48 protein-coding genes and 1 pseudogene (2 of these 49 cut by a window edge) are annotated in these 57,671 nt (G+C 61.3%); 28 read left to right on the top strand and 21 right to left on the bottom strand.

Annotation, left to right across the window (positions count from 1 at the left end; genetic code table 11):
• The 3 genes from M0534_RS01570 to M0534_RS01560 form a co-directional block, all read right to left on the bottom strand.
• On the bottom strand, window positions 1–1,573 hold the 5' portion of the coding sequence (locus M0534_RS01570; protein WP_248566648.1) for a putative bifunctional diguanylate cyclase/phosphodiesterase. It extends 80 nt beyond the left edge of the window; 1,573 of the gene's 1,653 nt are visible here — the first part of the coding sequence; its start codon is at window positions 1,571–1,573; its stop codon lies beyond the left edge, outside the window.
• Window positions 1,574–1,815: 242 nt separating this feature from the next.
• Window positions 1,816–1,992: a hypothetical protein gene (locus tag M0534_RS01565; protein ID WP_248566647.1), complete on the bottom strand. Its 177-nt coding sequence runs from the start codon at window positions 1,990–1,992 to the stop codon at window positions 1,816–1,818.
• 212 nt (window positions 1,993–2,204) lie between these two features.
• Entirely contained in the window at window positions 2,205–3,605 is a 1,401-nt protein-coding gene (locus tag M0534_RS01560) for an MBL fold metallo-hydrolase RNA specificity domain-containing protein (protein WP_248566646.1), read from the bottom strand.
• A gap of 217 nt (window positions 3,606–3,822) precedes the next feature.
• Between M0534_RS01560 and M0534_RS01555 the strand changes: the two genes are divergently transcribed.
• A complete protein-coding gene (locus tag M0534_RS01555) occupies window positions 3,823–4,614 on the top strand; it encodes a hypothetical protein (RefSeq protein ID WP_248566645.1) in 792 nt (263 codons plus the stop codon).
• Window positions 4,615–4,897: 283 nt separating this feature from the next.
• Here the strand turns inward: M0534_RS01555 and M0534_RS01550 are convergent, their stop codons facing one another.
• Together M0534_RS01550 and M0534_RS01545 are read right to left on the bottom strand one after the other, a co-directional pair.
• The gene (locus tag M0534_RS01550) at window positions 4,898–5,671 is read right to left on the bottom strand and encodes an SOS response-associated peptidase (RefSeq protein ID WP_248566644.1); all 774 of its coding nucleotides are present in this window, start codon (window positions 5,669–5,671) and stop codon (window positions 4,898–4,900) included.
• Complete coding sequence (locus tag M0534_RS01545; RefSeq protein ID WP_248566643.1) at window positions 5,668–6,240, bottom strand: OsmC family protein; 573 nt, start codon at window positions 6,238–6,240, stop codon at window positions 5,668–5,670. Before M0534_RS01545 ends, M0534_RS01550 begins: the two co-directional genes overlap by 4 nt.
• Window positions 6,241–6,384: 144 nt before the next feature.
• Between M0534_RS01545 and M0534_RS01540 the strand changes: the two genes are divergently transcribed.
• From M0534_RS01540 to M0534_RS01485, 13 genes are all read left to right on the top strand, one after another.
• Window positions 6,385–7,440, top strand: a complete 1,056-nt coding sequence (locus tag M0534_RS01540) for a GlxA family transcriptional regulator (protein ID WP_248566642.1) — start codon at window positions 6,385–6,387, stop codon at window positions 7,438–7,440.
• A gap of 64 nt (window positions 7,441–7,504) precedes the next feature.
• A complete protein-coding gene (locus M0534_RS01535) occupies window positions 7,505–7,747 on the top strand; it encodes a DUF6868 family protein (protein ID WP_248566641.1) in 243 nt (80 codons plus the stop codon).
• A gap of 871 nt (window positions 7,748–8,618) precedes the next feature.
• Complete coding sequence (locus M0534_RS01530) at window positions 8,619–9,611, top strand: helix-turn-helix transcriptional regulator (protein ID WP_248566640.1); 993 nt, start codon at window positions 8,619–8,621, stop codon at window positions 9,609–9,611.
• Between the two features lie 63 nt (window positions 9,612–9,674).
• A complete protein-coding gene (locus tag M0534_RS01525; protein WP_248566639.1) occupies window positions 9,675–11,111 on the top strand; it encodes a DUF3375 domain-containing protein in 1,437 nt (478 codons plus the stop codon).
• A 4-nt stretch (window positions 11,112–11,115) separates the two neighbouring features.
• Window positions 11,116–11,709 (top strand): DUF4194 domain-containing protein, encoded by a 594-nt coding sequence (locus M0534_RS01520; protein WP_248566638.1) that lies wholly within the window; start codon window positions 11,116–11,118, stop codon window positions 11,707–11,709.
• Window positions 11,710–11,711: 2 nt separating this feature from the next.
• Window positions 11,712–15,089: an ATP-binding protein gene (locus M0534_RS01515; protein WP_248566637.1), complete on the top strand. Its 3,378-nt coding sequence runs from the start codon at window positions 11,712–11,714 to the stop codon at window positions 15,087–15,089.
• Window positions 15,086–16,288, top strand: coding sequence for a DUF3322 domain-containing protein (locus M0534_RS01510; RefSeq protein WP_248566636.1), 1,203 nt, complete (start codon window positions 15,086–15,088; stop codon window positions 16,286–16,288). Before M0534_RS01515 ends, M0534_RS01510 begins: the two co-directional genes overlap by 4 nt.
• A gap of 77 nt (window positions 16,289–16,365) precedes the next feature.
• On the top strand, window positions 16,366–16,806 hold the full coding sequence (locus M0534_RS01505; protein WP_248566635.1) for an antitoxin Xre/MbcA/ParS toxin-binding domain-containing protein: 441 nt from the start codon (window positions 16,366–16,368) through the stop codon (window positions 16,804–16,806).
• The gene (locus M0534_RS01500; protein WP_248566634.1) at window positions 16,803–17,372 is read left to right on the top strand and encodes an RES family NAD+ phosphorylase; all 570 of its coding nucleotides are present in this window, start codon (window positions 16,803–16,805) and stop codon (window positions 17,370–17,372) included. Before M0534_RS01505 ends, M0534_RS01500 begins: the two co-directional genes overlap by 4 nt.
• A 67-nt stretch (window positions 17,373–17,439) precedes the next feature.
• A complete protein-coding gene (locus M0534_RS13685; RefSeq protein ID WP_282571222.1) occupies window positions 17,440–17,571 on the top strand; it encodes a hypothetical protein in 132 nt (43 codons plus the stop codon).
• Between the two features lie 53 nt (window positions 17,572–17,624).
• Window positions 17,625–17,852 (top strand): hypothetical protein, encoded by a 228-nt coding sequence (locus M0534_RS01495; protein WP_248566633.1) that lies wholly within the window; start codon window positions 17,625–17,627, stop codon window positions 17,850–17,852.
• A gap of 9 nt (window positions 17,853–17,861) precedes the next feature.
• A complete protein-coding gene (locus M0534_RS01490) occupies window positions 17,862–18,341 on the top strand; it encodes a hypothetical protein (RefSeq protein ID WP_248566778.1) in 480 nt (159 codons plus the stop codon).
• 23 nt (window positions 18,342–18,364) lie between these two features.
• A complete protein-coding gene (locus M0534_RS01485; protein WP_248566632.1) occupies window positions 18,365–18,886 on the top strand; it encodes a hypothetical protein in 522 nt (173 codons plus the stop codon).
• Window positions 18,887–18,977: 91 nt separating this feature from the next.
• On the opposite strand, the gene M0534_RS01480 is transcribed toward M0534_RS01485, so the two are convergent.
• From M0534_RS01480 to M0534_RS01450, 7 genes and pseudogenes are all read right to left on the bottom strand, one after another.
• Window positions 18,978–19,910 (bottom strand): nucleotidyl transferase AbiEii/AbiGii toxin family protein, encoded by a 933-nt coding sequence (locus tag M0534_RS01480; protein WP_248566631.1) that lies wholly within the window; start codon window positions 19,908–19,910, stop codon window positions 18,978–18,980.
• Window positions 19,900–20,676, bottom strand: coding sequence for a type IV toxin-antitoxin system AbiEi family antitoxin domain-containing protein (locus M0534_RS01475; RefSeq protein ID WP_248566630.1), 777 nt, complete (start codon window positions 20,674–20,676; stop codon window positions 19,900–19,902). Before M0534_RS01475 ends, M0534_RS01480 begins: the two co-directional genes overlap by 11 nt.
• A 516-nt stretch (window positions 20,677–21,192) precedes the next feature.
• Window positions 21,193–21,765 (bottom strand): annotated as a pseudogene (locus M0534_RS01470) (virulence RhuM family protein); the annotation flags it as partial.
• A gap of 100 nt (window positions 21,766–21,865) precedes the next feature.
• A complete protein-coding gene (locus M0534_RS01465; RefSeq protein WP_248566629.1) occupies window positions 21,866–22,411 on the bottom strand; it encodes a phosphatase domain-containing putative toxin in 546 nt (181 codons plus the stop codon).
• Between the two features lie 103 nt (window positions 22,412–22,514).
• Window positions 22,515–23,099 (bottom strand): hypothetical protein, encoded by a 585-nt coding sequence (locus M0534_RS01460; RefSeq protein WP_248566628.1) that lies wholly within the window; start codon window positions 23,097–23,099, stop codon window positions 22,515–22,517.
• A 2-nt stretch (window positions 23,100–23,101) separates the two neighbouring features.
• Window positions 23,102–23,803, bottom strand: coding sequence for a hypothetical protein (locus tag M0534_RS01455; protein WP_248566627.1), 702 nt, complete (start codon window positions 23,801–23,803; stop codon window positions 23,102–23,104).
• On the bottom strand, window positions 23,796–25,367 hold the full coding sequence (locus tag M0534_RS01450) for a hypothetical protein (RefSeq protein ID WP_248566626.1): 1,572 nt from the start codon (window positions 25,365–25,367) through the stop codon (window positions 23,796–23,798). Before M0534_RS01450 ends, M0534_RS01455 begins: the two co-directional genes overlap by 8 nt.
• A gap of 30 nt (window positions 25,368–25,397) precedes the next feature.
• On the opposite strand from M0534_RS01450, the gene M0534_RS01445 reads away from it, so the two are divergent.
• Both M0534_RS01445 and M0534_RS01440 read left to right on the top strand, forming a co-directional pair.
• Entirely contained in the window at window positions 25,398–25,601 is a 204-nt protein-coding gene (locus M0534_RS01445) for a hypothetical protein (RefSeq protein WP_248566625.1), read from the top strand.
• A gap of 301 nt (window positions 25,602–25,902) precedes the next feature.
• Window positions 25,903–28,095, top strand: coding sequence for an AAA family ATPase (locus tag M0534_RS01440; RefSeq protein WP_248566624.1), 2,193 nt, complete (start codon window positions 25,903–25,905; stop codon window positions 28,093–28,095).
• Here the strand turns inward: M0534_RS01440 and M0534_RS01435 are convergent.
• Complete coding sequence (locus tag M0534_RS01435) at window positions 28,007–28,678, bottom strand: phosphatase domain-containing protein (protein WP_248566623.1); 672 nt, start codon at window positions 28,676–28,678, stop codon at window positions 28,007–28,009. The genes M0534_RS01440 and M0534_RS01435 overlap by 89 nt on opposite strands.
• A gap of 130 nt (window positions 28,679–28,808) precedes the next feature.
• Between M0534_RS01435 and M0534_RS01430 the strand changes: the two genes are divergently transcribed.
• Together M0534_RS01430 and M0534_RS01425 are read left to right on the top strand one after the other, a co-directional pair.
• Window positions 28,809–29,591: an ADP-ribosylglycohydrolase family protein gene (locus tag M0534_RS01430; protein WP_248566622.1), complete on the top strand. Its 783-nt coding sequence runs from the start codon at window positions 28,809–28,811 to the stop codon at window positions 29,589–29,591.
• Window positions 29,588–30,289, top strand: coding sequence for an endonuclease/exonuclease/phosphatase family protein (locus M0534_RS01425; protein WP_248566621.1), 702 nt, complete (start codon window positions 29,588–29,590; stop codon window positions 30,287–30,289). The genes M0534_RS01430 and M0534_RS01425 overlap by 4 nt, the downstream gene beginning before the upstream one ends.
• A gap of 64 nt (window positions 30,290–30,353) precedes the next feature.
• On the opposite strand, the gene M0534_RS01420 is transcribed toward M0534_RS01425, so the two are convergent.
• From M0534_RS01420 to M0534_RS01385, 8 genes are all read right to left on the bottom strand, one after another.
• Entirely contained in the window at window positions 30,354–30,668 is a 315-nt protein-coding gene (locus M0534_RS01420; protein WP_248566620.1) for an addiction module antidote protein, read from the bottom strand.
• Window positions 30,661–30,966, bottom strand: a complete 306-nt coding sequence (locus M0534_RS01415; protein WP_248566619.1) for a type II toxin-antitoxin system RelE/ParE family toxin — start codon at window positions 30,964–30,966, stop codon at window positions 30,661–30,663. The genes M0534_RS01420 and M0534_RS01415 overlap by 8 nt, the downstream gene beginning before the upstream one ends.
• A gap of 67 nt (window positions 30,967–31,033) precedes the next feature.
• Window positions 31,034–32,146 carry a vWA domain-containing protein gene (locus M0534_RS01410; RefSeq protein ID WP_248566618.1) on the bottom strand — a complete coding sequence of 371 codons (1,113 nt, stop codon included), beginning with the start codon at window positions 32,144–32,146 and terminating at the stop codon, window positions 31,034–31,036.
• Window positions 32,143–33,276, bottom strand: a complete 1,134-nt coding sequence (locus M0534_RS01405; protein WP_248566617.1) for an ATP-binding protein — start codon at window positions 33,274–33,276, stop codon at window positions 32,143–32,145. Before M0534_RS01405 ends, M0534_RS01410 begins: the two co-directional genes overlap by 4 nt.
• Window positions 33,260–34,996 (bottom strand): hypothetical protein, encoded by a 1,737-nt coding sequence (locus M0534_RS01400; RefSeq protein WP_248566616.1) that lies wholly within the window; start codon window positions 34,994–34,996, stop codon window positions 33,260–33,262. Before M0534_RS01400 ends, M0534_RS01405 begins: the two co-directional genes overlap by 17 nt.
• A gap of 157 nt (window positions 34,997–35,153) precedes the next feature.
• Complete coding sequence (locus tag M0534_RS01395; RefSeq protein ID WP_248566615.1) at window positions 35,154–35,645, bottom strand: WapI family immunity protein; 492 nt, start codon at window positions 35,643–35,645, stop codon at window positions 35,154–35,156.
• A gap of 13 nt (window positions 35,646–35,658) precedes the next feature.
• The gene (locus M0534_RS01390; protein ID WP_248566614.1) at window positions 35,659–36,414 is read right to left on the bottom strand and encodes an LEM-3-like GIY-YIG domain-containing protein; all 756 of its coding nucleotides are present in this window, start codon (window positions 36,412–36,414) and stop codon (window positions 35,659–35,661) included.
• Between the two features lie 370 nt (window positions 36,415–36,784).
• Window positions 36,785–37,162, bottom strand: coding sequence for a hypothetical protein (locus tag M0534_RS01385; RefSeq protein ID WP_248566613.1), 378 nt, complete (start codon window positions 37,160–37,162; stop codon window positions 36,785–36,787).
• Between the two features lie 353 nt (window positions 37,163–37,515).
• On the opposite strand from M0534_RS01385, the gene M0534_RS01380 reads away from it, so the two are divergent.
• The 10 genes from M0534_RS01380 to M0534_RS01335 all read left to right on the top strand — a co-directional run.
• On the top strand, window positions 37,516–38,163 hold the full coding sequence (locus M0534_RS01380; protein ID WP_248566612.1) for a HEPN domain-containing protein: 648 nt from the start codon (window positions 37,516–37,518) through the stop codon (window positions 38,161–38,163).
• A gap of 164 nt (window positions 38,164–38,327) precedes the next feature.
• Window positions 38,328–39,560, top strand: coding sequence for a DUF6361 family protein (locus M0534_RS01375; RefSeq protein WP_248566611.1), 1,233 nt, complete (start codon window positions 38,328–38,330; stop codon window positions 39,558–39,560).
• Window positions 39,560–41,368, top strand: a complete 1,809-nt coding sequence (locus M0534_RS01370) for a hypothetical protein (protein WP_248566610.1) — start codon at window positions 39,560–39,562, stop codon at window positions 41,366–41,368. The genes M0534_RS01375 and M0534_RS01370 overlap by 1 nt, the downstream gene beginning before the upstream one ends.
• Window positions 41,365–44,520, top strand: a complete 3,156-nt coding sequence (locus M0534_RS01365; protein WP_248566609.1) for a helicase-related protein — start codon at window positions 41,365–41,367, stop codon at window positions 44,518–44,520. The genes M0534_RS01370 and M0534_RS01365 overlap by 4 nt, the downstream gene beginning before the upstream one ends.
• A gap of 146 nt (window positions 44,521–44,666) precedes the next feature.
• Window positions 44,667–45,458: a hypothetical protein gene (locus tag M0534_RS01360; RefSeq protein ID WP_248566608.1), complete on the top strand. Its 792-nt coding sequence runs from the start codon at window positions 44,667–44,669 to the stop codon at window positions 45,456–45,458.
• Window positions 45,445–45,996 (top strand): BREX protein BrxB domain-containing protein, encoded by a 552-nt coding sequence (locus tag M0534_RS01355; RefSeq protein WP_248566607.1) that lies wholly within the window; start codon window positions 45,445–45,447, stop codon window positions 45,994–45,996. Before M0534_RS01360 ends, M0534_RS01355 begins: the two co-directional genes overlap by 14 nt.
• 14 nt (window positions 45,997–46,010) lie before the next feature.
• The gene (gene brxC, locus M0534_RS01350) at window positions 46,011–49,448 is read left to right on the top strand and encodes a BREX system P-loop protein BrxC (protein WP_248566606.1); all 3,438 of its coding nucleotides are present in this window, start codon (window positions 46,011–46,013) and stop codon (window positions 49,446–49,448) included.
• Between the two features lie 33 nt (window positions 49,449–49,481).
• On the top strand, window positions 49,482–51,203 hold the full coding sequence (locus tag M0534_RS01345) for an ATP-binding protein (protein ID WP_248566605.1): 1,722 nt from the start codon (window positions 49,482–49,484) through the stop codon (window positions 51,201–51,203).
• Window positions 51,204–51,355: 152 nt separating this feature from the next.
• Window positions 51,356–54,766 carry an N-6 DNA methylase gene (locus M0534_RS01340; protein WP_248566604.1) on the top strand — a complete coding sequence of 1,137 codons (3,411 nt, stop codon included), beginning with the start codon at window positions 51,356–51,358 and terminating at the stop codon, window positions 54,764–54,766.
• On the top strand, window positions 54,766–57,671 hold the 5' portion of the coding sequence (locus tag M0534_RS01335) for a hypothetical protein (protein WP_248566603.1). The gene runs 340 nt beyond the window's last position; only the first 2,906 of its 3,246 coding nucleotides appear in the window; it begins with the start codon at window positions 54,766–54,768; the stop codon falls past the right edge of the window. The genes M0534_RS01340 and M0534_RS01335 overlap by 1 nt, the downstream gene beginning before the upstream one ends.

Genomic DNA, 57,671 nt, shown 5'->3' with positions numbered 1-57,671 from the left:
CCAGCGGCAGCGGTGGACTGTAGAGAAAGCCCTGGGCGGAATCGAAGCCCAGTTCGGCCAACAGTGCATGATCGGCCGTGGTCTCGACACCCTCTGCCAGGGTCTGCAGCCCCATGGCGTGGGCCATGTCATTGATCGCCCGCAGCAGGGCAATACCACGTTCGTCATCGCTGACGCCGGAGACGAAACTTCGATCCACTTTCAGCAGATCCACTGGGAATCGGTTTAGATAGTTGAGCGAGGAATGGCCGGTACCGAAGTCATCAATCGCTGCCTGCACACCCATGGCTCGCAACCTTGTCAACACCCGCTGGGCCATGGCGGGGTCGCGCATCAGCCCGGATTCGGTGATTTCGACGCTAAGTTGACTGCCAGGAATCCCGGCCTTCTGCATCGCCATGCGAAGGCGCTCAAGGCTCTCGGTCATCGCAAGATCGACTGCCGAGAAATTGATCGACAGATTCAGCTCGGGCAGCGCCGCGTCTGCCAACTCTCGTTGCATCCGGCAGGCGTTCTGTATGACTGCGGCGGTGATGTCGGGAATGAATCCGGCGGCCTCGGCGATGGGGATGAATTTCCCCGGCGGTAGCAGCCCGAGGTAAGGGTGTTGCCAACGCACCAGGGCCTCTGCACCAATCAGGCTGCCATCCCGCAGGCTGAACTGGGGCTGCAGGTGGAGCCGGAATTCATCCTTCCCAGCCGCCAGCCGCAGTTCGGATTCGAACTGCAGTGCATCGCGGCTTGATACCAGCGCGGCCTGTGCCTCACCACCGGATTGAAACCCCTTCTTCTTGACGTGGAGCAGCGCGGCTTCCGCGGCATCCAGCAGTTCGCCGGCGTCGGCATGATCGCCGGGCCCTACCACGACGCTGGTTGCGATCTGCACCGCCACCTCGACGCCGTGCACGCGAATCGGCCGCTCGAACCGGGTGCTCAGGCTCATTGCTGTGCCGTAGGCCCGTGCCGTGTCCGTTTGCGGCGGCATCACGATCAGGAATTTGTCGCTCTCCAGGCGGGCCAGCATGTCCTGTTTGCGCAAGCCTTCCTGCAGGCGCCGTGCGATCTCCAGCAGGGCCTGGTCGCCGCCGGAACGACCAAGCGAGGCGTTGACCCGATGCAACTGGCGGACATCGACCATCAGCACCGCAAACTGCTGTCCGTTGGTCTGGCTCTGCTGCATGGCCCAATCGAGATTGTCCATCGCAGCCCGCCGGTTGCCGGTTCCGGTAACAAGATCATGGGAGGAGTTGCGGATTGCGTCCTGCAATTCCGCATAGCGGGATTGGAGCACGTAGACAAGCGCACCCACGATCACCGCCATGACGGTGACGAAGCCCCAGCCCTTGAGCATGGAAAGGCGCCGCATCTCGTCGGCGCTGAGGTCGGTCGCGAACAGAATCCTGTCGGACAGCGTGATCCAGAGCAGGGACAGGATCAGGTAGGCGAGAGCGGTCAGCAGACCGTAGGCCAGCGGCCGGTTGCAGCGTGAATTCAACTCGCGCAGCCAGTGGCGGAATCCTCGGTACGGCAGGTCTGCTACTTGGGTCTGGCCACTCGCATTTCGCCGCGTCACTGGCAATGGGCTCCCTGGGATCGATTGCTGGCCGCCCAATTCTTCGTCGGGCTGGTCCGGCCATCCCTTGGCCGTTCCCTCCCGGCATGAGGCGCCGCACCTACAACTCTATCGCTTCGGAATGTGTAACAGTGTAGCAACCGTCGCGCCGGGGAATGTGGCCGGGGTCACGGCGGCGGCAACAAAAACGGGCCGCCGGACAGTGTCCGGCGGCCCGCAATGACTCCGGGACGACGTCGCTGTTACTTGTCAGCGCCGCCGCGTTCCCGCTCATCTTCATCGGCTTCGGTGGGGTGACCACCATCTTCATAGTCCTCACCGCCATGCTCGTCGGCGACGGCCATGCCGGCGGAGCCGATGGAAAATGCCAGACCCACGATCAGGGTCATGAGAATCAACCGAAGCTTAGCGAAGCTCATGGCTCCTCCACGCGTCGAAATGTGCCTGGATACTATGCAGGAGTAATGCCAGCCCAAGGTAGGCGTCGTTTAGGTTTCTGTTTTAACAGGAAATCAATGTGGTTCTCCGGCTCCTTGAAGCATTTTCGCCTGCGGCCCTGAGCCGTGTGTATATGCCTCATGTGCCAGATTGTTACAGAGGCCGTGGGCACAAGGGCCGGGATCGATGGGCGTCACAGCATGATGCTTTCGCCAGGTTCCGGGATCCGGGCATCGATTTCTGACGCTGCCAGCTTTGCTTGCAGGGCAGCCTGTGCACCCGGTTCGCCGTGCACCAGGTAGACACGGGGGCGGTCGCGGAAGGCGCCGACCCAGGCCAGCAGCTGGGATTGTCCGGCATGTGCCGAGAAGCCGCCGATGGTGTGAATGCTGGCGCGCACGTCGATGGTGTCGCCGAGGATGCGCACTGACTCCGCGCCGTCGACCAGTTGCCGGCCAAGAGTCCCCTCGGCCTGAAAGCCGACGATCACCACCCGCGTGGCGCGTTTGCCGAGTTGTTCGTGCAGGTGATGCAGGATGCGTCCGCCGCTGCACATGCCGGCGCCGGCGATAATGATCGCTCCGCCTTTCACCCGGCTGATGGCCTGGGACTCCTCCACGGTCTTCGTGCGGCGCAGGCCGGGCAGGTAGCGCGCAGGATCACCGTCTGCAAGTTCGTGCAGGATTTTCAGATCATCCTCGTCCAGCAGGTCCCGCCACTCGGCATACAATTCCGTCACCCGGATGGCCATCGGGCTGTCCAGGAAAATCCGTTGCTGCGGGAGCTTGCCGGCATGATAGAGCCGGCTCAGGTGATACAGGATCTCCTGTGTCCGGCCTACCGCAAACGCCGGGATCAGCACATTGCCGCCGGCCTCCTGCGCGTCCTCCAGGACCTGCTGGAACTCTTTCAGGGTCTCGTCCGCCGGCCTGTGATCCCGGTCTCCGTAGGTGCTTTCCATCAATACCACGTCCGCATCGCGCAACGTTTCCGGCTCGCGCATCAACACGGAATCGGGATTGCCCAGGTCGCCGGAGAAGACCAGCCGGCAGTCGCGCCCGCCGGAAGGAATGGCCAGGTCCACCGAGGCCGAGCCCAGGATATGGCCGGCATCGCGAAAGACCAGCCGCACGCCGCCAGGAAGCTCCACCGGCTTGCCATAGCCGTGGCCCACGCACTGTTGCAGTGTCCGGACCACGTCGTCCATGTCGTAGACCGGCTCCACGCGGTCGGCCTTGTTACCACGGCGCCGGTTCTGCCAGGCGGTGTCCCGGTCCATGACCGTTGCCGCGTCGCTGAGCATGATTTCAAGCAGTGCCTGCGTGCCCCGCGTGCAATGAATGGGCCCGCGGTAACCATCACGGACCAGTTTCGGCAGCAAGCCGGCGTGGTCCAGATGGCCGTGGGACAGCACCACTGCCGACAGGCCCTTCGCCAGACCGGCCAGCGATTCACGATTGGCCTTGTCGGCCCCCGGACCACCCTGGTGCAGACCGCATTCCAGCAGGATCTCGCCCGCTTCGTCGTCAAGCCGGATGCGATACCGCGAGCCGGTGACTTCGCCCACCGCACCCAGAAACTCGAGAGTCGCCATGTCCAGTGCCCCCTGTCCTTTGTTGTTGTCGCTATCTCTCCTCGCAGCCTACCCGATTCTCGAGCGACTTAAGGAAACGCTGATTTATTCCCGCGTCTGCGTTGGAGTCCGCATTTTTTCCGAGGCAAGGCGCGCTGTGCCGTATTCAGGGGGTATTCAGTCGCCGCCTGTTATCACCTGAACCATGCCAGCCAGCGGTTCCAGGGGAGAGGGTGTCATGACGACAGGGGTTTGGTGGGGTAAGGCTGTGTTGCTGGGGCTGGCCGTAATGGCGCTGGCCGGCTGTAACAGCAGTGGAAGTAGCGGTTCCTCCGGCGGTGGCAGTCGCAGCGTTGCGGACATCGAGGGCTATTACAGCGGCGAAATCACGGCGGGTGGCAGCCGCTTCAGCGTCGAGGGCCTCGTCGCACCGGATGGGCGTTACTTTTTCTACCGCCTGGCCGACGACACCAGTTTCACCGGCGTTTTTCGCAATGACCGCGACACCGGCGGCGTCACCAGCCGGGTGTTCGTGGATGACGGCAGCGCACGCGGCGAAGGGCGTGTCGATCTTCTGGTGCGGCGGCAGAGCACCCGGCTCGATGGCGATTACCGCGTCAATCTGGACGACGGCCGCCGCCTGTCCGGCGGCTGGCTGGTGGACTACGAACCGGAGGTCTACCTCCGTCGCGCATCCCGTGGCCGGGCCAGTGGCCTGTACGACGACCTGGTAACCGGCGAGGCCGCGGTACTGAGCATCGACTCCGCCGGCGACATGTTCCTGCAAAGCCCCGAGACGGGCTGCACCGCATTCGGCCGCCTTCGCGTGCCGGACCGCCAGGTCAATCTCTATGACATCGAACTGGAGTATTTCGACTGCCGCGGCAGTCGCCGCGAGCGCAACGGCGGTGTCTACCAGGGAATCGCCTTCCTTGATGACACCCTGGGCCGGGAACAGCTCGTCACCGTGCTCGAGGGCCAGTCGCCATCCGTCGGACGGATTGCGTTCCCGCTGGTGTTCCAGCGTTAGGTAAACACTGATTTATTCGCACGCTCGCGTCGGCGTCCGCATTTCCCCCGAGGCAAGGCGCGCCGAACACGACCCGTAGGGTGTATTAAGCGCAGCGAATGCACGCGGTGTGATTCGTCACGATCGCGGCAACAGGCTCGCGGTCACCGCCACCACCAATGCCCACCTCTACCCTGGTCCGCACGAACACCGTCCTTGTCCGGAAACCTGCCTTGTCCTGCCACCAGATCACGCCGCGCGGGTCCGCTACGCTTGAAAGGTCGCGCGCGCGATCAGCCCTGCCTCATCCGATCGGTTCCAGCAACTCCTCGTAATCGTTTGCCGGCTTGTTCACGGCACTGCTGACCGGATAGGCGTACAGGGTCGCCGGGTCCAGGGGGCGGACCGCCTTCCGGATTGCCACGCGGTCGTTCAGGTCGGGGTCCAGCCAGGCGTCCCGGGAAGCGGGGTCGAGTACCAGCGGCATCCGGTCATGAATCGGCTTGAAGGCATCTGCCGCGGCATGGGTGATGATGGCGAACGAGGGCCCTGCCTCCTCGCCACCCGGGTCGAAAAGCCCGGCAAAGAACAGCAGGACGCCTTCCCGGTGGCCCAGGTAATACGGGATTTTGGTCGTTCCGTCGCGTTTCCACTCGAACCAGCCGTTCGCCGGTACCAGGCAGCGGTGCCTGGCGAAGGCGCTCCGAAAATAGGGGCTCTCGGCGACCTTTTCGGCCCGCGCATTGATCGGCCGCGGTGCATCGTCGTTCGCCCAGCCCGGCCTGAAACCCCAAAGGAAATGCTCGATGGCGCGCTTACCAGAGCGGCAGTTGACGTTCGGGGGGCGGGTGCCCGGAGGAATGTTGTAGCGCGGCGCGTCATCGGCAGTAGGGGGCTTCATCCCCATGGCTGCGGCGATGGCCTCTGTCGCCGAATGAAGCGCGTAGCGTCCGCACATATGATTCCGCCCGGCACGGTCTATGACGGTAATCAGCGTAACGAATAATGGGCCTGGAAGCTTGGCCGCCGGTACCCGATCCACGGGTACCAGCGGCCGTTTCTCCTTCGCACTGCTCATTCGCAGGACACGGTCAGCTCCACCGGAACCGATTTCGACACGATGTCGTACACCGGCGAGAAGCGGGCCAGCTCGCGCAGGGTGTCGGCCGGTGCGTCACTGGCGACACGCATGTCGACCCGGACCTTCCGGTAACCCGGCCGCACCGTATCCGACAGCCCCAGAAATCCCTGTAGGTCCAGCTCCCCCTCCAGGCGGGACTCCACGCCCCGAATCGCGATCCCGCGCGCGGCGGCGTGATAGACGATACTTGTGGTCAGGCAGGCGGCGAGGGCGTGCAGGACGTACTCGACCGGGTTGGCGCCATTGTCCTTGCCAAGCAGGACGGCCGGTTCGTCGGCGTCCAGCACGAATGGTCCGTCCCGACTGCCGTCTTCCTGCCGGCAGCCGTGGAAGGCCTGGACGGTGGAGCGGTTGTGGCCGCAGTCGATCCAGCGGTTGCTGGCCCGGAAGCGGAACTCGGCGAGCCCCGGATCCTGCCGGACGGCCTGGATGGTGTCGCTGAGCGCCATGACGTCGACGCCGTTGACATGGTTGGTGGTTGCGACTGCTTCAGTCTGGGTGTTCATGGTCGTGATCCTCGGCTGGTTTCCAGGGTCATCCGCGCGGTTTCGTCTGGATGACAGGGATCACGTTAGGCCCGTGCGCCGGGGCGGGTAAGCGGCGCAGGGGCCGCAAACGGGGCCTTCGTGCCACGAAATGAGGGCGATGCCATGCCCCAGCAGTCGGGTCGCGCCCTGCGGGTCCTGCTGGTAGCCGTTCCCGAGACTGCCGGCTCGGCCCTGTACGGGTTGCTTGATGTGTTGTCGGCTGCCGGCGGCCTCTGGCAGACATTGCTGCGCGAGCAACCACGGCCCGCGGTGCTTCGGCCCGGCATCGTCGCAACGTCGCTGGAGCCTTTTGCCTGCGGCAACGACATTCCGGTGCGGCCCAGCGCCAGCGTGCGTGATGACCCGGTCGCCGATCTCATCATCGTCCCGGAGGTCTGGCTCGAACCCGACGCATCCCTGACCGGACGCCACCCGGAAATCGTTGACTGGCTGCGCCGTAGCCACCGTCGCGGCGCCCACCTGTACTCGGCCTGTTCCGGCGCCATTCTGCTGGCGGAAACGGGTCTGCTCGATGGCTGTGACGCCACCTCGCACTGGGGCTATGCGGACCTGTTTCGCCAGCAGTATCCGCGCATCCGTTTTCGCCCCGAGCCCAGCCTGGCATTCGCCGATCCGGCGGGACGGGTTGTCACCGCCGGTGGCACCACGTCCTGGCATGACCTGGCCTTGCACATCATCGCCCGACACATCAGCCCGGCCGAGGCCCTGCGCATTGCCAAGGTCTATCTCCTGAAATGGCATGACGAGGGCCAACTGCCATACACCCCGCTAGTGCGGCACAGCCCTCATGGTGATGCCGTGATTCGCCGCGTCGAGGATTTCCTGCAAGCCCACCATGCGGAGCCGGAGGTGTTGGCCACCGCGGTCCGCGACGCGGGTATTCCCGTGCGAACCCTCAAGCGCCGCTTCCGGGCCGCCACCGGAAGCAGCCTCACCGGCCGCCTGCAGGACCTGCGTGTCGAGCGTGCCAAGGAGTTGCTGGAGCAATCGTCGATGGCGGTCGATGCCATCAGTGCCGCCGTCGGCTACGAGGATGCCTCGTTCTTCCGTCAGTTGTTCCGGCGCCGCACCGGCGTCGCTCCGCGTGACTACCGGCGCATGTTTCGCCCGCCCGCTGCCGACACCCCGCGCAGTGATAGCGGCCCCGCTGCCGCCTGAGCGGTAGCGTCTCGGCTTCGCTACGCTGGATAACACTTCCGGAACGCGCAAGAGGAGGAAAACCATGACCGCCGAAGTCCTGCGCGATCTGTTGCTTTGGAGTGCACTGGTCAATTACGGCGTGCTGCTTTGGTGGTTTCTGATCTTTGCCCTGGCCCATGACTGGATGTTCAGATTCCACGGTCGATGGTTCGCACTGAGCCGCTCACAATTCGACGCCATCCATTACGGCAGCATGGCGGGCTACAAGCTAGGCATCTTTCTGTTGAACCTGGTGCCGGGGCTGGTGCTTTTTGTGATGCGCTGAATCCGCGGTGGGCGTCGGTATCGACGGGGCTCTGAGTCCTGCGTTGAGACCTAACGGATTGTGCAGCGTCCGGGGAGGCGGTCAACGAGACGTGCAACGTCCCGAGCGGCAGCGGCCGTTCGGGCACTCCGCGTCCGCATAGCACCTACCGCCCGCCGTCGTGCATTGGCCGCTGCGGCAGACGCCGCCGCCGCATTCGCTGTTGGCGTAGCATGGACCGCCAGCGGTTGTGCATTGCCCGGACCGGCAGCGTCCGCCGGCGCATTCGCTGTCCGAATAGCAGCGGGCGCCGGCCGTGGTGCAGCTACCGGAACGGCAGATGCCGCCCGGGCATTCGCTATTGCTGTAGCAACGGCCACCGGCACTGGTGCAGACACCGCTGCGACAGGTGCCACCCGCACATTCTGCGTTGGAATAACAGCGCCCGCCCGCCGTCGTGCATTGCCCCGACCGGCACACGCCACCGCCGCATTCCACGTTGCTGTAGCACCGTCCGCCCGTGACCAGCAGGGTTTCCGACGAGTGTTCCACCGCCGGGGACGTGCCAGGCGAGTTGGCCACATGTTCTGGCGATCCGCCAAAAGCTGACCCGTTCCACAGCAATAGGGTCAGCACCAGCAAGGCGTATGGAACGTCCCGGAACGAGTCCCGAGCAGAAATTCCGGATCGTCTTGATGACGATGATGGTTCGGACATGGCGTTACCTCCCTGCTACCAGTATCCCCGGTGTCGCGACGGGGTCTGTCGCAGCCACACCTGATGGTGTCAGGCAGTCGCTTAGCCCTGGCTGAGCGTCCTTGGACTGGTTTTCGCCGTTACGAGCCGGCAGGCTGCGGGGAGGCACGACAGGCAACAGGCAGGACACCTGATTATGGCTGACACCATGCTGCGTCACTGGACGATGCTGCAGTTGATCCCCCGGGCGCCGCGCAAGATCAGCGTCCAGGACCTCGCGAGCCGGTTGAACGCCCAGGGCTACGAGGTCACCGAGCGCACCATCCAGCGGGATTTGCAGAAACTTTCCGGTTCGCTCTTTCCGCTGCGCTCGGACGAGCGCAATCGACCATATGGCTGGTGCTGGTCCGAGGACGCCTCGGTCATGGACATTCCCGGCATGGATCCGCAGACGGCGCTCAGCTTCTCGCTGGCCAGGCGGTTTCTGACGCCGTTGATGGCGCCGAGTACGCTGGAGGCCTTGCAACCGCATTTCGATCAGGCAGCCCGTGTGTTGAGCGAGGCCCCGGCCGTGGTGGCCGGCTGGCCGGAGAAGGTTCATGTCCAGCATCGCGGTCAACGCCTGCTTGCGCCGGAGGTCCCCCAGGAGGTGCTGGCCGTTGTCTACGAGGCCTTATTGCGCGAACGGCAGTTCCGCGTCGATTATCAGCGCCGCAGTGACCACGGTTGGCACCGCCGGCTGGTCAGTCCGCGGGCCGTCGTGCTTCGCGAAGGGGTGATCTACCTCTTGGCGACGCTGGAGGACTATGACGATGTGCTGCATCTGGTGCTGCACCGCATGCGCAATCCCGAGTTACTGGACACTCCGCTGACCCCATTGCCCGGATTTTCGGCCGGGGACTACCTCGAGCAGCAGCCGCTGGATTTTCCCGAGGGCCCCATCCAGCTCCGCATCCGCATGGCCGCCGAGCCGGCCAAACACCTGGCCGAATCGCCGCTGAGCGAGGATCAGCGCATCGAACCGGATGGCGATGGCTGGGTGCAGATCTCGGCCCGCCTGCTGCACACCAATCAGCTCGGCTGGTGGCTGCTCGGTTTCGGTGAGCAGGTTGAGGTGCTGGAGCCCGCCGCACTCCGGCAGTGGGTGGCGGACACCCTGACGCAGGCGGCGGCTCGCTATAACGGCTGACTATATTTATTGGTGGTTTGTGGCAGCACATTCAACGACTGCAGGGTAAATCGGGCAGGTTTTATGGAGTTTAAGAGCCTCCAAAGTTTACGTCGGTTGCATCCGGGTTGGCGGCTATTACAAGCTGACAATGCCCCGATGATTATTGCGTTTTTCCACCGTTGCTTTGTCAAACCGAACGCACGTGCCCTCCCCGCGTCAGAACTCGAAAACGCGCTGGAAGATTACCTCTACACCTTGCGGATTCAGGTAGATGCGGCTGTTTTCCCGCGCGCTGCCTGCGAATACCTAGCGGACTGGGCCGCTAACGAGCGCGGTTGGTTGCGTAAGTATTATCCGCAGCACAGCGACGAGCCCCACTTCGATCTCACCCCCGCCACCGAGCAGGCCATCCGTTGGTTGACCGGGCTTGAGCAGCCCCACTTCATTGGCGCCGAATCGCGCCTCACGCTGGTGTTCGATTTGCTGCAACAGATCGTGGACGGCGCCGAGACCGACCCGGAAGCCCGTCTGCGCGACCTGGAAACCCGGCGCGAAGCCATCGAGCGCGAGATCGAGGATGTGCGCGCCGGCCATCTGAACCTGATGGACCCCACCCGTCTGCGCGAGCGTTTTCTGCAGATGGCCGACACGGCGCGCGGGCTGTTGGGCGACTTCCGCCAGGTGGAGGCGAATTTCCGCAGGCTGGACCGCCAGGTGCGCGAGCAGGTGGCCACCTGGGAGGGCGGCAAGGGCGATGTGCTCGACCAGGTGTTCGGCGAGCATGACCGCATTGCCGACTCCGACCAGGGCCGCAGCTTCCGCGCCTTCTGGGATTTGCTCATGTCTCCCTCCCGGCAGGAGGAGCTGAGCGAGTTGCTGGCGCGCACCCTGGCCCTGGCCCCGGTGGCCGAACTCGACCCCGACCCGGCCCTGGGCCGTATCCACTACGATTGGCTGGCCGCCGGTGAACACACACAGCGGGTGGTGGCGCGGCTCTCGGAGCAGTTGCGCCGCTATATCGACGACCAGGCCTGGCTTGAGAACCGCCGCATCATGGGCCTGATCCGCGACCTGGAGCAGCATGCGCTGGCGCTTCGGGAATCACCACCCCGGGATCTGGCCATGCGTCTTGATGAGCCCGCGCCCCGGGTGGAACTGCCCATGGAGCGGCCGCTCTACAGCCCGCCGATGACGCCGCACATCGCCCAGCAGGTGCTGGAGGAGGGCGAGGCCGACGGCGACGCCGGTGCGCTGTTCGAGCAGGCCTTTGTGGATCGCGCCCTGCTGCAGGCGCGCATCCGCCAGGCCTTGCAGACCCGCGAGCAGGTGAGTCTGAGCGGGTTGCTTGAACAGCATCCGCTGGAGCAGGGGCTGGCCGAGCTGGTGGCCTATCTCGCCCTGGCGGCGGACGACCATCGCAGCGTCATCGATGAAAGCGACCAGCAGACCGTATACTGGCACGATCGCCAGGGCGTTCCCCGCAGCGCCACGCTACCCCGGGTCATATTCAGTCGTTGAGCCCATGAGTGAAGAGGAAGGCGCGTTCTCCGCCATGCTGATCACCCTGTTCAAGGGTGTGCTGTACAAGGACCAGAACCCCCGCTACTGGCAGGTGCTACACGACCACCAGGCCCGGGTGCGGGATCACGTGGCCGTGTTGGGGCTGGAGCTGCTGCTGGACGAGGCCGAGGGCCATGCCTGCCTGCGTCAGCGCGCGCCCGCGGAGGGCGAGCCGGAGCTGCCCCGGCTGGTGCCGCGCCGGCAGCTCAGCTACCCCGTCAGCCTGCTGCTGGCCCTGCTGCGCAAGAAGCTGGTGGAGCACGATGCCGGCGGCGGTGATCCGCGGCTGATCCTGTCGCGGGAGCAGATCGTGGAGCTGATCCGTGTCTTTCTGCCCGCCGGCGCCAACGAGGCCAAGCTGGTGGATCGGGTGCACGCCGACATCAACAAGGTGGTCGAGCTCGGCTTCCTGCGCCGCCTGCGCGGGCAGGACAACCACTACGAGGTCCGCCGTATCATCAAGGGCTATGTCGATGCCCAGTGGCTGGCTGAGTTCGACCAGCGCCTGGCGGACTACCGCGAGCACGCTGACAGCGCCACCGGGGCGGAGGGCTGAGCATGGACCTGCAAGGGCTGGAATTCGCCGCCTCCGACGAGCGCACCGGCTTTCGCCTGGATCGCCTCGAGGTGTACAACTGGGGCACGTTTCACAACCGTGTCTGGTCGCTGCGGCCCGGGGGCGACAACTGCCTGCTCACCGGCGACATCGGCTCGGGCAAGTCCACCTTGGTGGATGCCGTTACCACGCTGCTGGTGCCGGCCCAGCGCATCACCTACAACAAGGCCGCCGGTGCCGAGGCCAGGGAGCGCAGCCTGCGCTCCTACGTGCTGGGCTATTACAAGTCCGAGCGCAGCGATACGGGGCTTGCCAGCAAGCCCGTGGGGCTGCGCGACCACAGCAGCTATTCCGTCATACTCGGGCACTTCCACAACGAAGGCTTCGCCCAGGATGTCACCCTGGCGCAGGTGTTCTGGGTGAAGGATGCCCAGGGGCAGCCGGCGCGGTTTTTCCTGGTGGCGGACCGCGAATTGAACATCGCCGAGCACTTCGCCAACTTCGGCAGCGATCTCGCCACCCTGCGCAAACGCCTGCGTGAGCTGCCCCACGTGGAATTGCATGACACCTTTCCCCCCTACGGTGGCGCTTTCCGACGCCGCTTCGGTATCGACAACGACCAGGCGCTGGAGCTGTTCAACCAGACGGTGTCGATGAAGTCGGTAGGCAATCTCACCGAGTTCGTGCGCGGTCACATGCTGGAGGCCTTCCCGGTGGAGGAGCGCATCGACGGGCTGATCCGCCACTTCGATGACCTCAACCGGGCCCACGAGGCCGTGCTGAAGGCGAAGGCGCAGGTGGAACAGCTTGCGCCCCTGGTGCGCGACGCCGACGAGCACGACCAGCGGGCCAGCCGCGCCGACGAGCTACGCCACTGCCGCGAGGCCCTGCGGCCCTGGTTTGCCCTGTTAAAGAGCGAACTGCTGGCGCGGCGGCTGGACAATCTGCGTGATGAACATGAACGCCTGCAGCAGCGCATCCAGGGCCTGAGCGCCCGGCTCACCGAGCAACGCGCCCAACGCGACGAATTGAAGCAGGCCATTGCCGACAACGGCGGCGACCGGCTCGAACGCATCAAGGCCGAGCGCGAGCGCAAGGAGCGGGAAAAGGCCGAGCGACGGGCCCAGGCCGAGCGCTACCGGGCGCTGGCTCATGGTCTGGACCTGCCCGACGCAACCAGCGTTGACGCATTCCAGGCCAATCGCGAGGCCCTCGGCCGGGCCCGCGAGGCCACTGAGGCGGCGCGTGGCGAGCTGCAGAGTCTCATTACCGAAGCCAGCGTGGATCTGCACCAGCAGAAGGGCCGTCATCAAGAACTGGAGACCGAGCTGGAGTCCCTTCGCGGCCGCCGGTCGAACATTCCCGCGGCCATGCTCGCCATCCGCGAGGCGCTCTGCCAGGCGCTGGATGTCCCCGCCGAGGCGGTGCCTTTCGTCGGTGAGCTGCTGCAGGTGCGGGATGATGAGCGCGACTGGGAAGGCGCCATCGAGCGGGTGCTGCACAACGTCGGCCTGTCGCTGCTGGTGCCCGACGACCACTACGCCCGGGTGGCCGAGTGGGTCGACCGCACCCACCTGCGCGGCCGCCTAGTGTACTACCGGGTGCGCGAAGCCCGCGACGCCCCGCCGCCGCAACTGCAGCCGCAATCGCTGGTGCGCAAGCTGGCGGTGCGTCCGGAGTCAGCCTTCTACGGCTGGCTGGAGCAGGAGCTCGCTCGCCGCTTCGACTATGCCTGCTGCACCGATTTGCAGCAGTTCCGCCGGGAGAAGCGCGCCATTACCCGCGCCGGGCAGATCAAGGCCGGCGGCGGTCGCCACGAGAAGGACGACCGCCACCGCATCGACGACCGTGCGCGCTATGTGCTCGGCTGGAGTAACGAGGCCAAGATCGCTGCCCTTGAAGCGTATGCCGAGGGCATCGCCCGGCGCATGCACGACATCGCCGGGCGCATCAGCCAGTGGCAGCAGGAACAGCGCGATCAGGACACCCGCCGCGACAGCATCCAGGAGCTGTCCCTGTTCCGGGATTTTCAGGCCCTGGACTGGCGGCTGCTGGCGGCGGACATCGAGGCCCTGAACCGGGAATACCGGGAACTGGCCGAGGGGTCCGACGTGCTGCGGGCGCTGGAGGGGCAACTGCGCGAACTGGAAGACGCGATTGCCGCCACGGAGACCGAGGAGCGTGACGCCTACGGCCAGCGCAGCACCGTCGAGCTGAAGCGGGAGCAGGCCGAGGCGCAGCAGCAGGACTGCCGCACCCTGCTGGCGGCAACACCCGAGACGGCGCAACAGCGCTACTTCCCCCGCCTCGCCGTGATGCGCGACAAGGCCCTGGGCGAGCACACCCTCACGGTGGAGTCCTGCGACAACCGGGAAAAGGACATGCGGGACTGGCTGCAGCGCGCTATCGACGCCGTCGACCGCCGCCTGAAGGACCTGCGCGACCGCATCATCGACGCCATGCGCCGCTACCAGGATGCCTGGCCGCTGGACAGCCAGGAGGTGGATGTCAGCATCGAGTCGGCCGGCGACTACCGTACCATGCTGGATCAGCTCCAGGCCGATGATCTGCCCCGCTTCGAGGCCCGCTTCAAGGAACTGCTGAACGAAAACACCATCCGCGAGGTGGCGGCGTTCCAGAGCCGCCTGCATCGCGAGCGCCAGGCCATTGTCGAGCGCATCGGCACCATCAACCGCTCCCTGCGCGAGATCGACTACAACGACAACCGCTACATCACCCTGCTGGCGGAAACCGCGACCGACCCGGAAATCCGCGATTTCCAGCAGAGCCTGCGCGCCTGCACGGAAGGCGCGGTCACCGGCTCTGACGGCGATCAGTACTCCGAGGCCAAGTTCCTGCAGGTAAAGGCCATCATCGAGCGCTTTCGCGGCCGTGACGGCACCACGGAGCTGGACCGGCGCTGGACCCGCAAGGTGACCGACGTGCGCAACTGGTTCGTGTTTTCGGCCTCCGAGCGCTGGCGCGAGGACGACAGCGAGTATGAGCACTACACCGACTCCGGCGGCAAGTCCGGCGGGCAGAAGGAAAAGCTCGCCTATACCGTGCTGGCGGCGAGCCTCGCCTACCAGTTCGGGCTGGAATGGGGCGAGACCCGCTCGCGGTCGTTCCGCTTCGTGGTGATCGACGAGGCCTTCGGCCGTGGCTCGGACGAATCCGCCCGCTACGGGCTTGAACTGTTCCGTCGGCTCAACCTGCAACTGCTGGTCGTCACGCCGCTGCAGAAGATCCACATCATCGAGCCGTTTGTGGCCAGCGTCGGCTTTGTACACAACGTGGAAGGGCGGGAGTCGATGCTGCGCAACCTCACCATCGAGGAATACCAGGCCGAGAAGGCTGCCCGGCAACGGATCGCCCCATGAGCTGGACCACCCACGATGAATTGCGCGGGCAGTTGCTGAGCCTGTGGGAGCGGGGCGACTGGCTGGCCGCGACGGTGCGGGGGGAGGCGTTGTTTCCCCACCGGCTACGGTTGCGACGGCCCGGCTCGCGCGACCTTGCCGGCGACTTCGCCGCCGTGCGGGCCTGGGTGCAACAACTGCAGGCGGGAAGCCGGGAGGCCCGGGGTTACGGCTACGAGATCACCTGGCGACGGGTGAACCACCGGGTGCACGGGGCCAACGACCTGCCGGACGGTGCCATGGTGCCCAGCGAGGCAGATGGCCTGCGCCTGATTGGCAAGACGCAGGAGGCGGAGCGCTTCCAGGCCCTGGCCAACGAGACCTTGCGCCGCTTCCCGCAACTGACCGATTGGCTGGCGCGACGGCCCCTGCAGGTGCTGGCCGAGGCCGAAGCCTGGCTTCGGGTGCTGGCGGTACTGGACTGGTTCCGCGCCCATCCCCGGCCCGGCATTTACCTTCGGCAATTGGACATCCAAGGGGTCGATACCAAGTTTATTGAAGCCAGGCGAAAGTTGTTCGTGGAATTGCTGGACGCCGTGCTCCCAGAGGCCGCCATCGACCCAGCGGCTACCGGCGCCCGTGGCTTCGAGCGGCGCTACGGTCTGCGGGAAAAACCGGCGCTGGTGCGTTTCCGGCTATTGGACCCGGCGCTTTACGTTCAGGGAATGAGCGATCTGTCCGTCCCCATCAATCAGTTCGCGGCGCTGCGGCTGCCGGTACGCCGGGTCTTCATCACCGAGAATGAGATCAATGGCCTAGTCTTCCCAGCGCACCCGGACAGTCTGGTTATCTTCGGCCTGGGGTACGGGCTGAAGCGGCTGGCGCGGGTGGACTGGCTTCAGGACGTGGAAGTTTATTACTCGGGGGATATCGATACCTACGGCTTCGACATGCTCCACCGGCTGCGAACCCAAATACCGCAGGCTCGCTCGCTGCTGATGGACCGAATGACCCTCAATACACATCGCGCGTTATGGGGATGCGAGGACAAGGAAAAACGCGTTACCGGGGAACTCAGCCAGCTCACCGCGGAGGAGCAGTCACTGTACGTGGACCTGAGAGACAACGTCTTAGGTGAGCGGCTTCGACTGGAGCAGGAGCGCATTGGTTTTCGTTATTTGCGGTCGAGGCTACAGGCGTTGGAGACCGAGCGGGCTTAGGGATTTTTCCGGAAGTGCAGAAGGGCAATCATGTGGTTCTATAATACGGACCAGAGGGTGCGATTCGGGGCGATGAGATGATCCAGGGTAGCGAGATCCAGCAGATGGCTGCGGTCCTCGGGCTGGATGACATCCGTGGTGGTTACACGGGCTTCGCGTTCAGTCAGCGTATTGCAGACGGCCTGCCGCTGCGCGCCATTGAGCATGTCCACCGGGTCGTCGCACCGGGTTCCCGGGATTTCTCGACGCTGGTCATTCCCAAGCAGACGCTGCTGCGCCGTCGGAGGAAGCGCGAGTCACTGAACCGAAACGAGAGCGAACGCCTAGCCCGCATCGCGCGGGTCTGGGCCATGGCGATCGACGTCTACAGGGACGAGGGCATGGCGCGGACGTTCCTTACCCGGCCTCATCCAATGCTGGATGGGCGCGTTCCGCTGGATGTGGCAATTGTGACGGGCTACGGCGCGGAAGCTGTGGTGGAAATACTGGGCCGGCTGAAATACGGGTCGGCTGCTTGACCCCACGACGGCTTGATCGACCCCGAACGGCCTATCGGATCGGGGATCCCCACGGGGAGTTTTCGATTTTCGATGCCACGGGCTCGACCATCTACCCGGGCTGCTGGAACGACGCCGACACACCGGTCATCTACGCCAGCGAGCACTACTCCACCGCCATGCTGGAAAAGCTCGCCCACGCCAATGGCCTGATGCCGCCGGATCAACACTTCATTCAGATCAGTCTGCCCCACGGGCTGGATTACGAGATCGTCAGCCCGGAACACTTGCCCGACTGGGCAGCCCCGGACTGCGGCTCCGCTCGCGAGTACGGTGTTCAATGGGCGGCAGAAAAACGCACCGCGGTGCTGTTCGTTCCGTCATTCGTGGCACGGATCGAACCTAGGGAAACACTGATTTATTCCCGCGCCCGCGCCCGAGACCGGTTTTGGTCATCTGGCAAGGCGCGGTGCCGGTTCGGTAGCCGTAGCTACCGGGCCGGTAGCGCAACACCGCCAGGGACCAAAACCGGCCGGGCCCTTCGGGTTGGGCCGCATTTTTCCCGAATGCTGTGTTGCGCTGCTTGACCGCAGAATGACTGCGGCGCTGCGCAGCGCGCCTTGCCTCGGAAAAAATGCGGACTCCAACGCAGGCGTGGGAATAAGTCAGTGTTTCCCTGATGTCATCATCAACCCGGAGCATGCGGACTTCGAACAGATCGAGGTCCGTACTGCGGAGCCGGTCTGGTGGGATCAGCGGCTGTTTCTGCCCACCAGCGACACCTGATGTCGCACGGCATCGTCATATTGAGCGCTGCAAACCAAGCGGGAGGAGGGGATATGGCCAAGGCCGCGACAGCAATCGGGCTGGCCTGCCTGCTGGCGGCCTGCGGTACCGTGCCGCCGCACTACGGCCAGCCCACGATCCGGGATGCCGACGGCCGCATCATCGGCTACACCACCGAGGGCATCGGCGGTACCACCGAGGTGCGCGACCGCGACGGTCGGCTGAAATACACGGTGGAGCCGGGCTACCGCAGTCCGCACCAGCCACCGGGCGGGGACTGAAGCCGGTTCATGGGTCTGTTACGCGTCGGCGAACGGGACCGGCATGGCCGGCAGAAGCGGATCGAGCATGCCGGCCGGCATCTGCGCGTTAGCCGCACCGGCTCCCGTATCCGCGCCCGCGTCGAGGGCCTGTTGCAGCAATTAATGGAGCAGGGCGGTATCCATCGGGATGGCGATTTCCTTGCGACTGAACAGCAACGTCGCGCGCCGCCTTACCGCGACTGGTCCGAGCTGCCCGATGCCGAGCGGCAACTGGACCATGTCCACGCCCGGGAACTGATGCAGTGCCTGCTCAATACCGTCGTCCGGGAGGCCCCACTGCCTGTGGACGAAGCCATGAACCGCGCCCTGCACGGCATCGGCTTCATTCGTTTCACCGCCCAGGCGCGGGAACGGATGCAGTCGCCGCTGCAGGACCTGCTTGGACAGCAACGGCTTGTCCAGATCGAGGACACGCTGAACCCCGGCCCGCGGGCGCTGCTGCGCTAGTCGGGCGTTTCTGGAGGCCCCAAATGATCCGCCTTGTCCTGTTACTTGCTGGTGTCCTGCTGAGTGGCCAGGCCCACGCGCAGATGTATCAATGCACGGGGGATGCCGGCGAACCCCTGTTCAACCAGCAGCCCTGTGGTGACGACAGCCAGCCGATGGATCTCCAGTACCGGTCCATCGAGGCTCCGCTTGTGCCACCACCTAGGCGGGCGGCCCCCGCAGTCGCCCCGGCGCCAGAACCAGAACCGTCCGGCTCCCAGCGTGGCCAGGCCCCGCGGCCCGATCGCACCGCGCCGGGTGTGGACAGCTGCCCCAGCGACCGGGCGATTGAGCGTGCGGTACGCGCCGGCAACATCATGCGCTGCATGACCCGCGCCGAAGTCGAGCGCGCCAGCGGCACCACCCGTGTCCGCTGGACCGACAGCCAGAAGATCACCTCCCAGGGCATCAATGTCACCGAGCGTTTCTACACCGCCCGCCGTGGCGACTGGCCCCGCGTGGTCTGGTTCCGCAGCGGCAAGGTTGTGGCGTTCGGGGATCTTTAAAGAAACACTTAATTGATTCGCGCCCTGAGTTGGAGTCGGCATTTTTTCGAGGCAAGGCGCAGTCATTCTGCAGCCGAAACCTGCCCAGGGCTCAGGCGCGCGAATGAATCAGTGTTTCCTCAAGTGCTTGCTGCAGTCGAAACCATCCTTCGCGGCGTTTTTCACTGGGCATTGCCTTTATGTTGTAAAGCTTCCATCGAACGGCAGGTAACCGCTCGATGCCGGGAATGGGAGAAAGGGACCAGTCCGGATTTCCCTGCTTGAACGATAACAGGAAGCGGACGTCGATCTCTGTGAGGAACTGGCCTAACTGCTTCCGCAGTTCCAGGCGCGTGTTCTCCAGAACCGACAACGGTATGTCATTCCTCGTCATACCGATGAATTCCTCTCGATAGACGGTATCGATCGCTTTCAAGCGAGGGTTGATGACTTCGTTAATCGGTCTTGGATGGCAGAGCAGATAGACCAGAAACCCCTCAAAGACAGAGCGGTCCAGGCCACGCTCATCCAGCAGCCCTCTCACGTCAAAAAGGTCCCGCGGGTGTTGGCGATCAAGCGCCGCACAGAGCTTGCCGCCGTAAAGATCCGGCAGAGAAACCACCTGAACGGCCGCAAAGCCATAAAGATTTTCGACGGCCTCGACAACATCACGGATTTCGGGTGGATGCACCGTCCCGCGCATGACCGGCGATACTTCGATCTTGATCTGGCCTCGGCTGTTGCGCACCAGAACGCGCAGTTCATCCGGGCGATTGACCTGCAACTCGGCTCTGGCATCCGGCACACGGGTAGTTACGGCAGCGGCCAAACGCGCAAGCGCGCGGCGACTGTTTTTCAGTGCATCATTGCGTGATTCCAGCGGCAGATACACAAGATCAATATCGATCGAAAGGCGCGGGAATGGCTGCATGAAAAGATTGATGGCTGTGCCGCCCTTCAGGGCGAAACATGGCTCGTCATTCAGAAAGGGCAGGACAGAGACCAGGAGCCGCACCTGCTCGTGATAGCGGTCGTCAAACGCCACGGGCGAACTCCTCGGGGACTGTCACTTGAAACTCCCGGTCCAGCCTGCCACCGGGGTAGAGTTGCCGCTTTCCCTGCCCGAGGTCCAGACGCGTCGGATCAAGTCGTCCGTACCAGTTGTGGCCAGCGTGTCGTGCCAGGACAAGGAAGGCGCGCTTTGTCCGCACGGAACGACATGCTTCCAGAAACACCTGTAGGCGTCGGGGCCGCAGGGTGTTGAGACCGCTAAACGTGTCGACCAGAGCGCTTCCGAAAAGTAGTTCGTCCGGCGCCACGGTGATCCACTCAAGCACGGCCCGCTCGGGTGTGGAGATCTGAAGCGTGAATCCCTTGTTGGCTGGCGCATGGTCGGCAAAGCTGTCGGGGAGCTCGGCCGGGAGCGCAGTGACGGTATGGAGGTTGGTTTCAGCAGTCCATTCGGCGAGGCGAAACCAGCGAGGTAGGCGCGCTCCTGCGCCGCCGAAGATGTGCCGAGTAGAGAACCCCAGCGCCAGGTAATGATTGAACCCGTGCAGCGACAGCGCGGTTTGCCCCCCTGGCCAGATCGGCACCGCTCTGCTTCCAGACGATGCCTGCAGGGCAAAAACGGCGCTTTCCCAGGTCAGGGAGTCCCCGGCGCGGCAGTACGCGCCATGTCCGACACGTCGTAACCAGCCGCTACGGGTCAGCTTCCGCGCCTGGTCAGTACTTACGCCACGGACACCCAGCCACGCTGTCGTGACGACAGCGCCATATGGGATTTCACGTAACAATTGGTTTATTTTCATTGTTGAAAGCGGCGATATAATCCTGTTTTGACAGACATAGTAAACCAGCAGGAGTTTGTTTTCATCTCCAGTAAAAGCATTTAAAGCCGTTTTTTTAATTTTATATAAACCAACACACTGGTCGGAGAAGTCTCAAGCTGGCTCACCGCCTGCAAAAAGCGGACATGGGAGCGGACATAAAAGAGGGGAGGGGATCTCGTGGAGTGTCCGATAAGGCTGACGAAACAGTCTGTTACGCGACGTGCCAAGCGAACATCAAAGCGGACATGAGTGAGGCCGTCGGCAGAACATGATCCCTGCAGCGATGACATCGATCGATCCTTCACCGATGATGGCGCCCACCGTGCGGAGAGATGGCTTGCCGAGACAGGTTTGATCTGTCCATTCGGTGTTTATATCAATAAGGATATAAGGTCAGAAAAGCCGTGGAGTCGTGTGCCGCAATGCAGCTCAACGTTGCGCGAGGGTCGAAGCGACTAACCGATGCGGATCCGGACCGGGAGCGCCTGGCGGCGCTTGCGGGTTAGCTGTTAGGAGTCCCGCTCGCGGGTCTCGTTCATCATAGCCCTGCAGCAGGCTCCAGGAGCGGGCATAGTCGCTGATTACGCCGGCAACCGCTTCGCCCGGACCGGAAACAAGGCCCTGATTGGTGAGGGTGCGGCTGAGCAGACTGACCGCCTGTTCAAACTCGATGCCGCGCTCGGCAAGGCGTTGCTGGTTGAGCGTGTAGCCGTTGACCAAATGCTCCTTAAGGACCTGGGTCGCCCACTGGCGGAACTGCGTGGCGCGTTTGGAACTGACTCGATAGCCAACGGATATAATGGCGTCGAGGTTGTAATGTTTGATGCGCCGTCGGACCTTTCGTGCGCCTTCCTCGCGAACTACTAAGAATTCCTTAGTAGTTGCCTGCTCAGCGAGTTCCTCGTCATTGAATACGTTTCGCAGATGCATCAGGACGTTCTCGGAGGTAGTGCCGAAAAGCTGCCCCATCTGCGCCTGACTCAGCCAGACCGTCTCACGGTCGAGCGTCACCTCCAGCCTTGCCTGGCCGTCGCTGGACGTGAAGATTTGAACGGTTCCGTCGGTCATTGCGCCTTGCCCCCTGACTGCATCCGCCAGTATCCACAGTCGTGTCGGAATCCGCGAATCCGCCCGCCGCTCCGATAGTCGTCTCGTCTAATCTGCGCGATCAGCCGCTCGGGTCGAGCAGACCGTCCACGTAATGCGCTTGGGTTTCGCGTTCGATCGCACCGGGTCGCGCGCTGCGCACGCGATGGATCGCGTCGTTCGGCATTACTCCCGTCTCGACAAGAATTCGGGCGGCGACCGTGCCAGTCCGACCGAGTCCGCCGAGGCAGTGCACCAGAATCCGTCCGCCACGCTCCAGAACCTGGTGAATGCCCTTTCTGCAATCGCTCCAACCTTGCTCGAAGCGCTGGTCGGGTATATCCATGTCCACGATTGGCAGATGCAACCAGGCATCGGGCCCAAGGTGCCGCTCGGTGCGATAGCCGATGTCGCTGACCTGGAAAGTGAGGAGTTCGTGGTCCTCCATCAGGGTGATAATCCGTTCTGCACCCCAGTCGGCAATCACCGCGAGATCCGCAGCCAGATCCCGTCTCCAATAACAACGGCGACCCCGGCCGATCTTCCCCGGGCACAGGGTCATGCCGATGATTCCGCCCTCGGCTGTCTCCACGCCGTGGATGCGAAGTGGGCTGTTGGTGCTACTCATTACCGGATACTTTTTGAAGATCATTGGGACGCTCAGTTGCTGTTGGAGCGTCAGTATCGGGCAATCGTGCGACAGGGTCTGTCGTAGCCTGAGGGTTAGGGCATCAGGACCATGCGAAGATCACGCAGCCGTCCGTACCGCGCGGCACGGCGCGACGACTTTCTGGTACCCCAACCACAAGCAGGCACCCGACATCGCCCGGAGCGGATGCATGTGCCTCGTATAGGCCGTCCAGAATCGGCACGAACGGGATTGCGTAAAGGTCGACGTAGAGGACGCACAGCACGACCTTCAGATCCGGCCGGGCAAGCGTTCGCTGCGCGGTGCCAGACCAGTTCATACCGGCCAGGTGGAAAAAATGGCTTTGGGTTGCGCTGGCGGCGGCCACGGAAACACAAAACAAGTCCGCAAAATCGACCCCGACTGGTCCATCATCCAGAAAGTCCAGCAGCGCGTTCAGGGCGATCTCCGGATTGGGACACGGGATGGTGTGGCGGATGACCGTCCCGGCATCGTCCAGGTGCTCCAGGCGCAACCACTGCAGCCCGAGCTGGCAGTGCATATCCGTCTGGTGCAGATGAGCAGGCTGGGGCGGACCGTTGCCGGGGCGCATGACGGTGATCAGAGGTACGGCGTCATCCGGTAGCCAGACGGCCTGCCTGCCGTCCGGCAAAATGGTGCTATACAAGCTCAACGGCGACCTGACAGGGATTCAAACTCTCGACGAGTTTCCGTTAAATTCTTCAAGGCCCTTCCGAGAGGCATCAATAGCTTGTCGAGTTCTCCGTGTGAGACCTTGTTCTTGTTCGATATTTTGCCGATGCGCCTCTTGAAAATCGTATAACACTTTCCTGCGGACTCTCCCGATCCGTTTGCTTTCCATTGTTCCTCATCGCTGTCGGGTTTTTTGAAAAGGAAATGGGCAATTACACCATGCTCTTCAGGCGCGATTCCTGGGTCAATGGCCCACAGTGCGCGTAGCGCGTGCTGGTCAAATATCGGGTTTTCGCGTGGGTCCATCAAATGTTTGGCAAATGCGGCGTGGACGATATACTTTTTATCTCGTATCTTGTCATCACAGATTTCGACGCCCGCAGAGCTGAAATAATTCCTGAGCGTCTGGTATTTTTTCCATGCTCCCTGTTTCCAGATGAAAAACTCCGCCAGGCTGCGTGGTGGCTCATTTTTGTCGACCTGTACGTCTCCGGTGAATGGGCTTTTACCGTTGAGCTTCAGGTCAGGGTAAGCTTTCTCATCGAACTTGTACTTACTGTGAATGTTTTCGAGCTCCTTCCTTTTTTCCAGGATTGTTTCAGCGGATAGCGCGCTTTCCCGGATCAGTTGGCGAAGCGAGCAAACCAGTTTCTTCAGTTTTTGAGCTTCTTCAGTCATTTGTTTTTTTCACCTGTCTTTTCTGCGTTTTTCGTCCTGAATATGAAGCTACGTGACACCTTGCGCTCCGGCTACCCTTGTTGAGGGTTCCAGCCCCCGCGGTGCGAGTCCCGTTAGCCAAAGCCGCGCTCCGTGGCGGTGCGAGTGCCGCACGCCATGCTTGTTCGCCAATCTGGGGGCTAGTCGGCTCATTCCTCGCTTGCTGCGCGAACGCGATCAGGTCGATCCGAGCCGCCTGTAAGCCGTGCGCTGCCAGGTAATCGAGGAGGGCAACCTGATCCTCTTCCGCGGTCCAGGCAGGGAGCCGTTGTCTCAGCTTGTTGGCCTGCTGGCGCCGATGCAACGCGACAAGTGCATTGAGAATGGGCTGCAGGTCGGCAGCGCGGACTGGCTCGGAAGGATCAGGCGCAAACCGCTCCAGCAACAGATCAAGACCAGTCTGAAAGGCTTTAATAAACGTTGGTGGCACGGCATTAAGCTGCCCCTGCTGGGTCCTTACATGGATATGATTCCCGAGTGCCCGGACAGGCTGCAGTTGGCCATCTTTGCCAAGTCGTTGCAGGATGCCGGCGATGCTGGGGCTGTCGCAAATCGCCTCTGCCAGTGCCAGGTCTGCGGCCCAGCCTTCGTAATCCAAGCCGTTCGGAAAATCCCATCGCCAGGCGTTTTCTGCGAAGCGAACCGCCTCCGTAACCGCTGGACGCGGCTGACTGGGGCTGCGCTGCTGCGCGGCGTGGGTCATACAGCGAAGTTCCCAGAGTCGTTCCGGTGAAGCCTTGCCGATCATCCGCTTCAGCATGTAAAGGCGATGCAGGCATTCCATGCGGTTTGCTGCCCGACCGAAGAAGTCGTGCAACTCGCGTTCGCCGCCGAGCGGGCCATCGGAACGGGCATGCAGCAGTTGATTGATGGCTCGATCCGATCCGGTTCGGAAATCGACTCGGCCACCATCGATCCGCCGCGGATAATCTCCGGAAATTCGGAGTCGTGTGGCCCGGCCAACCCTCAGGCAATCCGTCACGGCAACGCCGCGTAGTTCGATCGCCTTCGCATGCTGGGCTTCCAGCCGTTCATAGTTCCCGCCGTCGACCAGCACTCGCCGCCAGTCATCTTGCAGGTCGAGTCTGTTGGTTCGGCAGTCGCGTAGCCGCAGGAAGGCGCCGGAACCGATGATGTCCGTAAGGTCGGCAAACCCCTCGATCTCAAGACGCTTTAAACCTTGCGGCACCATGATCACCTGACAGGGAGTTCCTTCGAAAATCCGTAACCGGTGAAGCTCCGGAGGGCTGCCAAAGTCCTGGATGCCTCCCAGGGCACAGCCAAGCAGCTCCAGCTGTTTTAGTTGTCTTGCTCTCCGCAGGCTTCGCAGGTCGGCTGGCGTTGCGTGCAGCAGGATTGCAGCGTCCGCATCTGCAACGAGCCGCTGGCCGATCACGACGCGATTGAGTCCCGGCCCGCAGGCCTGCAGTCTCCCGGTACATCGCGTGAAACACGCGTCCACCGACGCAATGCGTCCGCTGAGCGTGAGACTCGGTAGGTGCTCGCTGGCGTCCAGATGAATCACCGCTCCCGGTCCGCTTTGTGGAAGGAGGACATGCCGAAGATTCGGTGTGTCTGTCAGGTTCAGGTGCAGCCCACGAGCGCAATGCTGCAGATCCAGAAGCCGAAGATCCGGACTCTGTCGAACATCCAGGGCTCGCAGGCGAGGTTCGGTGATGGCCAGTCGCTTTGGGGCATTGCGCACCGCACTGCCGCCGAGGGCGTCGGGGTTTACGGTGAACCGCAATGTGCCATGTGAAACGTTTCCCTCAAGTCGCACGGTTTTCGTCATAACCGCATCATGCATGGCTTCTGCGACGTGAGCTGTCGCAGTGCGCCGCAGAATGGGCAGTGAACACAGGGGAGTTGTCCATGGAAATCCTCAATCACGTCATCAGCTTTGGACTCGGCGTCCTTACGGTCCTCGTGCTTGGGCCGCTGCTCTGCGCCGTGTGCCGCTTCCTGTTCGGTGGCAATGATCGGTGACGGCGACCGCTGACCCGACAGAATTTGTCGCACAGGCCCGTAGCATTGGCTTCTGACAACCTCAGGAGCCCTTTATGCCCAAACCACGTCTGCATCCCTATCTCGACGAAACCGTCCAACGCGATCCAATGATCCAGCGCTGGTGCCTGCGGCTGCTGCTGCGCGCCAATGGCCACCGGGAGCTGTTCGGACGTCTCGGCTACAAGGACGATGAACTCGCCTTGATCTGCGGCCTGCCGATGGATGACAAGTCGGAACGCCTGATGACGCCCCGACGGGCGCGGGAACAGATGACGGAAAAACTCCGCCGACTGGAGCGTCGCAAGATCGCACCGGATGCGGTGACCGCCCGCAATATCGATTTCCTTGTGCAACGCCTGGGTCTCGGGCCGGTGGAGCGGGAACTCGTCACATTCCTGCTGGAACTCCCCGTCCACATGTCTCTCGAAAACGCGATGGGCATGGCGCTGCAGGGCTCTCGGGGCCGGCTCGAGCAGGTCCTGGCGGCCGTACTACGCGCGGATCCGCAGGCCGTGGAGCAGGCACTCTCTCCCCGCAGTCCGCTGATGCGGACGGGTCTGGTCAGCGTTGACGAGCGCTTCGGCCCCCACGGCCGCATCTCGATTGAGTTGCTTCCAGGCCTGCGGCGGGCGCTGTGCTCAAGTGCGATGAGCGACGCCGCCTTCGCTGGCTTTTTCGTCGAAGGGGCACGCCCGACCATCTCTCCCGATGACATCCCGCATCTGCGAACGGCGTTCGATCAACTGCAATCATTGCTGCGGATCGCCGTCGCCGAGCGGCGGTCCGGCGTCAACGTGTTGCTCTATGGTCCGCCGGGCACTGGTAAAACGGAGTTCGCCCGCCTGGTCGCGGCGGAGGCCGGCCTGGAGCTCAAGGAAATCAGTCACGAAAGCGATACCGGCGAGGCCCTGCCGCCGCGGCACCGTCTGGTGGCCTGGCACCTCTGCCAGGGGGTGCTGGCCAATCGGGAGTCTACGCTGGTTCTCTTCGACGAAATCGAGGATGCCTACGGCGATGGCGGAGATCGAGTGGTATTCCGACGTCCCGGCACCACCGGCGGCAAGGCCTGGCTGCACCACCGGCTGGAGACCAACCCTCTCCCTACCATCTGGATCGCCAACGACTTGCGCGGCCTCGACGCCGCCCATCGCCGGCGGTTCCAGTTCCTGCTGGAGATCGGTCATCCGCCCAGGGAGGTCCGGCGACGGATCGTGGACCGGTGCTGCGGTGACGCACCGGTGTCCGAATCGTGGCGCGAGCGCATCGCTGCGGCTTCGATGGTCACCCCGGCCCAACTGCGCCAGGTGGTGCAGCTAACCGGCCTGCTCCAGGGCGGTGCCGAAGGTCCCGACGTGGAAGACCTGATGACCGAGCAGCTGTCACGCCACATGGAACTGCAGGGCGAACGTGGTCTACCGAAAAGGCCCGCAAGCCCGATGCCGTGGTCCCTAGACTTGGTGCAGGCCGATATGGAGTTGTCGCGGCTGATGGCCGGACTCAAACGCAGTGGCGCCGGTACGCTGCTGCTGCATGGGCCCCCGGGCACCGGCAAGACCGCATTCGCCCGACACCTCGCCGAGGCCCTCGGCCGTCCGCTGATGCGCCAGGGCGCCTCGGACCTGCTGCGCCCGCTGGTCGGCATGACCGAGCAACGCATTGGCGCGATGTTCCGCGAGGCCGAGCAGACCGGTGCCGTGTTGTTCCTGGACGAGGCCGACAGCCTGCTGCGCTCCCGCGAGACCGCTCGCGCCAGCTGGGAAGTCACCCAGGTCAACGAGCTGCTGACCAATATGGAGGACTTCGAGGGCGTGTTTCTCTGCGCCACCAATCATCTGAGCGCCACCGACCACGCGGCACTGCGTCGTTTCGACGCCAAGGTAACTTTCGCCTACCCGGAACCGGACCGCCGCTGGCGTTTGTTCCTGCACCTCTTGCAGACGCTGGGCCTGGACCAGGCCGGACGAGCTTTCGACCCAACGCCTGAGCCGGCGACTGGATCGTCTGGAAAACCTGGCGCCCGGCGACTTCGCCACCATCGCCCGGCGTCACCAGCGCCTGGGCGTGACCTTGTCGGTGGAGGAAGTGGTACAGGGGCTGGCCGGGGAGTCGGAGCTCAAGCCCGATGCCCCCCGGCAGATGATTGGTTTCGTCTGACGTTCAGAAAAGCGCCTGCCTCGACCAGAGGCGTCGGTCGAGTTGTGCCAGGCCGTCCGCCAGCCGGCGGGCAGCGTGGGGATTGTCGTTGATGCGCTCGACGACAGCCTGGCAGTCCAGCAGGCCGCGGACATAGGTCTCCTGCACGTCTCGTTCGATCGCGCCACAGCGGGCCCGCCGCACCCGGCGGATCGCAACAGTGGGGGCGACTCCGGTTTCCACCAGCAGGCGGGCGGCGATGGTGCCGGTCCGTCCCAGCCCGCCCAGGCAATGCAAAAGCACGCGGCCGCTGTCCCGCAGCAGTGCATGAAGCCGTGGCGCTTGCTTTTCCCAATGGTCGTCGAACCGCGGGTCCGGCACATCCATGTCGCGGATCGGTAAGTGCAACCATGCATCGTCGCCAAGGCGCTTTCGCACCTGGTACCCCAGGTCGGCGACCTGGTAGGCCTGCAGTTCATGGTCTTCCATCAGCGTGATCACCCGGTCGGCCTGCCAGGCCGCGATTGCCTCCAGGTCCTCAGCGACGTCCCGTTCCCAGAAGCAGTTGTGTCCGGGGCCAACCTTGCCCGGACAAAAGGTCATGCCGATGACGCCGCCATCGGCGGTATCGACGGCAGCAATGCGAAGGGGACTGGTCTGGCTGGTACGGATGGTGCGATGGTTTCTTGCTGGCATGGTGTGCCTCCATGGTTGAGGAGGCAGCCTATGGGTTGATGCCGACAGATCCTGTCGTTTTGGCATCCGACGTAATCTGTCGCGGGCCTCGGGCAGACTGCGCGCTTCACCGCAATCGGGGAGGCCTTGCATGCTGGGAGCCATTGTTGGCGATATCATCGGATCGCCGTATGAATTCAGTCGGGTAGCCGACAAGGATTTCGAACTGTTCCGCCAGGACAGCCACTACACCGACGACACGCTGCTCACGCTGATGACGGCGCGCGGGCTGCAGACCGGCGAGTCCTATGCCTTGCTCTATCGCAAGGCCTTCCAGGCCGAGCCGCACCAGTCCTGGGGGCTCCGGTTCATGAAATGGTGCGAGTCGCCGGACCTGTCGCCGTACAACAGTCTCGGCAATGGCTCGGCCATGCGGGTAAGTCCGGTGGCTTGGTATTTCGACGACGAGCGGCAGGTTCTGGAGGAGGCAACACGAACCGCCGAGGTCACCCACAACCATCCGGAGGGCATCAAGGGCGCCCGTGCCACCGCGCTGGCAATTTTCCTGGCACGCCGCGGCGCCGACCGTGACACCATCCGCCAGCGCATCGGTCAGGACTTCGGCTACGATCTCGACCGCAGCATGCAGACCCTCTACGAGACCTACCACTACAACGAGACCTGCCAGGGTACTATCCCCGAGGCCCTGATCTGCTTTCTGGCCTCGACCGATTTCGAGGATGCCATCCGCAACGCCGTGGCCATCAACGGTGACGCTGATACGCTGGCTGCGATCACCGGCAGCATCGCCGAGGCCTTGTATGGCGGTGTACCGGCGAAACTGGAGAACGAGGCCCGGCGAAGGCTGCCGATACCGTTCATCGATCAGCTCAATGCCTTCCAAGATGCTGCCGCAGGTGTGCGCGAGCCATGAACGCTGTGACCCGAATCATCAGTTGGAACTGTAACAATCAGCTTGGCAGGAAACTGTCGAAGCTTTCGGAACTCAAGCCCGACGTCGCAGTGGTCCAGGAATGCGAGCGTGACCTCGACGTCCCCGAGGGATTTACTTTTCACTGGCGAGGTGACAATCCGAGGAAGGGCCTGGGCGTACTCTGTCGCGACAGCAAATCACGGGTTTGTGGATTGGAAAGTCCAGCCTGGACATATTTCCTGCCCATCGAACTGCCCGGATTGAATCTCAGGCTCCTGGCCGTCTGGGCCTTCAATTTTCGCGCGCAGAAGTTCGGCGATGCTCGCACCGGTAATGCCCGTGAGGTGATCGTCGAACTGTCAGACTGGCTTGGCGCTGGCCCAAGTCTGGTGGTCGGAGATTTCAACAATAATTTGAAATGGGATACGGCCCGCGGTCAGTACAACTTCGCCGATATCGTCAAAACCTGTTCCGCGCTGGGTATGCGTAGCGTCTATCACTCGGATACTGGCGACGCCTTCGGTGAGGAACAGCAGCCCACATTTCTTCACACCAAGAACCCGGAAAAGCCGTTTCACATCGACTATTGCTTTGTCGGCGATCAGCTCTCTGTTCAAGGGTTCCGCGTCGAGCCGTTCCACCATTGGCTAACAGACAGCGATCATGTGCCGTTGATTCTCGAAGTTGACGCTGTCTAGCAATCACGGTCGCCGCGCCTGAAGCGGACGCTGAGTGGGCGTATGCAGCTACTCCAAGCGATTTTCAGGTACCGGGCTGCGACGTCGAATTCTGGGAAAGAGGCTGGAGGCTGATTCGTAAGCCAAGGGCATGCGCAACACGTGAGACGGTTGCGAAGCTCGGATTACCATCTGGCGAAAGTGCCTTGTACAGGCCGGCGCGTGTCAGTCCCGCTTCCTCGGCCAACTGGGTCATATTCCGCGCTTTGGCAATGTTTCCCAAAGCCATGGCAATGAGTTTCGGATCACCGTCTTCCTGGCAAGCTTCCAGGTACAGGCGAATATCTTCCTCTGTGTCCAGGAAGTCCGCAGTCTCATGCGGGCTGAATTTTTCAGGCATTGTGCAACTGTTCCCATTCTCGCGCGATCAAATGCGCTCGCAGGATATCCCTTTTCTGAGAGCGTTTATCGCCGCCACATAACAAGACAATCAGGGCCTGGCCCTTTTGCATGAAATAAATGCGGTAGCCCGGTCCAACGTCGACACGCAACTCACTCAGGCCGCTCCCGATCGGTCTCACATCGCCGGGGTTTCCCAGCGCAAGGCGATCGAGCCGCATCAAGATTCGAGCCTTCGCTCGCCGATCCTTCAGCCTGCGAAGCCATCGCCCGAATGGTTCACTTCGGATGATATCCATATCTGTAAACCACAGTATACGTTATTACGTGGTGAACCCGGAAGACGCCAGGATCTAAATCCGCCGTTTACACCTTAACCTCAACACCCCAGCGCACCGGACGCGTTCCGTTTCCGGAAAGCGCCCAGAGCACCGGCCAGCCTGGTGCGCGGCTCGGTGCCGGGCCCATGCCGTCGGTGAGGATCACCAGTGCATCCGGTGGCTCGTCCTGCAGGCGCTGGAACAGCGGCACGAAGTCCGTGCCGCCACCGCCGCGCAGCCGGTTCAATCGGTTGCGCAGCGGACCGCTCAGCCGTTCATCGATCTGTATATCGGCATCGAACTGCAGCACGCGGACCGGCGTGTCGGCGCGGCTTGCCCGTAGAATCGAATCCAGTTCGCCGAGAAAGCGGCCCAGCAGGCGGCTGGTGCTGCCGCTGGTGTCGATGGCCACGGCGATACGCGGTTGCCGGTTGGACGCGCCGGGCAGGTAGCGGCCGTGGCTGAGGTGTCTTCGGTTGGGCCAGGACCAACTGGGCTCGCCGCGCCGGAGGTTGCCGACGAACTGGGCCAGGATGCGCTGCCAGGGTGTCTCGGAGCGCAACAAGCTGCGCACCACCAGCCCCAGCGTGCCCGGCATGTCGCCGGCCAGTTGCCCGCTTTGTTGCAGGGCGGATTGCAGGCGTCGCGCCATTCCCCGGCCCTCCGGTGGTCGTTGCCGGCCCGGCCAGTCGCCGCCGTTTGCCGGGCCATGGCCATCAGCGAACGGCCCACGATCCGGGGGCAGCCTGTCCAGCAGCATGCGGTAGAGTTCCTCGGCACTGCGCCCGCGCCGGCCGCGCAGCAGCAGCGCGCCGTTCGGCACGCTGAGCCCGGCCTCGCTCAACACCGCGTTGGTCTCGTAGTCCACCGCCACATTCCACAGCCGTGGGTTCCGTCCCAGGCGCCGCTGCAGGTGCATGGCCGCGCAATGCCAGACCTCATGGGCCAGCACGAACAGGCGTTCCTCGTCGGTCAGCGATTCCAGGTAGTCAACATTGCCGAACACCGACTCGCCATCGGTGGCGGCTGCCGGCACCGCTTGCCAGTCACCGACCTGGATCTCCAGTTGCATGGCCAGCAGGCCCAGGAACGGGAAGCGCAGCAGCAGTTCGGTGCGGTCGCTCTGCCAGAGGTGCTGCATCGCGTCATGTCTGCTCATGCCGGTTCCGCCTCCCACTGCTCGGCAAAGGCGCTGCCGTGGGTCTCGGACCAGCGGGCGAAGCCCGGGTGGGCGAACAGTCGTTCACAGCGCTGCCGCGTACTGGCCGCGTCCGGGCCCTGCAGCGCGTCCATCAGCGCCAGCGTGGCGAAGTCGCTGCTCATTGCCTCGGTCAGGCGAAAGAAGCCGGCCATGAGCCGTTCGTTGTCCTGGTTGTCGGCATGCCACAGGTGGTGCACCGCGGCCGCGCAAAGGGCATAGCGATGATCGGCCCGTTCGGGGATCGTGATCGGCGCCTGGCCGCGCAGCATCGCGCCGACGTCAGGCAGGGCACCATGCCAGGACAGGAAGGCCAGGAACTCGTTGCCCACCTCCGGCCCCACCAGGCCGCTGATCATCAGTTCGGCGGCGCGCTCGCCGAGGCCGTCACGGGTCTGCCAGCAGATGGTGCTGACCCGCTCCCAACTGCGCGGGCTGGGCCAGCCGCGCTCGGTGTCGCCCTCCATGTTGAAGAAACACGCCGGCCGGAAACGCAGGAAGGCGATCACATCCGGATGGATGCCCCGGGCCAGTGCCCAGCGAATCCAGGGTGCGAGTTCCGGTTGCAGTTCCAGGTGGCAGAACCGGTTCGCCAGCGCGCTGGAAAAACCCAGCGACACAGCGCCGTCCTCGGCCCGGTTGCCGGCGCCGCAGACCAGCCAGCCGTCGGGCAACTGGTACAGGCTGCCCAGCCGGCGGTCGAGGATCAGTTCGTAGACCGCTACCTGCAGGCTGCGGTCGGCGGCGGTGAGTTCGTCGAACAGCAGAATGCCGTGGCTGTCCGGGTCGCGCGGCCAATCATCCGCCAGCAGCCACTGCACCGCCTCACCGCGGGGCACCGGCAGGCCGCGAATATCCACCGGGTCCCGCTGGGCAAGCCGGATGTCGATGAAGTCGATGCCCTCGTCCCGGCAGACCTCCCGCATCACCGTGCTCTTGCCCACCCCGGGCGGGCCCCAGAGCATCAGTGGCGGCAACGTGGCGGCCAGTTCGGGCGCCGCGTGAATCGCCTGCACCTGGTGCTTGAGAATGCTGCGCACATCGTCCAGCGACGCGGCGGCCAGCAGTTGTTGTTCAATGGTGTCCGTCATTGCCGGTCTCCTCGTGTTGGTCGGTGGTGGCCAGGTCGTTGGAGCGGGCCGGTGCCAGTGCCAGGCGCCGGACCCGGTAGTGCAGGTCATCCAGCCCGGGGCCCCAGATCGGTTCATGCAGCATGGCCAGCAGGTCGCTCCGCGCCTGGTCCAGGCCATGCACTGCGAGCCCGTGCAGCAACTCGAGTTTTCCCTCCGGCATCGCGCGATCGCGGATGACCACGCGGAGCCGATGCGCGTTGTCCCGGTCGCGCAGTGCCACGAGGCCGCGGATCACCGGCACCACCTGGGCGGCTGCCGGGAACTGACGGCGCTGCCGCCGCAGATTGCGGACCAGGCGGCGACAGCCACCGCGGAAGGCATCGACCAGAACTGGCGAGAGATCGGACAGCCGCTGTTCCCGGCGCGCGCTGTGCAGCAGTGCTCCCAGGGCCTGGACGTTGTCCAGCGTCGAGACCCGGGTCAGGCGTTTGCGGAAGGATGCTGTGGCGGGTTGTTCCAGCGCGGCCTCGGCCAGCCGCAGGTCGGCCAGCCAGCCCTCGCCGGCCAGGTCCACCGGAAAGCGCCAGCGCCAGGTCTGCCCGGCAAATTCCAGGGCCTGGTCGAGGGTCGTGGCGGACTGTCGGAAGCGAGGCTGGTGCGCGGCGTGGGTCAGGCAGCGCAGTTCCCAAAGCAGGCCGGGATCGATCCGGCCCAGGCCGCGGGACAAGCCGAGCAACCGGTGCAGATTGCCGGTGTCACCGGTGTGGCGGGCGAAGAACCAGCGCAGTTGCTCGGTGGCGTCCGGCTCGCCTTGCTCCAGGTTCTGCAGCAGCCGGGCCACGGTGCGATCGCAGTCGGTGGCGAGGCTCAACTGCCCGCCGCGCACCACATCCGGCGGCACGGCCTGGAACCACAATTGCGTCTGCGGCCCCACGGTCAGGTCACGCACCCGCTGCGCCCCCCGTAGGTGCAGCCAGTCCACGTCCTCGGCGGTCACGTCCGGGGCCTCGCCATCATCCAGCAGGACCTGTTCCCAGCCGCCCTCGATGAGCAACCGGGGGGTCGTGCAGCCATACAGGCGCAAGAGCTGCCCGGTCCCGCCCAGGCGGCGCACGTCCTTCACCTTGTGCAGCACCACTTCCTGCATGCCGCCGGGCAAGGCCAATCGCGACGTGCTGCCGCAGTCATCCAGCGTCAAGCTACGAAGCTGGGTGCAGGCCCGCAGGTCGACGTCCCCGATCAGGAACGTATCGACAGCGTGAAAATGCCGCAGCGCCGACGCGCGCTTCGCGATCTCCGACGCCCTGACCATCTGCCGCCAGAGCACCGCGGCCTCGGTCTCGCGACCAATCCGTGCGCCAACGGTCACCCGCCGATACGGCGCACCGGCCGGCGAGCGCAGGGCAAAGGTGTGCAGCGCGTTGCAGCCGTCGATTTCGTCCAGCAGGCCCTGAATGGTCAGGCTCGGCTTGAACCGGCAGGCATCAATGTGGATCACCGCGCCAGGCCCCGAGTCAGGCAACAAAATCTGCCGCAACTCCGGCGTGCCCGCCAGGGTCAGGTGCAGGCCTTCGGCACAGCCGCGCAGATCCAGGATTCGAAGCGTGGGGGAATCCACCACGTCCAGCGCCCGCAGCTCGGGCGTATTCGGACGCAGCGTGCCGCTGCCACCAATCAGGCGTGCGCCACCCAGGTGGTCAACGGAAAGGGAAGGGATGTCGTGTGGTCTCGCATTCATCAGGCCTCCTTATCGCCGGGCTGATCCCGGGAGAGGTCGGATGATGCGGGAATTGTGCGACAGATTATGTCGTAGATGACCGCGGAATAATCCGCGGTCGCGGGTCTACGCGGAGGTAATCGACCGATGGATCAGCGCGGCCGGCGAGTGCGTTGATTTATGTGGCGGGTTGTCTGTTTTCCACTGGTGTCCCGTCCCGCTGCACGCGCAGAGGAAAAGTGTCAGAGAGCGCGCGAAGGCAGCGCGCATGGTCTCGCATGTCCTTTGCAGTAACCGGGAAAGACATCGTGATGCCGTCCAGCCGCTGATCACGATCGGCCAGCCAGGGCGGGCTTGCCTCACAGGCGAGCGTAATTTGCAGCTCTGCGTTTGGCGTCGAGCGGTATTCGAACGCGAGGTTAGGTTCGACGAAGTCACACCGGTCCTCGACTGAGTCTCCATCAGCGACCCTCTCGAACCAGTCGGCAAGTTCTTTCAGCTCGAAGGCGGTCATGCACGGTTCATGAATTCTCCACTCGCCGCGAGGGTGGGCGACGTCGATGCTTACCAAAAGCCAGTTGGCATCCCAGTAATCGGTTCTGAGATCCGGGAACTGATAACCCGAAATGGTGAGATCTAATCGTTCCCCTTCAGGGTTTTCTAGCTGCATCGCATAGATCGTCTTAGGTATACCAGTAACGTATGGGGTTCTGATTATGCTGAATATCCGAGGGTAGCCGTGTGTCGCGATAGTGATTAACGGTGTCTTCATCCGCTTCCTGCCCGTGAAATCCGGCCCGCCCGGGCATGTCATGCGAAATTTCCGGAAAATTTTCCTTCGTAGCAGGAAGCCACTCTTTCGCTACGTAGACTCCTCTGACAACTCCCTGGACGACAGCCAGAATATGTGTTGCCTCGCTCGCGCGAGAGAGAGAAATCCGCCAGGCGAGTCTAACGTTTTCCAGATAACTTTCACCGGCCTCTTCAATGCTAGATACGTTTACATTGATCAAAAGGAGTTTGTCGTTAGTCCTTCGAACCGTTTCCCGTAGGTTGTACTTCTTGACGATCTCCGAAGCATGCATCGGGCCGCGATCATTACTGTGAGAGCCGCCCTGTTTGTTGGTTGCGGATGGGAAGAGGTCGATAAGTGCCGCTTCCACCTCATGTGCTGTCTTTTCGTCCATCCCATGTCGATGGACAACATGAATCACATCGAGATCGGCGCGTAGTATTTCTTTGATGGTGCGGATTTTCTCTGACTCTTCATCACGTTGCGCATCATCGGAAGAGTCGGATGTCACGCTTCCTCTAACGTGACTGAATAATCGGTTTCCTTTCCCTTTTCCTATATAGAAGGTCTCACCGTTTCGCGGATCGATCAAACGATAAACATAATATTGAATTTTGTCTGATACTTCTGGTGTGAAATTTTCCATGTTTTTCTCATTATTCGAATGGCTTAGGTTGGAGAGTAAAAAATAGCATGCGCATCAAACAAAGCCTACCGGTTGTCGAGGGCGTACGGCCTGATCATCGAGTCGTCGGGCAAGGCTTGCAGGACATCTCCAAGGTCGACGCGTGATGTGGCACGGTCAGTGGGAAGCGAAACGAGTCATCGAATTCGGTGCGAAGTCTTGGTTTGCCTTGGATCGTGCGGCGGCGCCTCATCGCTTTGCGTCTGCGTCATGTTTTTCTCCCGTAACCGGACGAAGATCAACAGCGTGGTTCGGCATGGCGACAACGCATGTCGGACGGCGTCGGCTGGGGCGACGGATATCGTGTGCAGAAACGACTGGCCGATCCCTTCTAATCCAGGCGAATCGGTCCCTCTGGACCGATCACCGAACCCACAGGATGACCGCTATGCCAGGCAAAGGCGCCGCAATCGCTCACCTCGAGCCAGTCACAGGGGTACCTCAGAGAACCCGTATAACCGGCAAGCACGCAATAGTCCCGGAACACCGTTCGCCCGCCGCGACGGCCCGGCCGTAGCAGGCCAACCTGGTGCCAGTCCTGCAGCATCAACTCGACGTCAAAGCCGGACATCGCACCGTAACGGGCCAAATTGGCGTCATGCCAATGCGGTGGTCGCTCCTCCCGCCACGCTCCCCAGCCTCCGGGATATTTCTGCTCGATCACCCGGACCGGGATCAGAACGTTAATCATTTCAAGCAAGACTGCCATGCAGGCACTCCTCGATTGCTCAGGCGCCGACCTAAGCATCTAACCGCCCTGCGACATTTCTTGTCGTAAACGGATGGCACGTTGGTGTCATGTAAGTAAAGCCGGAGGTCTAAGAAGATATTGGCCGAACCCGGCAGCCGTTCCGCGTGAAAGCTGTCGTCATCAACCGTCTAATCGCCTACATGGCCCGGTATCGGCCCGGCTATCTCGTCGTCGGCGACGGTGATACGGTCAATTTGTACAGACAACGGCGGGGTGTCGCGGGGCATCGCAACGTCGGATGAGAATGCCAGCGCAAGGCTGGCCCCCTTGGGCGGATAATATTTCCGGCCCGCTGCATAAGGAGTTGCGCCGTGTCGAATGCTGAGGGACTCCAGCAACAGCTTTATGAAGCCAGCGATAGGCTAAGCGAAAATCAGCAGACAAGGTTGCATCGGGCGATAAGTTGGATTAGACGCGCCGAGCAGGAAGAGGACGACCCGGACGCGGCGTTCATCTTTCACTGGATTGCCTTCAACGCCGCCTATGCGCAGGAATTCAGCCAGGAGCAAACCGAGCGCGCCACGTTCGCACAGTTTCTCCAGACGCTGACTGCGGCAGATCCAGGCCAGCGATTGCACGCCATGCTTTTCGAGAGGTTCTCAGGCCCCATCCGCACGCTGATTGATAACAAATTCGTGTTCGAACCCTTCTGGCGGGCCATGCGCGAGCATGATTCGACCGATGGCTGGAAAAGGAAGTTTGACGCCGACAAGAAAATGGCCCTGCAGAACCTGATGGATAACCGCACCGCCGAGACACTGCGCATCGTTCTGGACCGCCTTTATGTGCTTCGCAACCAGCTCCTCCATGGCGGCGCGACCTGGAATAGCAGCGTAAATCGCCAGCAAGTTCGCGATGGCGCGGCGATCATGGCCTCGCTAGTTCCGATAATTACCGAGCTGATGATTGCTGCAGAGGATGGCCGCGACGTTCCGATTGCCTATCCAGTCGTGCGGTGACTGCCGGACCTAGCCCCTACTGAGTTGCCGCATACTGTCCGACCTTCCGACGCCATCTGTCGCTTGTGCCCTGCAATGTATCGAGACGCCAACTAGCATCCGGATTTCGTCGACTGCAATGTGTTATCGCTATCCCCGGTTTCATTATTTCAGGACCATCCGAATTGACTCTGCATAGCGGTGCGACACTGACATGGCTGGACCTGACGTCGGCGGATCGGGACAAGGTTCGACGGGTCCTGGATCTTTTCAAGGAAAAAGGCACGGTCGATGAGCTCGGTCTCGGCACGCTTCGGGACCTCCTGGCGGATACCCTGTTCCCGGGCACCTCTGTGCTGCACACCCGGTTGCGGTATGTGCTCTTTATCCCCTGGATTTATCAGCATCTCGAGTCTCGGGTGGGCAAGCTGTCCAATGTTGATGACGAGGCGCGGGCGCTGGAGATTCGCTTGATCGGCGCGTTGAAGACGCGCGAGCCTAGCGGCGCTGGGATTATTGGTGTCGAGGCGCATGAGGAACTGCGGCGGCTCCCGAGCAGCGTTTACTGGGCCGCGCTCGCGCGCTGGGGAATCTTCGCGCCGGGTCAGAGCCAGGGCTGGTATCACCGACATTTTCGTCGGCTTGCCAGCCAGCGCGAGCAGACTGCGGCGGATGATCCCGGGCTAACCTGGACGAAAACGCCAACCTGGCACCTGCATCTTCCGCGGCCACCGACCGGTTTCCTTGAGAAAACAACATTTGCCCTGACGCGAGAGGAGGCCGTGTTCGTCCAGCAAACACTGGAAACCCGGGTTCAGGGATCGTTGCTGGGCCAGCTTGCGGCACAGGTACCGCCGAGCATTCGCGGTGCGGCCAACCTATGGGATGTGCCGGAAGCCTGGAAGCTGCCACCTAACATTCGGTTGACAGTGGAGCTGGCCCGTCGGTTTTCGCTCCACGTGGAAGGTGCGGCGTTGCTTTATAACCTTTTGCTTGCCGAGAAGCGGCAGGCATTGCAGGGGCAGCAGACCGGCAAGGACGCCGATCTGATTGATAGCTATCGTCAAGATCTTTCGACCTGGGCGGAGGTAGAGGCCGCCGAGGAATCGTTTGACCATGAGGCGCTGTGGACCCTGGCCGCCCGGCAGGGTGTTCGGCTTCGTCCACCGCAGAAGGCGTTTCTCAAAACGTGGACGGAGCAGGTCGCTGAGAATGGGCCGGCAAGGATCGCCGACAGCGATTCTGCGCGGGATTTGCTGACGCGGCGTGAAATCTCGCTGAAAGGTGCGCGGGCGCGAGTCAAGAATGTGAACCGATTGCTCGACTGGTCCGGTCGAACCGGGGTCGGGCGCATGGGGTTTCGTTGGTCTCAGGTCCGGCGTCTGCTTATGGACCTGCAAGACGGGCTCGCGGCCTGATGTTGTCTCCCGATACACGCTCCGTCGCGATCGACATCCTGCGCGCCCCACCTGGATATCGCCTGGACACTGCCGTCCTGACCACCTACAGCCTCGATCTCGAGGTGCTTCTGGCACTGCCGCTGGCGGTTCTGGCGGAAGCGGACGGCGGTGTCGAAGAACTCCTTGGCGAACCGCTGCATTTGCTGGAGGCACTCCGCGAGGCAACGAGCCGCGTCCAGGTCTTCGTTGATGCCTCCGGTATGGCGATACCGCGGGTCCCGGGAAACCTTTACGCGGCGCTTGAACCGAGTATCCACCCTGTCCGCGCGCCCGGCGGCGGCGCATTTCACCCCAAAGCCTGGGTCGTGCGTTTTCTTCCGGATTTCGATGGGCCGCCACTGATCCGTGTCTCGATCGCGTCGCGCAATCTCACCTATGACCGATCTTGGGATGTTGCTCTGGTGAGCACCGCCAGCCCGGGTGACAGCATGGTGGATGGCTCGGATGAGCTGAAAGCATTTTTGCGGCGCCTGCCGGGGTTGTCCGAACAGGCATTGCCCGCCGAGCTGCAATCCACCCTTGCGACCCTGGCGGAAGATGTGGGTCACACTGAATTTCCCGCACCGGAGGGCTTCAAGGGCGCCTTGCGGTTTCATGCCCTGGGCCTCTCGGACAACACCAACGGCCGGTTATGGGCGCCGATGGAGAAAGCTCGCCGCATTCTTGCTGTGGCACCCTTCGTGGGTCGTGGCGCCCTGGACGCGCTGGCGAAAACCGGTGCGCGGGAAAAGATTCTTGTTGGCCGGTCTGATGCGCTTGATGCACTCCCGGACGCTGCTCTTGAAGGCTGGAATGATATCCGCGTGCTCATCGATAGCGACCTCGAGGAGCCGGAGGACGATACTGCCGGCCGACCATCCGGGCTTCACGCCAAGCTGATGGTGTTCGAGCACGGCTATCGCGCGCGATGGTTCGTCGGATCGGCCAATCTGACGCCAGCCGCTTTTCGGGGCAGCAATGTCGAGGTCATGGCCGAGGCAGAGGGAGCGAAAGGCTATGGTGAGTCGAAGCAGGGTGTCGGGATTGACCGCTTTCTCGGCCAGGGGTTTGCCAATCTCTGCATGCCGTACACACGTTCAGAGGGTGCCGCCGACACGGCTGAACAACAGCTCGCCAGGCGAAACCTTCAGACGGCGCAGGCTGCGATTCTGGAGGCGGAGCTGACGGTCGACTGCACGGAGCAGGAGAGCGGCTGGCAGCTCAAGTTGGCCGGGCAGATTCCCGAGTCCGGCGACGTCGTAATTGCGGTCTGGCCCGTGACCGTCGCCGCCGAACAATGCCGCGAGCTTGCCGCCGCATTATCGCCGGCGCCGAGCTGGATCCTTCCTGTCGAACGACTGACGACGTTTATCGCGTTCCGTTTTTCGGTCGATGCGGACGTGGACGACGTAACCTTCGTCCGCAAGCTGCCTGCCGACGGCATTCCCGATGGCAGATTGCAGCGGATCCTGCGCACGCTGATTGATACGCCGGAGCGTTTCCTTGAGTTCCTTCGTGCCCTGCTGGGCGGTCTGGAGGGGCTTGTGGACTGGACAGGTTCCGGCGATGCCGCAGACAGGCCGTTCGCCTGGTCGTCGAGTCTTAGCGAGCAGGCGGTGCTGGAGGACTTGCTGCGTGCGGCGTCCCGCGACCCGGATCGCCTCGATCCCGTTCGTCGACTGATGCAGGACCTGGCCGCCGATGATGACGGAGAGAGCATCGTGCCCGAGGAGTTGCGACGCATCTGGCAGGCGATCGACGCGGCCCTGGAGCAGCGCCGCCGATGATGGAGCGTCCCGATCCCGAAGCCGTGATGCGGCCGCTCAAGTCCTTTCAGCGGCGGACTGTCGAGCACGCGTTCGACCGGCTTTTCACCGCACCGGACAGCTCCGGCCGCTTTCTCGTTGCCGATGAGGTGGGCCTGGGTAAAACGCTTGTTGCCCGGGGCGTCATTGCCCGCGCGCTCGATTATCTGTGGGACGAAACCGACCGCATCGATATCGTCTACATCTGCAGTAATCAGAGCATTGCGCGGGCCAACCTGCCAAAGCTGCAGGTGACCGGACAGAGCGCCAACACCCGCGCGCTTGCCACGCGACTCACCATGTTGGCCAGCGAACTGGCGCCTGTTCCGGGTCAACCGGGCCTGGCCGACGGGCGCGTGAACTTTGTCAGTTTCACGCCGGCGACGTCCTTCAGCATGGGCCAATCCAGCGGCATGTGGCGGGAGCGAAGGCTGCTGTTCCACCTGCTTTTGCCTGTCTGCGAGAGGCGTACCGGGCTCATGAACCTGTTGCAGGGTAATGTCGGTCGCGGGCGCTGGCGGGAAGCCGTGAAACAACCGGTCCCTCTGGAGCCACAGATTGCCGATCGCTTCCGTCAACGCCTGGCGGAGTCCGTTGCACTTGTCCAGTCGTTGAACGACTGTATCGAGCGTTATTTTCTGTCGGTCAGGGATTATTATCCGCCGGAAGCAAGGGTCCAGCGGAACGCCCTGATCAGCGAGCTGCGGCAACTGCTCGCCGAAGTGTGTGTGGAGGCCCTGCAGCCGGATCTGGTGATCCTGGACGAGTTCCAGCGTTTCAAGGAGTTGCTCAGCCCCGACGTCGCAGAGAACGATCCCGCAGCAGAGTTGGCCCAGGCGCTTTTCCAGGCGCGGAACGGCGCCGGCGACCCGGTTCGAACACTCCTGCTTTCGGCGACACCCTACAAGCTGTTTACCGCCGACCTCGAGCTGAGCGAGGAGGACCACTACGCGGACTTCCTCGCCACCAGCGATTTCCTCCTGGGCCATGTGCCGGAGCGCCTGGATTCTCTCTCGACGTCGTTAAGCCGCTTCAGCCGGGAATTGAAGCGGGCGGCGTCGGGCCAGCCCAACGGCATCGAGGCAGCGCGTCGCGAGGCGGAAATCGAGCTTCGACGGATCATGGCCCGCACCGAACGGGTTGACGCCAGTGACGAACGTGACGGCATGGTCGCCGACCGTTCACCCAGTCTCGATCTGCAGGTCGAGGACGTGCAGCAATACCTGGCCGCCGACGCCTGGTTTCGGGCGGTTGGTGACCAGGATCCGATGGTTTACTGGAAAGCTGCGCCATACCTTCCGCATTTCATGCAGTCCTACCGGGTCAACCAGCGGGTCACGGAAACCCTGGAGCTGTCTCCCGATCGACTGGCAAAGGTGCTGGAAAGGCACAACGGGGCCTTTCTGAACCGGGGTGCCCTGGCCAGATGGGCATCCCTGGCGCCGCAGAACGCGAAATTGCGGACCCTGGTTTCGGACTTGCTGGATACCGGGCTCTGGAAACTCCTGTGGATGCCACCGTCCATTCCCTATTGGGATTTGGGTGGTCCCTACGCGGGCCAGGAGAAGCGCACCAAGACCCTACTGTTCTCTGCTTGGAATGTGGTGCCGGATGTAGTCAGCGCGGTGCTCAGTTACGAGGCGGAGCGCCGGATGATGGGCGGCCGCCTCGCCAGCTATGACGAGCCGTCCAGACAACGCCCACCCCTGCTGCGCCTGACAGACCATGAAGGCACGCGCTCCAGGCATCGTTTGCTTTTGCTGTTGTTCCCTTGCGTGACGCTGGCGGATGAGGCCCATCCGCTGAGGGCGCCAGCCGGTGAGGATCGGCGGCAATGGGTACGTTCCCGAGTCGCCGATCTTCTGCAGAAGGCTGCTCAGAGTGTTTCACCCGAGGCGCCGGTCGACAATCGTTGGGAGTACCTTGCGCCGCTCATCATTGATTCGGGTCTCGGCAGATTCCTGGATCAATGGCGTGACAAAAAGGACGATCAGGTTGGTCGCCCGAACCCCGATACTTTCCCCCGATACATGCAAGACCTTAAGCTCGAGATGGATCTTGAGCGGAATCCGCTCGGACGACAGCCGGACGGCTTGGTCGATCTGATGACCGATGTGGCTCTGGGCGCGCCGGGTGTCATCGCGACAAGGACCCTTGGCTCCGCCGGCCTTCCGGATGACGAACGCCGAGCGCGCGCCACCCAGTTGGCGCAGGCGTTCTGGAACCTCTTCAATCGTCCGGCAGTGATTTCCCTGCTCGAAGGCCTTTACGGCTCGGGCACCGAGCAGGAAGAGGGCGTTTACTGGCGACGGGTCCTCGCCTACTGCGAGGACGGAAATTTGCAGGCGGTCATTGATGAGGCCTGGCATCTGCTCTGGGAACAACATGCCTGGTCGGAACAGGCCGATCCCGGAGAGGTTGCTATGCAGTGCGTCCAGGGTTTGTCGAGCTGCATCGAACCGCGTCCTTCCCGGGTCCATGTCCAGTTTTTCGAGAAGGAGTCGGCGTCCAACATCAATGTCGAGGAGCTTCGGGTTCGGGCGACATTGGCGCAGCGGTTCGGTGCCACACGCGGTGAAGAGGGTGTCGTGACGCAGGATTCGTTACGCAAGGCCTTCAACAGCCCGTTCCGTCCGTTCGTGCTCACCTCGACGTCCGTCGGCCAGGAGGGCCTGGACTTCCACCCCTGGTGCCATCAACTGGTGCACTGGAACCTGCCAGGAAATCCCGTTGACATGGAGCAGCGCGAAGGGCGTATCCACCGGTACAAGGGGCACGCAGTGCGGCGCAATGTTGCCGCGCGATTCTGCGATGCTGCCCTCACGTCTTGGGCTCTGAAGGATGACCTGTGGGCAAGGCTTTTCGTGATCGCCGATGACGATGCCAGGCAGCGAGCGGTGAGTGACCTGGTGCCATTCTGGATCAGCCCGGGCCCGCACAAAGTCGAGAGGCACGTCCCGACCCTGCCGTTCACGCAGGAGGTCGAGGCATTTCGCCGATTGAAACATCAGCTGGCTGCGTACAGGGTGGTGTTCGGACAGCCGAGGCAGGAAGAGTTGCTTTCCCTGCTTGAACGGTCGGATATCCCGACTGAGACGCTGCAGCGCTGGACGATTCGGCTTGCGCCTGTCTAGCTTATATCGGGAACCAGAAATTTAGCCGGAAATCGGGAAAGACGTATTGACGGGGGCTAAAAGAATCTTTTCTGAACCTGTTTCGTGGGAGAAATAAGCATGTATAATTTTTCCCTTTTGAAAAATAATGAGTCTTTAATTGATTAATGGAAAATAATGATAAGTGCCGCGAAAAATTTGGATTCGGTTTCGATCGGGCAGGAGTCCATAGCGCTCGAACCATGATGCTCGACGAGCTGGCAACGCTCTTTGGCTATGTCGACCGCGAAGATGCCTCGAAAGATGACTACCTGCGGGCTGTCGAAGAGGACAACTGCCTGGCCAAACGCTCGGGAAAAACCCGAAGGTTGACCTACCGTCACCTGGCGGAACTCTATTCTCTGGATACCGCCCACATTTTATTTCGCGCTCTCCGGCATTTTTGGAAGCGAGATGAGGCAGGGCGACCACTGCTGGCCGTTCTGTGCGCCTATGCTCGGGACTCCATCTTTCGCTCGACAGCACCCTTTATCTTGAAGTTTCCGGAGGGGACAGTGATTAACAGGGAGTCCCTGGAAGGATTTATCGACAGCCAGGAACCCGGCCGGTTCAGCAAGGCAACTCTGAAATCAACGGCTCAGAATATCAATTCAAGCTGGACCAAGTCTGGCCACTTGACCGGGAGAGTGAAAAAAGTTCGCGCCCATCCCACGCCAACACCGGGGAGTGTTTCATACGCACTCTTGCTCGGATATCTGAACGGAGCCCGAGGACAGGAACTCTTTCGCACCGAATATATAAAGCTTCTCGATTGCCCAGGCGACAAAGCCATCGAGCTTGCGGAGGAGGCCTCACGCAAGGGCTGGGTAGTTTTCAAACGGGTGGGGGATGTGATCGAAGTCCTTTTCCCTAGCCTTATCAACGAGCAAGAACAGGAGTGGCTGCGTGAGCAGGGTTAGACGGTTAGTACAATCCTACGGCAGGTATATATCCATTCCCTGGCGGGACGATGCAGCTGCTGCACAGCGCGTCATTTTCTGTGTGTATCACGAGAACGAGGAGCGCTGGCTCCGGGCCCGAGTCGATGAATTCGAAATCGTCACCAAACAGGCCGGCCACGACTGGGCTCTGTTTGATTTGACCAATACTTTTCCAGCCTGGCTCAGTAACCAGCGCTATGCCAAGAGCTACTTCCAGAAGCCGCATTTGCTCGCCACTGTGTTGCCCAAGTATCTCGATTACATCGTGAATGAGTTCGAGCGCTTTCTCGACATCCGCAATATTCGCGAGAACACCGTGGTGGCAATCCAGGGCGTTGGATCACTGTTCGGCTTCCTGAAGGTGAAGGATGTGGTCGACAAGCTCGCTCCCCAGGTGCCGGGGCGGCTGCTGGTGTTCTTTCCTGGAAGCTACGAAAACAACAACTATCGACTACTGGACGGTTACGACGGGTGGAACTATCTCGCCATGCCTATCACGGCGGATAAGGATTACTGAATAAGAGGTTGTTAATGAAGAATCGTGACATTTATCAGAAGGATCCAACCACCCAGAAGCTGGTCAACGAGGGGGTGGCAAGCGTCAACGACGAGACCACAAGCCATGCCCTGGCGGTTCTTCGCTACGAACTGGAAACGTTCGTTTGTGATGGTCAGTACGAAAAAGGGATGTCACACATCCTCGAAACCTACCTCAAGAATATCGACCAGGCGCAGCAGCCGGCAGTGTGGGTGAGTGGGTTCTATGGGTCCGGCAAATCCCATCTGGTCAAAATGCTGCGGGCACTGTGGGTGGATACCGCCTTTGAGGACGGAGCCACGTCACGGGGAATTGCTAAACTGCCCCAAGGCATCAGCGATCACCTCAGGGAACTCAGCACTCAAGCCAAGCGTCATGGCAGCTTGCATGCCGCGTCCGGGACCTTGGGCTCCGGTGCCAGCGGCAGTGTACGCCTCGCCCTGCTCAGAATTCTGTTTAAGTCTGTCGATTTGCCGGAGCAGTACCCGGTTGCCCGTTTCGTCATGTGGCTCAGGCACGAGGGCATCTATGACCAGGTGCGCAAACAGGTGGAAGCCAACGGCTTCGACTGGAATGAAGAGCTGGATAATTTCTACGTGGCCGAAGGTCTGCACGATGCTCTGGTACAGGCCAAGCCCGCTCTGTTTACCTCACCAGCGTCTTGCGTCGAAACCCTGAACAACCTGTATCCGTACGTTCAGGACATCTCCAGTGACGACATGCTCAAGGCCATTCGCCAAGCTTTGACACAAGAGGGCAAATTCCCGCTGACGTTGGTCGTTCTGGACGAAGTTCAACAGTTTATTGGTGAGGACAGCCAGCGCTCCATCGCCGTACAGGAAGTGGTGGAAGCGTGTTGCAAGAACTTTGCTGGCAAGCTTCTGTTTATTGGTACCGGTCAGACCGCCGTTACCGGCACCAGTAACCTGAAGAAGCTCGAGGGCCGTTTTACCATCCGCGTCGAGCTCTCGGACGCCGATGTGGATGCCGTGATTCGACAGGTCATCCTAGCCAAAAAGCCGGAAGCCAAGTCCCCCATTGAGCAGATAATGCAAACCAACCTGGGGGAAATCTCTAGACATCTGGACGGAACCACCCTCGGCCACCGTCAGGATGACTTGCCCTACTTCCCGCAGGACTACCCAATCCTGCCGGTTCGCAGACGTTTTTGGGAAAACACCCTTCGTGTGCTGGATCAAACAGGTACCGACAGCCAGTTGCGCAACCAGCTAAGCATGGTGCACAAGGTCATCCAGACCAACCTTGAGGATCCGCTGGGTTATGTGGTGCCAGCGGATTACCTGTACTTCGATTCTGCCGACAAGCTGCTCCAGTCGCGCATTCTGCCTCGCAAGGTTCATGAAAAAACCATGAGCTGGATGAAGGGCTCGGACGACGAGCGCCTGATGGCTCGGGCCTGTGGCCTGGTGTTCCTAATTAACAAGCTGGGCGGTCAGAACAACGAAATCGGTATTCGTGCCACGGTGGATTCCCTGGCGGACTTGCTCGTCGAGGACCTGGCCAGTGGAAGCAGCGGCCTGCGCAGCAAACTTCCGGGATTGCTGGATCGCTGCGAGCTGCTGATGAAAGTCGGCGATGAGTACCGCATACAGACCGAAGAGAGCGCCGCCTGGACAGACGAATTCCTCAGCCAACGCGCGGCCCTATCCAGCGAGGCGCACCGCATTCATGCCGAACGCGATGACCGTATCCGCCGCATCTTTGGCGAGGCGGCCCGCAAGCTGTCGCTGGTTCAGGGTGATGCAAAAGTCACCCGCGATATCTACCCGGTATTCGACGCGCAGCTGCCAGACGATGCCGACCAACGTATTTGCGTCTGGGTTCGGGATGGATGGAGCGGCGACGAGAACTCCGTACGCGCCGATGCCCGGCAAGCCGGTAACCAATCGCCCACCGTATTCGTGTTCATCCCTAAGCGTTCTGCGGATGACCTACGCCATCATTTGATCGACCACAAGGCTGCTAGTGCCACCCTGGATAAGCGGGGCGTCTCCAACACCCCGGAAGGCACAGAGGCCCGGGCTGCCATGGAAACCACCAAGCAGACTGCTGAGGGCAAGATCCGGGAATTACTGAACGAAGCCTTCTCCGGAGCCCGTGTTTTCCAGGGGGGCGGTAACGAGATTCTGGGCAACGATCTCCAGGAAATGATCCTGGAAGCCGCCAACAACGCCCTGCAACGGCTTTACCCTCACTTCCATACCGCTGACCATGCCGGCTGGTCCAAGGTTTACGAAAAGGCCCAGAAAGGTGCCCCAGACGCCCTCAAGGCCGTGGGAGATGATGGCGAGCCGGCCAAAAACCCAGTGTGCAAAGCCATTCTGGCAGCCATTGCCGGCGGCAAAAGAGGCGCGGATATTCGTACCCTTTTTGAGTCTTCCCCCTATGGCTGGTCCCGCGACGCCGTGGACGGCGGCCTCCAGGCCCTGTTGGTGGCTGGCCTTATCCGCGCCCAGGACGAGCGCGGCCAACCTCTTGAACCCTCCAGCCTGGAGCGCAAGAGCATTGGCAAAATCCAGTTCAAGGTAGAGTCCGCCACCGTCACTACCCCCCAGCGTATCCAGATCCGTAAGCTGCTGCAGAAGGTGGGTTTGTCCGCCAAGCAGGGTGAGGAGCTGGCGTATGTGCCTCAGTTTCTTCAGAAGCTTTCCGACCTGGCTGACGAGGCCGGCGGAGAGGCGCCCAAGCCGGAGCGCCCGGATACCAGCTTCCTTGACGACATTCGCCTCACCGCCGGCAACGAGCAATTGGTGGCGCTCTATAACCGGCGCGAAGAGCTGGCCTCCAACATCGAGACCTGGGAGCACCTCTCGGAGCGCATTCACCAGCGCTGGCCCAACTGGGCGGTATTGAAGCGACTGATGTCCCATGCAGGTGGGCTGGACGATGCCGATGTCTTCCGTGCTCAGGTGGAAACCATTGAACAGCAGCGACAGTTGCTGACCGACCCCGATGCGGTGGCACCGCTGATTACCAGCCTGACCCAGGCTTTCCGGGATGCGCTGAATCAACTGGACCAGGATTACCGCAAACGCCACGAGCAAGGCATGGCTCGCCTGGCCGATGACAGCAACTGGCAGCAACTGGAGCCCGAACAGCGACACCAACTGTTGGCAGACCAGCGTCTGACCCTGGCCGATCAGCCCAAGATCGCGGTTCAATCCACCCAAGAGGTGTTGAGCACTCTGGATCAGTGCGCTCCGGCCATGTTTGCCGATCGCGTCGCCGCACTTCCGAGCCGTTTTGACAATGTGGCCGTGGCTGCGGCCGAGCTGTGCGAGCCGGAGATCCAGTTTATCCATGTGCCCCGCCGCACGCTGAGGTCTGACGAAGACATCGATGCCTGGGCCGAGGAAGTGAAGCAACAACTCAAGGCTGCGCTGCCAGACGGGCCAATTTCCGTCAAATAATGAGCCAGTCGAATAACGGGAATGACGTAATCCATGAGGACCGCCGCCAACATAGAGTCGTTGCTCCCGGAACTGGAGCACTGCATCGCCGACGACCTGGAAGACCAAGACCTCGATTTCAAGCAGTGGGATCAAAAAAGCCGGGGCAACGCTGTAAAAACCGTGGTCCAGATGGCCGTATGCATGGCCAACGGCGGCGGCGGTACCGTGGTGTTTGGGGTGGCCGACCGGTCCCAAGGGCGTGAGAGTGCCATTATCGGCGTTCCGCCGGAAATCGACATCAACCTGCTGAAAAAGGCGGTTTACGACCAGACGGATCCGAAAATAACCCCGGTATTCGAAGAGCTGGTCGTGCCGGAGGGCACCGGTCGCCTGCTGCTTATGCAAATCTACCCCGGCATGCCGCCCTACACCGACAGCGCTGGCCGGGGCACCATCCGTGTAGGCAAAGATTGCCAGCCGCTCACCGGCACCTTGCGCCGCAAAATCGGGGTGGAAACGGGCGAGACCGATTACACTGGCGAAGCCGTCTCCCCCGTGGACAACCAGTTACTATCCGCCACCGCCCTCGAGTCCCTACGCAATCAGGCCCGCAAGGAGCGGGCGCCGGAGGACCTGCTACGCCTGACCGATGTTGAGCTGCTGTCCACCTTGGGCCTGATCAAGCACGGCAAACTGACTCGCGCGGCGCTGTTGCTGGCCGGTACCGAAGCCGCCATCCGGGAGCATCTTCCCGGCCACAACTGGACGTTCCTGCAAATGACTTCGGATACCGAGTACGGCATCCGGGAGGATCGGGTCAGTGCCTTGCCATTGTCCGTTCAACGCATTGAAGAACTGCTGGTCCCCTTCAACCCCATCACCACCTATCAGCAGGGCCTGTTCCACTACGAATACCGCACCTGGCCGGAAATCGCCGTGCGCGAGGCGTTGATGAATGCCTTCTGCCATGCGGATCTGCGCATCGCCGGGCCGGTGATGGTCAAGCTTTACCCGGACCGGCTGGAAATCAGCAACAACGGGGGCTTCATTGCCGGCATTACTCCCAACAATATCCTCCATCACCAGCCCGCCGCCCGAAATCCGCTGCTGGTGGAGGCTCTGACACGCTTACGCTTGGTCAACCGCAGCAACCTGGGAATAAACCGCATGTTTTCCGCCTTGCTCATTGAAGGCAAGGAACCGCCCCAGATCCGCGAGATCGGCGAATCCGTGCTGGTGAGCTTTCCCAAACGGGACCTGAATGCCGCCTTCCGCCTGTTCGTGGCCGAGGAGAGCGAGCATGGCCGCAACCTGGGCGTGGACGAGCTCCTGCTGCTGCAATACCTGCTGCAACATCCGGAGTTGGATACTGGAACCGCCGCAGCCCTGTGTCAGCGTAGCGAGGCGGAAATCCGCGAGCGGCTCTCGGCCATGGAGTCCGCCGGCTATATCGAGCATGGCGGCACTGGCCGGGGAGCCTATTGGTGCGTTCACCCGGACCTCTATAACCGCCTGGCCGAAGACGGCCAGGGCGAGGCCCGCCGCCGCATCGACTGGGAGGCCGCCAAAACCCGCGTACTCAGTATTCTGATGGAGCGCGCCCGCCGCAACGAGCCAGGCCTAAGCAACAAGGAAATCCGGCAGATCACGCGCTTCGATCGCAACCAGGCCCGGCGCCTGATGCAGGAGCTGATGCAGGAGAACACCGGCCTCCAGCAGGTGGGTGAGCGGCGCTGGGCGCGCTATGAGTACAGCAATGCGCGTCAGCATTGAAATGCGCATAGAGAAAACTCTATGCGCAGACTATGCGATTATTGGTAATAATTGCGCATATCAAGCCGCACCGATGCGAGAGGAAAAAGTGCTTTCCCGGCACAAGCGCAGTAGCCGTGGCATCACTTCAAGGATTTGGGACGTAAAACAACATGCAGCCACTCGACAAGACTCTGAGAAGCCAGTTGGAGCGCGCTGTCAAGGCCGCCCGGGACATCGCCGAAACCGGTGCCCGCGCCGCCCTGGAGCAGCTTGGCGTTGGCGACCCGGCACCGGCCTCGCACTTGAGCGAGACCGACCGGGAGCTGCGCCGCAAGCTACGCGCCCATGGCCGCCAACTGGGCGACGCACTCAACGGCGGTAAGGTCCTGACCATGGATCGCCTGGTGGAGGAAATCGCCTACGAGCACTGGCACCGCATGCTCTTTGCCCGCTTCCTGGCGGAAAATGACCTGCTGATGTACCCGGACCCGGACGAGCCGGTGGCCATCACCCTGGAAGAGTGTGAAGACCTGGCTGCCGATGAAGGCGCCACCAACGGCTGGGAACTGGCCGCCCGTTATGCGGCCCGTATGCTACCGCAGATTTTCCGGCTGGACTCCCCGGTTTTCCAACTCGCCCTGCCACCGGAACACCAACAGGCCCTGGAGCGCCAGGTCGCGGACCTGCCGCTGGAGGTGTTCACTGCTTCCGACAGCCTGGGCTGGGTCTACCAGTTTTGGCAGGCCAAGAAGAAGGAACAGGTCAACCAGTCCGAAGTTAAGATCGGCGCCCGGGAGCTCCCCGCCGTCACTCAGCTCTTCACCGAGCCCTACATGGTCAGCTTCCTGCTCGACAACGCCCTAGGTGCCTGGTGGGCGGCCCGGCAGCTAAGTGAAGAGGACTTGAAGAACGCCGAAAGCGAAGGAGAACTGCGCCAGAAGGCGGCCATCCCCGGTGTACCCTTGGAGTACCTGCGGTTTGTGAAACAGGAGGACGCAACCTGGACACCAGCTGCCGGTACCTTCGATACCTGGCCGGAACGATTGGCCGACCTGAAAACCCTGGACCCCTGCTGCGGCTCCGGCCACTTCCTGGTGGCCGCCTTCCTGATGCTGGTGCCCATGCGCATGGAGCGAGATGGTTTGTCCGCTCGCGACGCCGTGGATGCGGTGTTGCGAGAGAACATTCATGGTCTGGAGCTGGATCAGCGTTGCGTGGAGCTGGCCGCTTTTGCGTTGGCCTTAACCGCTTGGAAATATCCGGGCGCTGGTAGCTATCGTGCTTTACCGGACATAAACCTAGCCTGCTCCGGCTTGTCGATAACGGCGGAAAAAGAGGATTGGTTAGAATTAGCAGGAGACAACAACGACCTGAGAATGGCGCTAAAGGAGCTTTATCGTCAGTTTAAGGATGCCCCCGTACTCGGCAGCTTGATTAATCCCGCTTCAAGCCTGGGGATAGGTTCGCTATTCGAGTTGAAGTGGGACGAAGTAGGGCCATTGCTGACACGAGCTTTGGCAGATGAGGGGAATGATGAAATAGCAGAGATGTCAGTGGTCGCGAAGGGAATCGCTAAAGCAGCCGAATTACTAGCTTCGAAATATGAATGGGTTATCACGAATGTCCCGTATAAAACGAAAGGGGATTTAACACAACAACTCCAACAGTATTTAGAAGAAAAGCATTTCGACTCAAAGGCAGCTTTAGAAACGGCTTTCTTGGATCGATGCTTGTCGTCTCTGGTACGTGGCGGTAGAGCGAATCTGGTTCTTCCGCAAAATTTCTTATTCTTGTCCAGCTACAAACGGCTCCGCAGGCGCCTGCTTCAAAAGAACAAGCTAGAATTTATTTCGTGGTTAGGTGAAAAAGCGTTCACCACACCAGTTGATGCGGCACCAATACTCATTTCTATTGCCAATCAAATTCCGGCCGATTCCAGCTTTATGGCATTAGACCTTGGTGATGCGTTCGATGTCGATAGTAAAGCCAACGCCCTAAAACTGTCTCATATTGTATTTCTAAAGCAACAGGACCAGCTAGCCAATCCTGACCATCGCATCACTATCAAGTCGACAAATGAGTCGTCGCTTCTATCGGCAGTCGCATACTCCAATCAAGGAATCCCAACAAGCGACACGCCTCTGTTCGTCCAGTTCTTCTGGGAACAGTTCAACCAGTCGGAAGATTGGGAATATTTCCAAAGCACTCTTGGGAGATCCTCATTCTACGGCGGAAAAGAGAAGATAGTTCTTTATGAAAATGGAAATGGGAAAATGAGGGCCCTTTCCTCTGCTCAAGAACGTGACCGGGGAAGAGATAAGCAAGGAAAGAACGCATGGGATAAAACTGGAATTTCTGTGAACTTGATGGGCACATTGTCAACATCCCTCTACGGTGGAAACAAGTTCGACATAAACGTCGGAGTTATAACTCCTGCCGATAAAAAATATTTAGCAGCAATATGGACCTACTGCTACTCCGATGCTTTTGATCAAGCAGTAAGGACGATTGATAAGAAGCGAAACGTGACAATCGGAACCCTTGTCAAGGTACCGTTCGACCTAGCCCATTGGACCAAAGAAGCAGAGGGGCTCTACCCTAACGGGTTACCTGAGCCCTACTCAGACGACTCGACCCAATGGATCTTCCATGGCCACCTCTGCGGCTCGGTCGTGTGGGATGAAGAAGAAAAGTGGACAGTCTTAGGCCCACTCCGCACCGACGACACAGTCCTGCAAATCGCCGTTGCCCGCCTGCTCGGCTACCGCTGGCCCGCTGAATTAGATACCGATATGGAGCTGGCCAATGAGCAGCGTGAATGGGTTAAGCGCTGCGAGGCATTGCTGCCCTTCGCCGATGAAGACGGCATTGTCTGTATTCCCCCGGTGCGTGGTGAGGCCTCAGCCGCCGACCGCCTGCTGAACCTGCTGGCCACTGCCTACGGTGAGGCATGGTCCACCGATGTTCTGGCAAAGCTTCTGAAAAGTGCCGACCACGCCGGCAAAACACTGGAAACCTGGCTGCGGGATAAGTTCTTCGCCCAGCACTGCAAACTATTCCAGCACCGCCCCTTTATCTGGCACATCTGGGACGGCCTGTCCGACGGCTTCGCCGTCTTGGTCAACTACCACAAACTGGGCCGCAAGAACCTGGAAACCCTGATCTACACCTACCTGGGCGACTGGATCAGCCGCCAGAAGCAGGACCAGTCCAGCGGGGTCGACGGCGCCGAAGAGCGCCTGGCCGCCGCTGAATCCCTGAAAAAGAAGCTGGAACAGATCCTCGAGGGCGAAGCCCCCTATGACATCTTCGTTCGCTGGAAGCCCATCGAACAACAACCCATAGGCTGGGACCCGGACCTCAACGACGGCATCCGCCTCAATATCCGTCCCTTCATGACTGTAGGCGACGTCAAAAAGAAAGGCGCCGGCATCCTGCGCGACAAACCCAACATCAAATGGACCAAAGACCGTGGCAAGGATGTGGAATCTGCACCCTGGTATCAGACGTTTAAGGGCGAGCGGATTAACGACCACCATCTGACGCTTGCTGAAAAAAGAGCCGCACGGAAGAAAGTCTAATGAGCGGCGATGATAGACAACGCGCTCTGGGTGGCCTTCAGATAACAACAATGGAGGCCGAAACCACCCAGGCTATAGAAACCTTATCCCTGTCACCCGCTTTGGTAGATCCGGGGCTTATACCTATCCTGGAAAACCGTTTTACCGAAGCGCAGCGTTGTCTCTCCCATTCCCCTATGGCCACTATTATGTTGTGCGGCTCCTTACTGGAAGGTTTGCTACTTGGCTTGGCGAACAAAAAGCCTGCGGACTTCAATCGGTCTCCGCAAAGTCCCAAAGATGAAAACGGCAAACAAAAACCGTTTAAAGACTGGAGTCTCGCACAGCTTATAGATGTTGCTCACAACATTGGAATCCTTCGGCTCGATGTAAAGAATTTCGGGCAACATCTGAGAAATTTTCGTAACTACATCCACCCCTACCAGCAGATGAAAGAGGGCTTTGATCCGGACAGGTACACCGCTGAGATGAGCCTTACCGCTGTTAAGGCGGCAATCTATAACCTAGCCAGTAATGTGAGGCCTGAGAAAGATGAACTTTCAGATGACTGGAAGAATCATCCAGATGCGACCCTGTTAGCACTGGTAAGTCTGGTTGGATCATGGAATGAAAAAAAGCACGCTGACAAGGAGGCTCTATCTCGCATTCTCGATATGAGATACGAAGATTGGATTAAGGTCGCTCGTGAAATATTACACCTGCCAAATAGCCCCCTATCGTTGAAAGATGGCGTGTGGGTTGTAACCCATCGGAAAGAGTTATTTAATCTTCTGGGCTCGAGAATTCTTGATCCAAACCTGGAGGTATTTAAATCGCTGGCCATTACTGTTTTGAAAGAACAGGATCCCGCTTTTGAGCTGCCACCAGAAGAGCGTTATGCAGCTAGCATTCACGGGAAAGTACTGAGCTATTCCCCCGCAATTCGCAGCGGGCTTGCAGAAGGGTTGGCCATTCTGGGTTGTTATGCGGAAGCTTGCAGCAACTGCACTCTTGGAAATGCCGACATAACAGCCGTTCTGGCGATTCGGGATATCTTTGGCGAAGCGGATTGGACGTTATGGGGAAGTCTTAACGGTCTGCTGCCTACCTTGTCCGAAGCAGCGCCCAAGGAATTTCTAGATGCCGTAGAAACAGCTTTACGGTCGTCCCCTTGCCCATTCGATGAGCTCTTTGTGCAGGAAGGCGTTGGCATCACCGGCAGCAACCATATGACAGGGCTGCTCTGGGCTTTGGAAGGTATAGCTTGGGATGAGCAGTATCTTGTTCGAGTATGTGATCTGCTCGCTGAACTAGCCAGCCATGATCCAGGTGGCCAATGGGCAAACCGCCCAGCCAACTCTTTGACCGACATTTTGCTTCCCTGGATGCCGCATACACTTGCAAGCATTGAAAAGCGTAAGGTAGCTGTACAGACCGTTATCAACGAATGGCCAGACATTGGCTGGAGCCTTTTGCTAAGCCTGCTCCCCAACCAACACCAGATGACTTCTGGCACCCATAAGCCGCAGTGGAGAAAGATCATCCCGGATGACTGGGAAAAAGGGGTTACAAAACATGAGTATTGGTTACAGACATCGTCATACGCTGGGCTAGCGGTCAGTGCAGCCGGACTGGATGTTGCCAAGCTTTCTGAGTTGATTGACCACTTTGACAATCTGACTCGGCCAGCATTCGATCAGATGATTGAAACCCTGTCTTCCGATCAGATTCGGTCGCTTCCTGAAGATCAACGACAAATCCTATGGCGCCGACTTTCTAAGTTCACCAAGAAACACCGGCGATTCCCAGAGGCAGAGTGGTCGCTACCTGACGAGCTATTAAAGCCGCTCGAGGCAGTTATGGATAAGCTGGCCCCGACTGATCCCTTACTCTTATACCAGGAGCTTTTTTCAGGTCGAGACTTTGACCTCTACGAGGAGTCTGGAAACTGGGAGGAGCAGCGTAGAAAGCTTGATGAGCGGCGAGCATCGGCCATCAGTGAGATTATTGCAAAAGATGGTATAGACGGTGCAATTCGTTTTGCCGAGACCGTTTCATCACCTCGTGATGTTGGCGCCGCATTGGCTCACCTATCTGTGCTGAATATTGAAAAAACGCTGCTACCGAACTTTTTGGATTCGGAGAACGAAAAGCACCTGGACCTGGTGGGCGCGTTTATATGGCGCCGCCGTCATGATGAGGGCTGGGATTGGTGCGACAGAGTAAATAGAGCGGGATGGAGCCACGGACAAATAGGACAATTTCTGGCTTGCTTGCCTTTCACTCGAGATGCTTGGGCGCGAGCAGGCCAGTGGCTCGACAAACATGAGAGTCAATACTGGAATCGGGCAAGTGCTTTCCCCTATGAGGCGAAGGAAGATCTTGGGTTTGCCATTGATAAGCTACTCGAATACGGGCGGCCACACGCTGCCATAAACTGTCTGGAAAGAATGCTGCACTCGAAGAGTGCGGTTGATCCACAGCAATGCGTGCGCGCTCTTCTTGGGGCGCTAAGATCCAGCGAGTCGAGCCACGCCATGGATAGTTATCACATGGTTCAGCTGATAAAGCACTTACAGTCGGATAGCGCCGTTAGTGATGATGACCTTTTCAGGGTCGAATGGGCTTATTTGCCTTTACTTAATCAACTCGATGGAAATAAACCTGTTTTCTTGCACAGGAAATTGGCTAATGAGCCTGATTTTTTCTGCGAAGTGATTCAGCTGATTTATCGTTCGAACAAAGAGGGAGACAATACCGATAAACCTTCTGAAGATAAAAAGGCTATAGCCACCAACGCCTATCGATTGATCAGCGAATGGAGTCGCCCCCCAGGGCAAATGGATGATGGATCGTTCGACGCAGAGCATTGCAGAAACTGGCTTGAGAAGGTGAAGGTTACCTGCGCGGAATCCGGGCATTTAGA

The organism is Methylonatrum kenyense, from assembly GCF_023195885.1.
Lineage (GTDB): Bacteria > Pseudomonadota > Gammaproteobacteria > Nitrococcales > Aquisalimonadaceae > Methylonatrum > Methylonatrum kenyense.
Note: the sequence above shows the minus strand (reverse complement) of the source record. Positions and strands in the feature narration are given on the sequence as shown.

Coding starts and splice junctions, on each gene's coding strand:
- M0534_RS01495 (WP_248566633.1), top strand. CDS start 17,625: ATGGCCAAGGCCGCGACAGCAATCGGGCTGGCCTGCCTGCTGGCGGCC.
- M0534_RS01430 (WP_248566622.1), top strand. CDS start 28,809: ATGCTGGGAGCCATTGTTGGCGATATCATCGGATCGCCGTATGAATTC.
- M0534_RS01515 (WP_248566637.1), top strand. CDS start 11,712: ATGGACCTGCAAGGGCTGGAATTCGCCGCCTCCGACGAGCGCACCGGC.
- M0534_RS01415 (WP_248566619.1), bottom strand. CDS start 30,966: ATGGATATCATCCGAAGTGAACCATTCGGGCGATGGCTTCGCAGGCTG.
- M0534_RS01425 (WP_248566621.1), top strand. CDS start 29,588: ATGAACGCTGTGACCCGAATCATCAGTTGGAACTGTAACAATCAGCTT.
- M0534_RS01550 (WP_248566644.1), bottom strand. CDS start 5,671: ATGAGCAGTGCGAAGGAGAAACGGCCGCTGGTACCCGTGGATCGGGTA.
- M0534_RS01525 (WP_248566639.1), top strand. CDS start 9,675: ATGGAGTTTAAGAGCCTCCAAAGTTTACGTCGGTTGCATCCGGGTTGG.
- M0534_RS01435 (WP_248566623.1), bottom strand. CDS start 28,678: ATGCCAGCAAGAAACCATCGCACCATCCGTACCAGCCAGACCAGTCCC.
- M0534_RS01360 (WP_248566608.1), top strand. CDS start 44,667: ATGGAAAATAATGATAAGTGCCGCGAAAAATTTGGATTCGGTTTCGAT.
- M0534_RS01490 (WP_248566778.1), top strand. CDS start 17,862: ATGGGTCTGTTACGCGTCGGCGAACGGGACCGGCATGGCCGGCAGAAG.
- M0534_RS01475 (WP_248566630.1), bottom strand. CDS start 20,676: ATGAAAATAAACCAATTGTTACGTGAAATCCCATATGGCGCTGTCGTC.
- M0534_RS01405 (WP_248566617.1), bottom strand. CDS start 33,276: ATGACGGACACCATTGAACAACAACTGCTGGCCGCCGCGTCGCTGGAC.
- M0534_RS01340 (WP_248566604.1), top strand. CDS start 51,356: ATGCAGCCACTCGACAAGACTCTGAGAAGCCAGTTGGAGCGCGCTGTC.
- M0534_RS01505 (WP_248566635.1), top strand. CDS start 16,366: ATGATCCAGGGTAGCGAGATCCAGCAGATGGCTGCGGTCCTCGGGCTG.
- M0534_RS01465 (WP_248566629.1), bottom strand. CDS start 22,411: ATGAGTAGCACCAACAGCCCACTTCGCATCCACGGCGTGGAGACAGCC.
- M0534_RS01345 (WP_248566605.1), top strand. CDS start 49,482: ATGAGGACCGCCGCCAACATAGAGTCGTTGCTCCCGGAACTGGAGCAC.
- M0534_RS01520 (WP_248566638.1), top strand. CDS start 11,116: ATGAGTGAAGAGGAAGGCGCGTTCTCCGCCATGCTGATCACCCTGTTC.
- M0534_RS01485 (WP_248566632.1), top strand. CDS start 18,365: ATGATCCGCCTTGTCCTGTTACTTGCTGGTGTCCTGCTGAGTGGCCAG.
- M0534_RS01445 (WP_248566625.1), top strand. CDS start 25,398: ATGCCGAAGATTCGGTGTGTCTGTCAGGTTCAGGTGCAGCCCACGAGC.
- M0534_RS01560 (WP_248566646.1), bottom strand. CDS start 3,605: ATGGCGACTCTCGAGTTTCTGGGTGCGGTGGGCGAAGTCACCGGCTCG.
- M0534_RS01385 (WP_248566613.1), bottom strand. CDS start 37,162: ATGGCAGTCTTGCTTGAAATGATTAACGTTCTGATCCCGGTCCGGGTG.
- M0534_RS01555 (WP_248566645.1), top strand. CDS start 3,823: ATGACGACAGGGGTTTGGTGGGGTAAGGCTGTGTTGCTGGGGCTGGCC.
- M0534_RS01395 (WP_248566615.1), bottom strand. CDS start 35,645: ATGCAGCTAGAAAACCCTGAAGGGGAACGATTAGATCTCACCATTTCG.
- M0534_RS01535 (WP_248566641.1), top strand. CDS start 7,505: ATGACCGCCGAAGTCCTGCGCGATCTGTTGCTTTGGAGTGCACTGGTC.
- M0534_RS01545 (WP_248566643.1), bottom strand. CDS start 6,240: ATGAACACCCAGACTGAAGCAGTCGCAACCACCAACCATGTCAACGGC.
- M0534_RS01410 (WP_248566618.1), bottom strand. CDS start 32,146: ATGAGCAGACATGACGCGATGCAGCACCTCTGGCAGAGCGACCGCACC.
- M0534_RS01390 (WP_248566614.1), bottom strand. CDS start 36,414: ATGGAAAATTTCACACCAGAAGTATCAGACAAAATTCAATATTATGTT.
- M0534_RS01440 (WP_248566624.1), top strand. CDS start 25,903: ATGCCCAAACCACGTCTGCATCCCTATCTCGACGAAACCGTCCAACGC.
- M0534_RS01565 (WP_248566647.1), bottom strand. CDS start 1,992: ATGAGCTTCGCTAAGCTTCGGTTGATTCTCATGACCCTGATCGTGGGT.
- M0534_RS01455 (WP_248566627.1), bottom strand. CDS start 23,803: ATGACTGAAGAAGCTCAAAAACTGAAGAAACTGGTTTGCTCGCTTCGC.
- M0534_RS01510 (WP_248566636.1), top strand. CDS start 15,086: ATGAGCTGGACCACCCACGATGAATTGCGCGGGCAGTTGCTGAGCCTG.
- M0534_RS01370 (WP_248566610.1), top strand. CDS start 39,560: ATGTTGTCTCCCGATACACGCTCCGTCGCGATCGACATCCTGCGCGCC.
- brxC (WP_248566606.1), top strand. CDS start 46,011: ATGAAGAATCGTGACATTTATCAGAAGGATCCAACCACCCAGAAGCTG.
- M0534_RS01400 (WP_248566616.1), bottom strand. CDS start 34,996: ATGAATGCGAGACCACACGACATCCCTTCCCTTTCCGTTGACCACCTG.
- M0534_RS01540 (WP_248566642.1), top strand. CDS start 6,385: ATGCCCCAGCAGTCGGGTCGCGCCCTGCGGGTCCTGCTGGTAGCCGTT.
- M0534_RS01365 (WP_248566609.1), top strand. CDS start 41,365: ATGATGGAGCGTCCCGATCCCGAAGCCGTGATGCGGCCGCTCAAGTCC.
- M0534_RS01420 (WP_248566620.1), bottom strand. CDS start 30,668: ATGCCTGAAAAATTCAGCCCGCATGAGACTGCGGACTTCCTGGACACA.
- M0534_RS01530 (WP_248566640.1), top strand. CDS start 8,619: ATGGCTGACACCATGCTGCGTCACTGGACGATGCTGCAGTTGATCCCC.